Raw genomic sequence first — 55,836 nt, 5'->3', positions numbered from 1 at the left:
GCCACCTGATGAACGAGCTGGGCGTATCGACCAGCATCGCGGGTGCGCGCAACGGGTCCAACGTGCGCGCGATGACGCTGACGGCCGACACGATCGCCTCCACCACCGCACCGTATGAAATCGTGCGGCGGATGCGTGCCTCCATCCTGGTGCTGGGCCCGTTGCTGGCGCGCGAGGGCGAGGCGACGGTGTCGCTGCCTGGCGGCTGTGCGATCGGCAATCGCCCGATCGACCTCCACCTTCGCGCGCTGGAAGCCCTGGGGGCGGAAATCGAACTGGCGGCCGGCTATGTCCGCGCCCGCGCGCCCAGGGGTGGCCTGGTCGGCGGGCATATCGTGTTCCCGATCGTGTCGGTCGGCGCGACCGAGAACGCCCTGATGGCGGCCGCGCTCGCCCGCGGCGAAACCGTGATCGAAAATGCGGCGCGCGAGCCGGAAATCGCCGACCTTTGCCGCTGCCTGGTCGCGATGGGCGCGGAGATCGAGGGGATCGGCACGGAGCGGCTGGTGGTGCGGGGCCGGCAGAGCTTGCATGGCGCGGAGCATCGCGTTATGCCCGACCGGATCGAGGCGGGCAGCTATGCCTGCGCAGCCGGCATCACCGGCGGCAATCTGCTGCTGGAAGGCGCCTCGGCGGAGGACATGCAGGCGATCCTCGCCAGCCTGACCGAGGCCGGGCTGAGCGTGACGGAGGAGACCGACGGTATCCGCGTCGCCGCCGACGGTCCGCTTCGCCCGCTCACGCTCTCCACCGCGCCGTTTCCGGCCTTCCCGACCGACATGCAGGCGCAGTTCATGGCGATGCTGACCCTGGCGCAGGGCACCAGCGTGCTGACCGAAACCATTTTTGAAAACCGCTACATGCATGTGCCGGAACTGGCGCGCATGGGGGCTGACATCCAGGTCCATGGCCGCACCGCGATCGTCAAGGGCGTTGGCGGCCTGAACGGCGCGCCGGTGATGGCAACGGACCTTCGTGCCTCCATGAGCCTCGTCCTCGCCGGCCTGGCGGCCGAGGGCGAGACGCAGGTGCTGCGCGTCTACCACCTCGATCGTGGGTATGAGCGGCTGGAGGAGAAACTCTCCCTGGTCGGCGCGCAGATCGAGCGGGCCGGCGGGGGCTGATACCGCCGCCGCGCCGCCCGGCGTGGATCAGGACCGGTCGATCGATCCGCTGAACGTGTCGCATTGCGCGGGGTCGCCGCTGTCGATCCCGCGCTTCAGCCACGCCATTCGTTCGGCCGAAGTGCCGTGGGTGAAGCTGTCGGGGACAGGTGCGCGCCCGGCCGAGCGTTGCAGCGTGTCGTCGCCGATGGCGTTGGCTGCGCGCAGCCCTTCCTCGATGTCGCCGGGCTCCAACCGGTCACGATTGTTGGCCGCCCACACGCCGGCATAGCAATCGGCCTGCAATTCCATCCGCACCTGCAGGGCGTTCGCACCGGCTTCGTCCGCGCGCTGCTGCCCGGCGCGGACCTTGTCCGCCACGCCGGTCAGATATTGAATGTGGTGGCCGACCTCGTGCGCGATCACATAGGCCTGGGCGAAGTCGCCCGCAGCCTTGAACCGGTCCTGCAACTCGCGAAAGAAGCTGGTGTCGAGATAGATGCGCTGGTCCGTGGGGCAGTAGAACGGGCCCATCGCGGATTGCGCCGCGCCGCAGCCGGACATGCCCTGGCCGCCGTAGAAGATCAGCCCGGCGGGCGTGTAGCGCTGGCCGCTGCTCTGGAACAGGCGCGCCCACGTATCCTCGGTCGATGCGAGCACGCGGCACGAGAAGGTGGAGGATGCGTCGACGTTGCAGGCGGTGTGCGCGCCTTCGCGGTTGATCTGGGTCTGCTGCTGCGGGCTCACCACGCCGCTGCCCCCGCCGCCGAACGGATTGATGCCGAGCAGGAACATGCCGACGCCCAGCACCAGGATGCCGACGATGCCGAATCGGCTGGCCACCAGCGAGAAGATCAGGCCGAGCCCGCCCCCGCCGAAACCGCCGCCTCCGCCTCCACCGAAGCTTTGCCCCCGCTGATCCCCGACATTGTCGCTTTCCCGGTAATCGTCGAGGCGCATCGCCACAGTCTCCCTGCTATTACGCCAACAATGCCCGCAGCCGCGAAACGGTTGCAGGCTGATCGTCGCCGCCGCATGGAAGACGCGGCAATCAGCGAGGAGGACCGCCATGTTCCTGAAGGGCAAGACCGCTTTGGTGACGGGGTCTACGTCCGGCATCGGGCTCGCCTGCGCCCGTGCGCTCGCGGCGGAGGGCGCGGCCGTCATGATCAACGGCTTCGGCAATGCCGCCGCGATCGAGACGGAGCGCGCGGCGCTGGCGGAGGTCAGCGGAGCGGGCGCGCTCTACTCGGCGGCGGACGTGAGCCGCCCGGACGAGATTGCCGCGATGGTCGACGCCTGCGCCCGCGAACTGGGGCCGGTGGACATCCTGGTCAACAATGCCGGCATCCAGCACGTATCGCCGGTGGAGGATTTCCCGCCCGCCAAGTGGGACCAGATCATCGCCATCAACCTTTCGTCCGCCTTTCACACCATCCACGCCGCTTTGCCGGGGATGAAGGCGAAGGGGTGGGGGCGGATCGTCAACACGGCATCGGCGCACAGCCTGGTCGCGTCGCCGTTCAAGTCGGCCTATGTCGCCGCCAAGCACGGCATTGCCGGCCTGACCAAGACGGTGGCGCTGGAGACGGCGCCGTTCGGCGTGACGGTGAACTGCATCAGCCCCGGCTATGTCTGGACTCCGCTGGTGGAAGCGCAGATCCCGGACACGATGGCGGCGCGCGGGCTGACGCGGGAGCAGGTGATCAACGACGTGCTTCTGGCAAGCCAGCCGACCAAGCGGTTCGTCACGGTGGAGCAGGTCGCGGCCCTGCTGCTTCACCTTTGCCGCGACGACGGCGCCTCCATCACCGGCGCCAACCTGTCGATGGATGGTGGCTGGACGGCGATGTAGCCTAGCCGAGCAGCCCGGCCAGCTTGGTTTCCAGCTGCGACATCACATAGGGCTTCATCAGGCGGGGCGTGTCCTCGAACCCCGGAAAGCAGGTTTCAAAACCACTGGTGATCAGGAACGGGTAGCCGGCCGCATGCAGCGCCCGCGCGACCGGCTCGCTCGATTGCCCTTCCAGGTCGATGTCCAGCATGGCGACGGTGAAGCCGCCGCGCTCCACCGCCTGCAATGCTTCCTCCACGGTGGCGGCCACTTCCGTCACGGTGCCGCCGATCATTTCCACCATTTCGGCGGCGACCAACCCGACAAAGGGCTGGTCTTCCACGATCAGCACGATCATGTCCTGCTGCAGCTTAGCGTCCTGCACCCTGCTTCGCTCTCTGACCGTCATGAACTGCCTTCACAATTGCGCAGCCATCCCCATCATGATCCCGGCCGCGGCACATCCGCAATCCGCTCCGCTCCGGACCGGCCGGTCAGAACGGACGATCGAGCGTGATGTGTCCCTGCTTCTGCAGCGATTCTACCGCGCGCTTCACCTCCTGGCTCGAACCGCGCGGCAGGATCAGCACGGCATCGCCGGTGGCGATCACGATCAGGTCCTTGACGCCCACCGCGGCGACGAGCGGCCCTTCGCTGCGGATCAGGCAGCCATTGGTGTCGATCGCCAGCACCTCGCCGCAATGGGCGTTGCCGTCGCCATCCTGTTCGGAAATGGCGTGCAGCGCGTCCCAGCTGCCGACGTCGGACCAGCCCATTTCGACCGGCACCACCGCCACCCGCTCGGCCTTTTCCATCACCGCATAGTCGACTGCCTGCGAGGGCGAGGCGGCGAAGTCATGCGCATCCGGATAGATGCGGCGCCCCTGATGTTCCGCCGCCGCCATGGCCTTGGTCACCGCCGCCAGGATGTCCGGCGCATGGGTTTGCAGGGCATCAAGGAAGGCGCCCGCCGAAAACAGGAAGATGCCGCCGTTCCAGCTGTAATTACCCTCCGCCAGATAGGCCTGGGCGGTGGCGCGGTCGGGCTTTTCCACGAACTGGTCGACCTGGGCCACGCCGGGCGCGAGTTCCGCCCCGCGTTTGATATAGCCATAGCCGGTTTCCGGCGCGTCGGGCGTGATGCCGAACGTGACCAGCCAGCCGCTCTCCACCAGCGGCAGGGCTGCCGCGATGGCGGTCTGGAATGCGGACACGTCCTTGATGACATGGTCGCTCGGCATCACCAGCAGCACTTCGTCGCGTTCCGCGCTCAGCGCGGCGGCGGCGATGGCAGGCGCGGTGTTGCGGCCCGCCGGCTCCAGGATGATGCGGGCATCCTCGACACCCGATCCGGCCAGCTGCGATTCGATCACGTCGGCATGGGCGGCGTTGGCGACGATCAGCGGCGCGCCGAACCGCTCGCCGCGCGGAGCGCGCTGCGCCGTCAGTTGCAGCATGGTGTCGGATGCCGTCAGGTTGAGCAACTGTTTGGGCCGGCCCGTCCGCGACAGCGGCCACAGCCGCGTCCCCGATCCCCCGGACAAGATAACCGGCGTGATGGCAGTGCCCATGCAATCTCCTGAACATGAAGGCAGGGCCAGGGGCAACGCCCCAGACCCGGCTGGGGCATATCACCCCTCGATCGCATAACGCGCGACCGCATCGTTCTATCCACGAAACGGCCGAGGAATTTAGAGGCTAGATCGGGCTACGTCCGATGGGCGCGACGCCCGGTGGAAAGCGCGCCCGCCGCGCGGCTCGGATCAGGCGCGCGCCGGCGCGAACCCCATCGCCGCGCCGTTCATGCAATAGCGCAATCCGGTGGGCTTGGGCCCGTCATCGAACACATGGCCGAGATGCCCGCCGCAGCGTGCACAATGCACCTCCGTCCGGCTCATGCCGAAGGTCATGTCCCGCCGCGTTCCCACCGCGTCCTTCAGCGGCGCCCAGAAACTCGGCCAGCCGGTGCCGCTCTCGAACTTCGTCCGCGACGCGAACAGCGGCCGCCGGCAACCGCCGCAGGTGAACAGGCCGGCGCGATGCTCGCGCAGCAGCGGGCTGGAAAAGGGTGCCTCCGTGCCTTCTTGCCGCAGCACGCGATAGGCCGGCGGGGACAGCCGCTTGCGCCACTCCGCATCGCTCAGCGTCACCGGAAAACTCGCCGCCTCACCCTGCCGGAACGGCCACAGCCCGATCGCCAGCGCAAGCCCGCTTGCACCCAGAATGCCACGCCGGTTCACCATCATCTCGCCCTCGACCACTCCGCCGCACGGCTCGCCGTGCCCGTCCTTGCCAAGGTGTGGATGCACCCGCCGCGATGCAACGGGGGAGATGCACGCAGTAGGCGGATGGATTTGGCGGCCGCCCGGGTCTATGCGCGTCTGCATGAGCGACGCCGCGATCAGCCTCGATACATTGTGCAAGGTCTACAAGGGTGGAAAGCAGGCGCTGACCGACGTCACGCTTGATATTCCGCGCGGGCAGATATTCGGGCTGCTCGGCCCCAACGGCGCCGGCAAGTCTACCACCATCAACATCCTGGCGGGCCTGGTCACCAAGACGAGCGGCAAGGCGTCAATCTGGGGGTTCGACATCGACGAACATCCCCGCAACGCCAAGCGATCGATCGGCATCGTCCCGCAGGAGATCGTGTTCGATCCCTTCTTCTCCCCGTACGAGGTGCTGGAACTCTATGCCGGCCTGTACGGCGTGCCCAAGGCGCAGCGCCGTTCGATGGAGCTGCTGCGCGCCGTCTATCTGGAGGACAAGGCCCACGCTTATGCCCGCTCGCTGTCGGGCGGCATGAAGCGACGGCTGCTGGTTGCCAAGGCGCTGGTCCACAATCCGCCCGTGCTGGTGCTGGACGAACCGACAGCGGGCGTGGACGTGGAGCTGCGCCAGCAATTGTGGGAATATGTGCGCGAACTGAATGCCGGCGGCACCACGGTGGTGCTGACCACCCACTATCTGGAGGAAGCGGAGCAGCTTTGCGACCGGATCGCGATCATCAACCATGGTCGCGTCGTCGCCAATCAGCCGACCCGCGAATTGCTGGCGATGGCGCAGGAGAAGGCGGTGTCGGTCACCGTCGACCGCGACGTTGCCGACCTCCCCCAGGCGCGCTGTTTCGAGAAGATCGCGCTCAAGGGCCCGCGCGAACTGGTCGTCACCTATTCCAAGGACAAGGTGAATGCGGGCGAGGTGCTGGCCGCGCTGCAATCCGCCGGGCTCGGCATCGTCGACGTGTCCACGCAAGAGGCGGACCTGGAGGACGTGTTCCTCAACCTGACGCGGGCTCCGGCGGCGGCGTGATCGGTTGATCCTGCTTGCTCTTCTGTCCGGCATCGGCATCTTCGGCGATCCCCAGCTGGATGCCGCGCTACGGGCGGCGCCGGCACCCGTCCGTAGCTTCATCGAGCGGCGCTCGCTCTGCGATCATTGGGCGGGCGAGGAGCCCTATGACGCGGCGCGTGGCCGCCAGATCTCGCGCGGCCTGCGCACCGGGCGCTGCGACCGGATCGACCGCGACGGCGCCCGGCTGCGGCGGCTTCATGCGGATGATGCCGCGGTGGTCAGGCTGCTCGATGCCAAGCCGGCTGAGTGAACGGCCGCGTGGCTGATCGGCATCATGACGTCCTGATCATCGGTTCGGGTGCGGCGGGGCTCACGGCCGCGCTCAACCTGGCGGACCGGTTCAAGGTGGCCGTGCTCGCCAAGGGCGGACTGTCCGAGGGCTCCACCGCCTGGGCGCAGGGCGGGATCGCGGCGGTGCTGGAGGAGGGGGATACCTTCGCCAGCCATGTCGAGGATACGATGGTCGCGGGCGCGGGCCTGAACGATCGCCGCACGGTCGAGATGGTGGTGGAACATGCCCCCGCCGCGATCGAGCGGCTGGCCGAACTCGGTGTTCCCTTCAACCCGACGGAGGGCGAGGGCCATGACCGCTGGCACCTGACCCGCGAAGGCGGGCACAGCCATCGCCGCATCGTCCATGTCGACGACGCTACCGGCCGCGCGGTGCAGATCGCGTTGGAAACGGCGGCGCACGCCCATCCCAATATCAGCCTGATCACCGACATGGTGGCGATCGATCTGATCACCGGCCGGCATCTGGACCGCTATTCGGGCGACGGGCGGGTGCGCGGCGTCTATGCCTTGCATCGCGACACCGGCGATGTCGCCGTCTTCTCCGCCCGCGCCACCATTCTGGCGACCGGCGGGGCGGGGCGTGTCTACCAATTCTCCACCGCCCCGCGCGGCGCGTCCGGCGACGGCATCGCCATGGCGTGGCGGGCCGGCGCGCGGGTGGCGAACATGGAATTCAACCAGTTCCATCCGACCTGCCTCTACAATCTGGAGGTAAAGAACTTCCTGATTACGGAGGCGATGCGCGGCGAGGGCGGGCTGCTGAAGCTGCCCACCAACGGCCACCGCTTCATGCCCGACTTCGATCCCCGGGCGGAACTGGCCCCGCGCGACATCGTCGCGCGCGCGATCGATCATGAGATCAAGCGCCTCGGCCTGGATTACGTCCACCTCGACATCAGCCACCGGCCGGCCGGCTTCATCGAGCATCATTTCCCGACGATCCTGACCAAGCTGCTGGGCCTAGGCATCGACATCCGCCGGGAACCGATCCCGGTCGTGCCGGCGATGCATTATACGTGCGGCGGGGTCGTGATCGACCGCGACGGGCGCACCGACCTGCCCGGCCTCTATGCGGCGGGGGAGGTGACCCAGTCCGGGCTGCACGGGGCCAACCGGCTTGCCAGCAACAGCCTGCTGGAATGTTTCGTGTTCGGGGATGCGGCGGCCAAGCACATCCACGATCATTGGAACGAACTGCCCGAACCCGGTGCGATCCGCCCCTGGGACGAAAGCCGCGTCACCGATTCGGACGAGGATGTCGTCGTCCAGCACAATTGGCGCGAGATCCGGCGCTTCATGTGGGACTATGTCGGCATCGTCCGCACCACCAAGCGGCTGGAACGCGCGCTCCACCGCGTCACCCTGCTCGCGCAGGAGGTGGAGGATTATTACGGCAATTACCGCATCACGCCCGACCTGATCGAATTGCGCAACCTGGTGGACGTCGCGGGGCTGATCGTCCGCTCGGCGCTGGCCCGCAGGGAGAGTCGCGGACTGCATTATACGTTGGACTATCCCGACACGTCCCCCGACGCGCGGGATACGATCCTCGTTCCCTGAGGGCTTGAAGCACCTTCCGTGCTCCTGCGAACGCGGGAGCCCGGAACCATGAGCCGAGTCCCTAGCCAGCTGGGCTCCGGCCTTCGCCGGAGCACTGTTCCCGCCAGATCGAATTGCCCCTCAGCGCGGCTTGACGAAGCGCAGGGTCATGCGATCGCTTTCGCCGATGGCGACGTACTTCGCGCGGTCCTGCTCGCCCAGTTGCAGCGTCGGCGGCAGGGTCCACACGCCCTTGGGCCAGTCGGCGCTATCCTTCGGGTTGGCGTTGACCTGGCTCTCGCCGGCCAGTGTGAAGCCGGCGGCGGTGGCGAGGCGCACCACGGTGGAACGCTTCACATAGCCGCTGGTCTTCTCCCGCTCGGCCGAGGCGTTTTCGGGCAGGCGGTGGTCCACCACGCCCAGCACGCCGCCCGGCTTCAACGCCTTGAACGCCGCCGCGAAGAAAGCGGGCGCTGCTCCGTCCGGCCCCCCGTCCTTCGCCATCAGCAGATTGTGGACGTTGCGGAACGTCAGCACCCGATCCGCGCCGGCGGCGGGGGCAAGCTCGGCCGTGCCGGCGGGATCGAAGGCGATGACCTTGGCGCGCGCCGCGCCCGGGCCCTTGGCGACCAGTGCCTTGGCCCCGTCCGGCCCGCGCGGACTGGTCGCGGCGACGTAGCTGCCCTTGTCCGCCAGCAGCGGCATCAGGATACGCGTATACCAGCCCCCGCCCGGCGAATATTCCACCACCGTCTGGGTGGGCGTCACGCCGAAGAAGGTCAGCGTCTCCACCGGATGGCGATAGCGGTCGCGTGCGCGCTCCGCCTCCGGCCGGTCCGGGTTCGCCACGGCGGCACTGATGGCACCTTTCTGCGCCACGGCCGGGGTGGCCAAGGCCGTAAAGGAGAGCAGGGCGGCGGAGGCAAGCAGGCGCATCATGGTTCTCCCGGATAGTGAAACAATGATGCCCGCCACCGTTGAGCCGTGCAAGCCAGCGGAACAGGTTGTCCGCCGCCGGGTTGGACAGCGAACTTCCCGAACAGCGCAAGGAGACGGACCATGGACGATGATCGCGTATGGGGCTTCGAGGAAAGCCTGTGGACCGCCGATGCCGAACATTATCGCGAATCGATCGACGACGAATGCCTGATGGCGCTGCCGCACCCGCCCTTCGTGCTGAGCGGCCAGCAGGCGATCGAATCCGTCGCCAGCACGCCTCGCTGGGACAGCGTGACGCTCAGCCAGCGCCAGGTCGCCCGCCCGCAAGAGGGCCTGATCGTGGTCGCCTACAAGGCGGACGCGCGCGAGGGCGACGAGGCGTATGAGGCCTATTGCACCTCCACCTATCGCCGCATCGCGCACGAGGAATGGCGGGTGGTGCAGCATCAGCAGACGCCCCCGCTCAAGATGACGTGAGCCACAAGGTAGCAGCCGCTCGCGCTACGGCGTGACGGCTGCTACAGCGGCACGCTTATGTCCCCCAACCATCTCTATCTGGTCGACGGGTCCGGTTACATCTTCCGGGCCTATCATCGCCTGCCGCCGCTCACCAACAAGCATGGCCAGCCGGCAGGCGCGGTCTACGGCTTCACCACCATGATGTGGAAGCTGGTGGAGGAGCTGCACGCCGCGGACGGTCCCACGCACATGGCGGTGATCTTCGACGCATCGTCCAAGACCTTCCGCAACGATATGTACGACCAGTACAAGGCGCACCGTCCGCCGCCGCCGGAAGATCTGAAGCCGCAATTCCCGGTAATCCGCGAGGCCACCCGCGCCTTCTCGCTGCCCTGCATCGAGGAAGAGGGGCTGGAGGCGGACGACATCATCGCTTGCTATTCCAAGGCCGCGCTCGCGGCGGGCTGGAAGGTGACGATCGTCAGCACCGACAAGGATCTGATGCAGCTGATCGAACCCGATCGGCTGGACATGCTCGACACCATGAACAATCGTCGCCTGAGCGTGGAGCATGTGCAGGAGAAGTTCGGCGTGCGCCCCGAACAATTGGGCGACGTGCTGGCGCTGATGGGCGACAGCGTCGACAATGTTCCGGGTGTGCCCGGTGTCGGGCCGAAGACGGCGTCCGAACTGATCAACACCCATGGCGACCTGGAAGGCGTGCTGGCCGCCGCGTCCGAGATCAAGAAGCCCAAGCTGCGCCAGGCCCTGATCGACCATGCCGATGCCGCGCGACTGAGCCGCGAGTTGGTGCGCCTGGTGTGCGACCGGTCGCTGCCGCAGCCGCTGGACGAGCTGGCGATGAAGGGGCTGCCCAAGGAACCGTTGCAGGCTTTCCTGGCCGACCAGGGCTTCCGCTCGCTTCTGACCAAGCTTGGCGGCGAGGAGGCCAGCGCGGCGCTGCCGGCGCGGGTCGAGGAAGCGGTGCCGTTCGTCCATGCCGATTACGAGACGGTCACGACCGAGGAGGCGCTGGACCGCTGGATCGCCGCCGCCTCCGCCGCGGGCGTGGTCGCGGTCGATACGGAGACGGACGGGATCGACTGCATCCGCGCCAATCTGGTCGGCGTCAGCCTGTCGGTGGCACCGGGCAAGGCCTGCTACATTCCGGTCGGTCATGGCCGGGGCGGTGAAGACCTGCTGACCGAACGCCCGGCGCAGCTCGACCATCCCCTGGTGCTCGCCCGGCTGAAGCCGCTGCTGGAGGATCGGGCGGTGCTGAAGGTCGGCCAGAACCTGAAATATGATCTGGTGATGTTCCGCCGCGCCGGCATCGACGTCGCGCCGTATGACGACACGATGATCCTGTCCTACGATCTGGACGCGGGCCTTGGCGGGCATGGCATGGATGACCTTGCCAAGCGCCACCTCGACCATGCCTGCATCGCGTTCAAGGATGTGTGCGGCACCGGCAAGAACCAGATCAGCTTCGATCGGGTGCCGCTCGACCGCGCGACCGAATATGCGGCGGAGGATGCGGACGTCACGCTGCGTCTGTGGAAGCGGCTGAAGCCGCGACTGGCGCAGGAGGCCGCGACCCGCGTCTACGAACTGGTCGATCGCCCGCTTGTGCCTGTCGTGGCCGAAATGGAGCGCGCCGGCATCCTGGTCGATCGTGAGGAACTGCACCGCCTGTCCACCCAGTTTGGGGATGAGATCGTGCGGCTGGAAGCGGCGGTGCACGACGCAGCGGGCGGCCCCTTCACCATCGGCAGCCCCAAGCAGCTGGGCGAGGTGCTGTTCGACCGCCTCGGCCTCGCCGGCGGGCGCAAGGGCAAGAGCGGCGTCTATTCCACCGACGTGACCGAGCTGGAAAGGCTGGCGGCGGACGGCGCGGACGTGGCCCGGCTGGTGCTGGAATGGCGCCAGCTGAGCAAGCTCAAGTCGACCTATACCGACGCGCTCCAGCAACAGATCAATCCCGCGACCGAGCGGGTCCATACCTGCTTCAGCCTGGCGGTGGCGCAGACCGGGCGGTTATCCTCCACCGATCCGAACCTGCAAAATATCCCGATCCGCAGCGAGCATGGCCGCCGCATCCGCCACGCCTTCGTGGCGCCTGCCGGCCATGTCCTGCTGGCGGCGGACTATTCGCAGATCGAGTTGCGGCTGGCCGCCCACATGGCCGACGTCCCGCAGTTGCGCGACGCCTTCGCGCGTGGCTACGACATTCACAGCCTGACGGCGGAGGAGCTGTTCGGCGCGGTCGACCGCGACACGCGCGCCAAGGCGAAGACGATCAACTTCGCCATCCTTTACGGCATCTCCTCCTGGGGGCTGGCGGGGCGGCTCGGCGTCGACCGGGGCGAGGCGCAGGCGATCATCGACCGCTATTTCGAGCGTTTTCCCGGCGTGAAGAACTACATCGCCGAAACCGTGGCACAGGTGCGCGAGAAGGGCTTCGTCACCACCCTGTTCGGGCGCAAGACGCACCTGCCGGGGATCAAGGGCAAAACCGTGGGCGAACGTCAGGGCGCGGAGCGTCAGGCGGTCAACGCGCCGATTCAGGGCACCAGCGCCGACATCATCAAGCGTGCGATGGTGCGGATGCCGGCGGCGCTGGCCGATGCCGGATTGGGTGACGTGCGGATGCTGCTGCAGGTGCATGACGAGCTGGTGTTTGAAGTGCCGGAAGGTCAGGTCGATGCCGCCAGGCCGGTGATCGAGCATGTGATGGCGACCGCCGCTGAACCCCACGTCACCCTGTCCGTGCCGCTGGGGATCGAGATCGGTACCGGCCGCAGCTGGGGCGACGCGCATTGAGCTGCGTGCCGTATCTCCGCCCGCCTGCTTCCTCCGCCATCCTCGCCCCTGCGGGTGACCGCTGGTGACGGCGGCCGCTGCGACGCTCGACGCCACCGGGCCGGGCGATATCGAGGCGCTGGCCAAGGGCGGGCGCACCAACTTCTTCGGCTTCCTGCTCCGCCTGGCGGCGCGGCTGCCCTTCCTGTTCATCGCCGGCCGCTGGTATGGCGCGGACGCGCTCGGCCGCTTTGCCTATGCCACCATCGTGGTGGAGTTTGCCGGGCAGATCGCCACCATGGGGCTGAAGCGCGGCCTGGCGCAGCAATTGTCGCGCACCCATCGCGAGCATGTGCATGTGGTGTGGGACGGCCTGCTGCTCGGCTGGCTGACGTCGGTGCTGGCGGTGGGCATATTGCTGGTCGTGCCGCAGATCATGTTTCCGAACAGCGCGATCAACGGGCTCGACCGGCTGCTGGCGTTGACCGTGTTCGGCTGGGTGGGATCGGACATTGCCCTGGCCGCGCTGGCCTATCGCGGCGACGTGGGCGCAACGGTCAAAGCGCGGTCGTTGATCGAGCCGTGGGCGATCAGCATCGCCGCCTTTGCCTTCGCTTTCTATTCGACGCGCGACGGCCTGATCATGGCCTATGCCATTTCGGCGGCGGCGGCGCTGGCGGCGTCGCTCTGGCCCTTGTTCAAGAGCTATGGGCCCCCGCGCGGCTGGCGGCCGGAGCCGGTGCAATTGTCCAAGACCGCGATGCGCAACCTGCCGCTGGCGGGTGCGGACGCGATCGAATGGGGCTCGCGCCGGCTGGACGTGGCGATGCTGGGCCTGTTCTTCTCGCCCGCGATCGTCGGCATCTATTACGTGGCCCAGCAGGTCGCGTCCCTGCCGCAGAAATTGAAGACCAGCTTCGATCCCATTCTGGGGCCCGTCATCACCCAGAACCTGGCGGAAGGAAACAAGGTCGCCGTCGCCAAGCAGGTGCGGCAGGTCGGCTTCTGGATCCTCGCGGCGCAGATCGGGATCGCGCTCGCTTTGTCGATCCCCGGCAAGGCGGTGATGGGGCTGGTCGGCCCCGGCTTCGTCGGCGGCACCGGCGCGCTCGCCGTGCTGCTCGCGGCGGAGGCGATCGCCGCCACTGCCGTGGTGAGCGAGGCGGCGCTGATCTATGTCGCCCCGTGGCGCAACCTGTTGATCTCCGTGCTGATGATCGTGGTGCAGGTGGTGATGTCGGTGGTGCTGGTGCTGCTGCTGCGCGCCGTTCTGCCGCTGCTCGCGGATGCGGGCTGGATCAAGCCGCGCCCCGTGCCTCGCAACGACGCGATCGCCGCCGCCGGGCCAGCCATCGCGCTCGCGCTCGGGCTGGCGCTCGCCTCCGTGGCCAAGGCTTTCCTGCTCCATCGCCTGCTGGGTGCACGGGTCAATGGCTGGCGGCAGTCGTTGGTGTGGGCGGCGATCCCGGCGGCGATCGTCGGCTGGGGCGTCACCCGCCTGTCTCACCGCTTCGAGTGGGTGGAACTGGCGTTGGGCGTCCCCCTGATCCTAGGCGCGTTCGGTGCCTATATCTGGTTCAGGGGCTTCAATCAGGATGACCGCGCGCTCTTCCGCAAGGCGCCTGCGGCAGCGTAAGGACGGCACATGGAACGCGCAGACGTCATCATCCTCGGCGGGGGGCTGGTCGGCCTGACCTTGGGCATCGCGCTCGACGCGCATGGCCTGTCGAGCATCGTGGTCGATCCGGTCGATCCCGCATCCGCGCTCGCCAGGGGCTTCGACGGTCGCGCCTCCGCGGTGTCCAGCGCCAGCCACCATATGCTGGACGCGATCGGCGTCGGTGCGCGGCTGGCAGGGCAGGGGTGCCCGATCGGATCGATCCGCGTCACCGACGGCCTCGCCCCGCGCGCTTTGGTGTTCGATCCCGATCCGAACAGCGGCCCGCTGGGCGTGATGTATGAAAATCGTGCGCTGCGCCGGGCCTTGCACGAGGCGGCGGTGGCGGCGGAGCACCTGACCCTGCTCGCCCCCGCCACGCCCGCGCTGGTGGAGCGCGACGCCGCTGCCGGGCGCGTGACGCTGGCGGACGGACGCCGCTTTGCCGCGCCTTTGCTGATCGCGGCGGAAGGGCGCAACTCGCCCACGCGCACGGCGGCCGGCATCCGGGTCGCGCGCTGGAACTACCATCATCGCGCGATCATCGCGACGCTGGGGCACGAAAAGCCCCATGGGCAGGTGGCGCACGAAATCTTCTACCCCAGCGGCCCCTTCGCCCTGCTGCCGATGCGGGACGATGCGGAGGGGCCCCGCTCCGCCATCGTCTGGACCGTCGCCGAGGAACAGGGGCTGGCGATGCTGGACCTGCCCGACCGCGCTTTCCTGGCGGAGGCGGAGAAGCGCATGGGCGGGATGCTCGGGCGCTTGCGGTCGGCCAGCCCGCGTTCTTCCTATCCGCTTGGTTTCCACCACACCGCGCGCATCACGGCGGAACGGCTGGCGCTGGTCGGTGACGCCGCGCACGGCATCCACCCGATCGCGGGGCAGGGCCTCAACCTCGGCTTCCGCGACGCCGCCGCTTTGGCGGAGGTGCTGGTCGATGCCGCGCGGCTGGGGATGGACCTGGGCGATGCGCAGGTGCTGGAGCGATACGAACGCTGGCGGGCGCTGGACAGCTTCCTGGTCGCGGCGGCTACCGACAGCCTGACGCGCCTGTTCGGGCTGCCGGGCCGGGCACCGCGCGCCATCCGCCGCTTCGGGCTCGACATGGTGTCGCGCATCCCGCCGCTGCAGCGCCGCTTCATGCAAGAGGCGCGGGGCGAGACCGGCACGCTGCCCAAGCTGCTACAGGGCGAGACAGTCTGATCGGCCGCTAGCGCAGCAATGCGGCGGCGACGCCGTAAAGGCTGGTCAGCGTCAGCACCGCACCCACCAGGATCATCAGCGTCTTGGCCGGGATGCGCTTGGCGATGATCGCCCCGAAGGGCGCGGCCACGATCCCGCCGATCAGCAGGCCCAGCATCGCCTGGGTAAAGGTCGCCAGCCCGAAATGGGCCAGGAAGGTCGCGGACACGGTCAGGGTCAAAAAGAACTCGGTGGTGTTGACGGTGCCCACCGTCCGGCGCGGACTGGCGCCCTGAACCAGCAGGTTGCTGGTCACGATCGGCCCCCAGCCGCCGCCCCCCGCCGCATCCAGGAAGCCGCCCACCAGCCCCAGCGGCGCCACCACCTTGGGCTTCTTGTCGGCCGGGGGATATTTAAGTCCGCGCCACAGCAGGTAGAGGCCGATCGCGGTCAGATAGGCGAACACGAACGGCCGCGCCGCGCCCGCGCTGATGTTGCTCAGCACATAGGCGCCCAAAAATCCGCCGACGATGCCGGGAATGGCCAGGCGGGAGAACAGCTGCCAATCGACGTTGCGGTGCAGGACGTGGCTGATGCCCGATGCCGCCGTGGTGAATGTCTCCACCGCATGGACCCCGGCCGATGCGGCGGCGGGCGGCACGCCCAGGCTGATCAGCAGCGTGTTGGAAATGACGCCGAACGCCATGCCCATCGCGCCGTCGATCACCTGCGCCACGAAGCCGACCGCGATAAAGGGCAGCAACTGCGCCAGGTCGATATCGAACAATCCCGGCACCTTTGCTCCCCAGACATGAACCGGCAATAATGGCCTAGCTTTGGGTAGGAGAACTAACCGCTCGGGTCTGGTGCGTCAAAAGCCGTGGGCTAAGCTTTATCTATTGCAGGGTATGGCCGTCGCTTTCATCGCCCGCCGACGAAAAGGTCAGCAACTCGACCAGCACGTCCGCGCGTACGCCTAGGTCCGCCGCCTCCAGCAGGCCCTGCTTGGCGGCCGGATCGAACGGCAGCACCTGCGACAGGCCGTTGACCAGCGCCTCGTCGTCCAGCCGCTCGACCCCGCCCCAGTCGATCTCATAACCATGGGCATCGGCGAAGCGGCGGGCGGCGCGCTCCACATCGGCGCGCACCACGCTGGGCAGGGGATCGGGGTCCTGTTCGTCGACGGCAAAGGCGTCGGTGTCGCCCATCACCTGGCGAAATGGTGTCGCCACATCCATTTCATTGAGCAGGCGGAAGCGGGTGAGGCCACGCAGCACCAGGTTGAACTTGCCGTCCGCCAGCGCCTCGACATGCTCGATCTTGCCGACGCAGCCGACCCCGAACAGATCGGGGTGCAGCGCATCCTCCTGTCCGCCGGCCGGCTGGATCATGGCGATGCGGCGGTCACGCGCCAGCGCATCGCTGACCAGGGCCCGGTAGCGCGGCTCGAAGACGTGCAGCGGCAGGAAGCCGCGTGGCAGGAGCAGCGCGCCCGCCAGCGGAAAGATGGACAGCCTGTTCCCGGTCTTCAGCATCAGCCGAACAGAACCGCCGAAAGCCGCCGACGTTGCGCCGCCACCCACTTGTCCTCCAGCCCATGGGCCTCGAACAGGGTCAGCAACCGCTTGCGCGCCGCGCCCTCGTTCCATTCGCGATCCCGCTCGATCGACCCCAGCAACAGGTCGGCGGCCAGGTCACGATTCCCGGTAATCAGCGCGCCCGCCAGTTCGAACCGCGCCTCCTGATCGTCGGGATTGCCGTCCACCCGCGCCCGCAACGCGCCGAGGTCATCGCCGGCATCCGATTCGGCGGCAAGGGCCAGCGCGGCACGGGCGCGCGCGATCCCGGCATCCTTGGCGGCGTCATCCGGGGCGGCGTCCAGCACCGCCTGCGCCTCCTCCGGCCGCCCGGCGGCGATCAGCGCGCGGGCATGGCCGGCAATCACCGCCGGATCCTCGGGCGCCATCTCCGCAATCTGTGCGAAGATCGACACGGCGCGGTCGGCATCGCCTGCCTCCAGCACCTCTTCGCCCATCGCGACCAGCGGGGCGATATCTTGGTGCAGGGCATCGTCCGCGCCCTCGATCGGCAATTGACGCAGCAACTGGTCCAGCAGCTGGCTCAGCTGCCCTTCGGTGCGCGCCTGGGTCAGGTCGGCCACCAGCTGGCCCTGGAACACCGCATAGACGGTCGGGATCGACTGGACGCGGAACTGGGCCGCGACCACCTTCTGCTCGTCCACGTTGATCTTGGCGAGCTTCACGCCCTTGCCGGCATATTTCGCCGCGACCTTTTCCAGCACGGGGGTCAGCTGCTTGCACGGCCCGCACCATTCCGCCCAGAAATCGAGTATCACCAGCGCGTTCATCGACGGTTCGATCACATCGCGCTTGAAGGCCTCGATCGCCTCGCGGTCAGCCGCGCTCATCCCCAAAGTGGCCAAGGTGCGTATCTCCTGATTGTCGCGCCCTATGTGGTTTCGCCGAGAGAATGAGACAAGAGTGAGAAAGGGGGCTTGCGCGGCTTGGATTCGGGCGCTAGTTGGCCCCCACACCGACGGGGAGTTGCTCCCCGCCAAACGCCGAGCGGGCGTAGCTCAGGGGTAGAGCACAACCTTGCCAAGGTTGGGGTCGAGGGTTCGAATCCCTTCGCCCGCTCCAGTTTGTTTGCCGGGACATGGTCCCGGCTTCCCAGGACATATAGGGCCGATCGTTGACGGCGTGATGACACGGCGTCGTTGGCGTTGACCGGTCGCGCGTCGGTGATCCTGCGCCGAACCATGATCCGTCATCAAACTGGGCGGCCCCCTATCTCGAATTGCCGGGCGCATTCTCCTCTTCTCCCGTCGCCTCCATGGAGGCGGGGCCCATCTCTGTCCCGTCCGGATGCTCACGCCGAGGTCCGCGCCGATCGATCCGACCCCCAGCGGCAATATGCGACGCGAGAGATATGGGCTTGCCTCCGCCGCGGCGACGGCTGGGAGGCTTCCGCCAGGGTGCAGCAGCCGGACAGGCGGGGCATTGCTTGGTGTCGCAATAAGCAGGGCAGCCGCACCGAAGGCCTCAACCACTCCTCCGTCGTTCCTGCGGACGCAGGCCCATCTCTGTCCCGTGTGGATACCGACGCCAAGATATGCGGTGGGTGTTCCACCCCGAGCGGCAATCCATGGTGCGAGAGATATGGGCCCTGCCTCCGCTAGGGCGACGATAAGGAGGCGCAACGGTGGATAGAGGGGCGTGGCGGCCGTTGGCAGGGGCAACCTTCGCGGTTCGCGAGCGCCCCCTCAACGCCGGGCGTCTACGGCATCCTTCGCCCGCCACGCGAGCGTGACGGCGCCGGCGACCAGGGCCTCCGCCGCAAGGCCGATCACGGCGCCGGCCAGCACGTCGGTCGGGAAGTGCGCCCGGCGGGGCACCTGCAGCACGCCGATCGCGCCCGCCGCCGCCTGCGCCGCCACGGCATGATTCGGATATTCGCGCGCCACCGCCCGGCCGAGCGCCACCGCGCCCGCCGTATGCCCCGACGGGAAGGAGCGCAGCGCCGGATCGTGCGAGCGGCCGCGCTCCATCCGGTAATTGCCGTGTTCCAGATGCTCGCGCGGGCGCGTCCGGTCGAGATTGTTCTTGCCCACCGTCTTGGCGGCGGTGGCCAGCACATGCGCCAGCGTCATCCGCGCGCCGGTTCGCGCCAGCTTCACGTCGCGGCGGAGCAGCCCGGCCGCCATCACCGCGCCCGACAGCGCCAGCAGAGGCGGCTGGTCTCCGATCTTGCCGATCGCGGCCAGCGCCTGGACGGCGGGTTTGCGCAGCCATGGTGCGGCCCGCTCGATCAGGGCCAGTTCGGCCTGCTCGATCGTGGTCGCCGCGTCCTTCCCCCTGGGTTTCACCATGATGTCAGGGCACCAGCTTCGGCTTGGCATGGGGAGCGGAGGGTGCCTTGTTTGTGCTCGGCCCCTCGCCACTCCGGTCGCCGCCGCGCAGCAAGCCGGACACCCCCTGCACCAGCAGGTTGGCGAGGTTGGCGCCCGCCTGTTCGGGATGCCAGCCCGTTCCGCCGCGCGCCGCACCGGCCGGGTCCTGGTCGTCGCGCCGGACGACCAGCGCCGACGCCGCCGCCACCAAGGCCGCCGCCGCGACCTCGCGCGCCAGCGGGCTGTTGACCAGATGCGTCACCACACCGGCAACCGCGCGCAGCTCCTTGGGCAGCGCCGGCGCATCCTGCGCCTTGCGCTTGTCCTTGCGCTGCCTCTTGTCCTGCTTGTCCTTGTTCTTCTTCGCCATCGCATACTCCTGATGGGAGGACTCGTATGACGGTGCCGGGTTCCGAAGCTGTGGTCAGCGCAGGCGTTCGAAGCCATAATGGTCGCGGATCGCCGCGTTGAAATATTCGCCCCACGACGCCGCGTCATCCAGCCCTGCGGCTACCTCTGCCGGCACGTCGCGATAGGCATAGCGGATCCCGCTCTGGAACGTGATCGTCAACCTCCGCCGCGCCGGGTCATAATCGTGGGTTCGGATGACCGAGGAGGGCATGGCCTGATAACGCCCGGCCGATCCCCGGTCTCCGTGTGCGAAGCGGGCGCGGTTCAGCGCAGCCCGACATAGCGGCCGGGCGCGTCCTCGATCGCCGGCAGCGCGCCTCCGCCGGGGATGCGCGCGCTGTCCGCCGGCACCTCGCCGCCGGATTGCGTCCCGATCCAGGCGAGCCAGTCGGGCCACCAACTGCCCTTGTGCTCGGTCGCGCCCGCGACGAAATCGGGCAGGGTCTTCGCGTCTCCCTCGTTGGTCCAATATTGATATTTGTTGGCGGCGGGCGGGTTGACCACGCCGGCAATGTGCCCCGATCCCGCCAGCACGAAGCGCAGCGGCCCGGCGAAATGATGGGTCACTTTCCAAACGCTTTCCGGCGGCGCGATATGGTCCTCCCGGCCCGCCTGGACATAGGCGGGCGTGGTCACCCGCGACAGGTCGATCGAGACCCCGTCCACGGTCAGTTCGCCCTTTACCAGCCGGTTGTCGCGGTAGAAATCCGCCAGGTAGCGGCGGTGCCAGTCGGCGGGCAGGTTGGTGACGTCGCTGTTCCAGTGGAGCAGGTCGAACGGGCGATAGTCGTCGGCCAGCAGGTAATTGTTGACCACATAGTTCCAGATCAGGTCGCGCCCGCGCAGCAGGTTGAACGTCGCGCCCATGTAGCGCCCGTCCAGGAAGCCGTCCGTCGCCAGATGCTCGATCATGCCCAGTTGCGCATCGTCCACGAACAGGCCGAGGTCGCCCGCCTCGCTGAAATCGACCTGCGCGGTGAAGAAGGTCGCGGATGCCACCTTGGCCGCCTCGCCCTGCGCCGCCGCCCACGCCAGCAGCATCGACAGGGCCGTGCCCGACACGCAATAGCCGACCACATGGACGCTCGGCACGTCCAGCAGTTCGCGCACCGTGTCGATCGCATCAAGCTCGCCGCGCAGGACATAATCGTCCATGGTGGTCGTGGCCATCGCCGCGTCCGCCGACTTCCACGACACCATGAACACGGACAAGCCCTGATCGACCGCCCATTTCACAAAGCTCTTCTCAGGGCTGAGGTCGAGGATGTAGAAGCGGTTGATCCATGGCGGGAAGATCAGCACCGGCGTCGCCTGTACCCTGGGCGTGGTCGGCGCATAATGGATTAGCTGGTAGAGCGGTGTTTCCTTGATCACCTTGCCCGGCGTGACGGCCAGGTTCTTGCCGACCTCGAACGCGCCCGCGCCGACATGGGTGATCTGCCCCTTGCCGATATCCGCCAGCATTCGTTCCAGCCCGGTGATCAGGTTGCGCCCGCGCGTTTCAAAGATGCGGTCCAGCACCTGCGGATTGGTCAGCGCGAAATTGGCCGGGCTCATCGCGTCGACGAAGCTGCGGGTGGTGAAGCGCAATTGCTCCTTCATCCGGGGATCCAGCCCCTCCGCCGCGTCCACGCCCTTCAGCAGCTGGTCGGCAATCGCCGTGTAGCTTTGGCGGATCAGGTCGAACAGCGGCTCTTCCCATTGCGCGCCCTTGAAGCGGCGGTCGCCCTGGCCATCGCGCGACGGTAGCAGCGCGGACCACGCCGACACCGCGTCCTTCCACCACGCATTCCGCGCGTCCAGCACCGCCTTGGGCTCGATCCGGCTCTTGGCCATGATCTCGGCCGTGTCGTCGGCCATTTTCAGCGCGGCGGAGGCGCCATGCTCCATCAGCAACTGCTGCATCTGGCCGATCACGCCGGTCCAATGCGCCATCTCGTCCAGCAGGCTGTCCTGTTTCTCGGCCATGCCTCTCCCCACGGGTGCCAAAGGGCCGCTAAGCAGGTATAGCGGCGTCGCCCCGGCAAGATGGGCGATCCGCGCCCGCTCGCAAAGAGGCTTGTTTCTACCCGAGGTAAAGATGACCGAGGAATTCTACCGCATCCGCCGTTTGCCCCCTTACGTGTTCGCCGAAGTGAATGCGATGAAGGCGGCGGCGCGCGCGGCGGGTGAGGACATCATCGACCTCGGCATGGGCAATCCCGATGGCGCGCCGGCTCCTCATGTCATCGACAAATTGTGCGAGGTGGCGCGCAATCCCAGCGCGCACGGCTATTCCGCATCGTCCGGCATCAAGGGGCTGAAGAAGGCGCAGGCCGCTTATTATGCCCGCCGCTTCGGCGTCGACCTCGATGCCGACAAGGAAGTGGTGGTGACGCTCGGCTCCAAGGAAGGGCTGGCCAATCTGGCGCAGGCGATCACCGCGCCGGGCGACGTGGTGCTGGCGCCCAATCCGTCTTACCCGATCCACACGTTCGGCTTCATCATCGCCGGCGCCGCCATCCGCTCGATCCCGGCCGCGCCGGGGCCGGATTTCTTCACCCGGCTGGAATATGCGATGGCGTATACAGTGCCGAAGCCTTCGGTGCTGGTGATCGGCTACCCGTCCAATCCCACGGCCTATGTCGCGGACCTGAAATTCTACGAACAGGTCGTCGCCTTCGCCAAGGAACACAAGCTGTGGGTGCTGTCGGACGTGGCCTATGCCGAAATCTACTTCGGCGACACGCCCACGCCGTCGATCCTGCAGGTGCCGGGCGCCAAGGACGTGGCGATTGAATTCACGTCGCTGTCCAAGACCTATTCGATGGCCGGCTGGCGGATCGGCTTCGCGGTCGGCAACCGCACGCTCATCTCCGCTCTGACCCGGGTGAAGTCCTACCTCGATTATGGCGCCTTCACGCCGATCCAGGCGGCGGCGGTGGCGGCGCTCAACGGGCCGCAGGACATTGTGGAAAGCAACCGCAAGCTCTACAAATGCCGCCGCGACGTGCTGGTGGAAAGCTTCGGCCGGGCAGGGTGGGACATCCCCTCGCCGGAAGCGTCGATGTTCGCCTGGGCACCGATCCCGCCGGCCTTGCGCCACCTCGGCGCGCTGGAATTCTCCAAGCAGCTGCTCACCCATGCGCAGGTGGCGGTCGCGCCCGGCGTTGGCTTCGGGGAGGAAGGCGAGGGCTATGTCCGCATCGCGCTGGTCGAGAATGAACATCGCATCCGCCAGGCCGCGCGCAACGTGAAGCGTTACCTGGCCAGCATGGGCGTCAACGCGGCCAAAGCCAGCCAGGTCGGCTGATCGGCGCCATGCTCGACGACATCTTCCACGTCTCGAGCCTCCCGGGGCTGGCGAACACGATTCAACTCGCGCTGGCCCCGGCCTTCCTGCTGAACGGCATCGGCATCATCCTGAACATGCTGACCGGGCGGCTGACCCGCATCGTCGATCGCGCGCGCGGGATCGAGGCGGATTTTACCCCGCGCGATCACCCCAACCATGCGCATCAGGTGACGGAATTGCGGCTGCTCGACCGCCGGATGAAGATCGTCAACAACGCCATCTTCCTGGCGACCGCCAGTGCGGTGGCCTTGTGCACCGTGGTGGCCGCAATGTTCATCGCGCGACTCGCCGGGTTCGGCTTCGCCCGCACCCTCGCATCGATGTTCGCGATGGCATTGTTGCTGCTGATCGCCAGCCTGGTGCTGTTCCTGGTGGAAGTCAGGGTCGCCGTGCGCGCCATCCAGATCCGGGACGAGCTTCTGGAGCGTAGCTGATCTTGGCGATGTTCTTGCCGCGAGCAGAGTTGATCCTGCGGCCGCTGCCGATATCGTAGGTTACAGCATGTTAAAACGCACCCGCAACGTTTCCCTAGCACTCTGTTAACTATCGAGCACTAGACAGGGACTCAACGGACGCAGGGCACACAACGTGTCGCGGCCAACAACCCTTGTGTGAGTGGATAGCATGTTCGTAGATTTCCGTGCCGAGGCGATCGACTCCGCCGACCTCCGTCATCCGCCGGTCGGGCTGGGTGAAAACCTGTATGATCGCGGCATCGCCTGCTCCTGCGCGAGCGAGACGATGGACCTGGTCGAAGCGCACAAGTGGTTCAACCTGGCCGCGATGCACGGCGATCCCCGCGCCGCCGCCGCCCGCACCAGCCTGGCCCTGGACATGACCGCGCGCGAAGTCGCCGAAGCCCAGCGCCGCGCCCGCACTCACCTGCGTACCCTGAACTGAGCCTGCCCGCGGACAGGCTCACGTTCCGGCCGCCCGCTTGATGTCGTAGCGCGATCAGGCAGCGCGACACGGACGTCATGCCCAAGGTGGATCAGGCTTCGTCGAAACCGATCATCGTGTCGGGCTGTCGGCGGTGAAAGCCGAGCAGCATGGTTTCACGACCGGCTGGAACTCCATCAATTCGACCCGCGTACCATCGGGATCATACAGATTGGCCTGCCATTTGCCGTCCAGCCCCATTTGCGGGCCGTCATGGCGCGGGCTCAGCCGGTCTTCGCGAATCAGGGTGGTAACCGCCGCCTGCATGTTCGCGACGCCCAGTGACAGGTGGTTCAGCACGCCCAGCTGATTGGCGTCCACCTTCTCCATCGGCACGTCCGATCCCGGACCGACCATCATATATTCAAGCCAGTCATGCCCGTCCGGTGTCTGCTGCGATACCCAGTCGACCTTGTCGGCATTGAACGCGCCATACCAGTAAGGCCGGAAGCCGAGCAGTTGCCGGTAGAAAACGTCCTGCTTCGCGCGGTCATGCACCGCATAGCCGACATGGATGATCCGCCCGCTGATCGCGCCCTCCACCGGCGTGTCGTCCTGGGTAGCGGGCTGGACGAACTGGACCTCGTTGCCTTCCGGGTCATGCGTCGCAAACCATTGCGTACCGTCGGCGCCACGTTGCACGGCGCCCAGATCCTTCATTCCCCGCTTGGCAAGCCAGGCGCGCAAGCCCGGCGCATCGGCGGTCTGGTATGCGGCATGGGCCAACATGCTCGCCCTCTGCTGCGGCGGCGCGGGCAACACCTCCACGAACTGGCGCGCGCTCAGGTAATAACGCACGCCCTTTGCATTTTCGGGATCCGCATCTTTGCGGGCGCCAAGCACGTGGACGTAGAATTGCTCGCTCTTGTTCATGTCGCGCGAATAGACGGCGAGGTGCGATATGCCGGTAATCGGCGGACGATCGGCCGGGGCCGATGGCGCGGCGGTGGCACCCACGGCCGCAAGCGCGGCAATGACGCACAGGCCCGCGCGAGCCCGCCCGCGCCGCATGATCCGGATCGACGTGCCGCGATCGGTGCTATGCCGCTGTTTCATAAGCCTTGTCCTTCTCCAGTCCGCTGCTCTCCGGCAGCATCGGGACAGCTTAGGAGGCGTTCTCTATCCTGTCACGGCCCGTCACGACGTTGGATGCCACGGGTTCGCCATGGCGGCGGGGCACGACCAAGGTCGGGATTGTGGCTTTTGCTGGCGCCAGGCTGATGCAAGGGCGCGCGCAAGGGATCCGCCGGTGGCAGAGGCGGCAAGGCGGCGTGCGATCGGGAGTGTGGACCATGACCCTGCGTTGGACCGTTCCGGCTCTGCTGTCGGCCTGTGCGGCCGTGGCCGGCGCAGCGCCCGTCGCGCAAGACAGCTTTATCCCGCTGTGGCCGCACGGCGCGCCGGGGTCCGAGGGCCACGCCAACGAAAGCGAGCGGCTGGAGGGAGGCAGCTATGTGCACAACGTCCACAATCCCTCGCTTGCCATCTCCCCCGCCGATCCCGCCCGCGCCAACGGGGCCGCGATCGTCATCGTGCCCGGCGGCGGGCATCGCATGCTGGTGTTCCAGAACGAAGGCATGGTCCCCGCCAGGGCGCTGAACCGCTACGGCATCACCACCTTCGTCCTCAAATATCGCCTCGCCCGGGAGCCCGGCTCAACCTACACGATCGAGGGCGATGCCGCCGCCGATGCGCGGCGGGCGATACGCTGGGTGCGGGCCCATGCGCGCGACTATCGCGTCGATCCCCATCGCATCGGGATCATGGGCTTTTCCGCAGGGGGTGAATTGGTGTCGCTGGTGGCCGACAATCCGGCGCCGTCCGCGTCGGCCGCTGGCGACGCGATCGATCGTGAAAGCGCCCGGCCGGACTTTCAAGTGCTGGTCTATCCGGGGCCGCTCGGCATACCCGGCAAGGCGGTTGCGGGGGCGCCCCCGGCCTTCATCGCCGCCGGATCGGTCGACACGTGCTGCGCGCCGCCATCGCTGGCGCTCTACGGCCAGTTGCGCGACGCGGGCGTGTCGGCGGAACTGCATATGTTCGCGGACACCGACCATGGCTTCAACCTCGCCATGCACAATGACCGCATTTCGATCCAGCACTGGCCCGACCGGCTGGCCGACTGGTTGAGCGACGGCGGCTGGCTGGTCGCAAAACGCTAATGGGGAGAGTTTTAGGAGGGGAGCAGGGCCGGAACATGCGTCCCGGCCCCACGATCGTTCAGGCGATCAGAAACGAACGCCGAAGCCGACGATGCCGGCATCGCGGCCGCCGAAATTGCCTTCATATTCCGTGCGGCGATATTCGGCCGACACGTAGGTGCGCGGGGTCAGCGCATATTCCACGCCACCGCCGTAACGGACGCCTTCAAGGTTGTTGTGCGTGCCGTTCTGGAACTCGACGCGGGTCGTGTCGTAGCCGACCTTGGCGAAGCCCAGGATCTGCGGGGTCAGCACATAGCCGGCGCGGGCCGAGATGGCGACGTCGCGCGACAGGTGGGTGCCGGCGAACTTGGTGGTGGTGTCCTCAAACGTACCCTCCGCGCCGAGCACGACGTTCGGGGTCACCGCGACGTCGTAACCGAACGCGCCGCCATAGGTGAAGCCGTCACGGCCCTGGGCCTTGTCATAGCCCAAGGTGGCGCCGATGCGCGCACCGGTGAAGGGGGCCCCGTCCTGCGCAGCCGCCGGAGCAGCAACAGCAACAGCCGCAAGCGCAGCGAGAGCAATCGAACGCATATCTTTATTCCTTTTGCGATACCCACGGGCAAGCCGCGGGGAGGGGGCTTCTCCGCGCCGCAACATGAATGTCACATAAACGAAACAGAACTTGTTGCCTTGCTGCAACGGTCTCGCTGAGGATCTGCTGACAAGCCCTTGAACAGGCGTCGTGTGCGCCCACCCGCAACAAAGTCGCACGCGCAAGACCTATGGACGCGATAATATGTTGCGCCGCGGCGACAGACGATGGTTGCGCTTGCGTAAACTGCCATCGCACGGTGATCGGGCTCGGTCGGGGTCATGCCCCGCCCGCGCGATTTTTAGCCGTCAGGCGCGCTGCATTTTCCAGCTGTGCATGAACCCGTTCACGCGCGAAAGGTACGGTGAAGCAGCGATGGCGTGAGTCGCCGGCCGCACTGTCGGCGGTGCATGTGCCCCGTCGATCCTTCAAGACCGGCTTCGATCTGGCCCGATCGAAAACCGCGCTGCGACCAGCGAACGCAAAGCGCCGATGATGCCGCTGGCGGTCGGCGTCCGCCTCGCCAGGGCATGGGACTGTGTCGACGTCGGCAAAATACGCTCCCCGGGATGCCCGTAGGTCGCATATGAAAGAAGGGCCGCCCGGTCTGCACCGAACGGCCCTTCCAAACATGGGTCAGCGGCCGGGTATCCGGCCCGGGAGACCCCGGCGTTCCTAACAATCGCTAGAAACGCGTCCCCCGAACGGACTGAACCGACCCCCAAGCTGAACCATGAGACATCGGATCACCTCCTTTCGCTAAGTTGACGAGCAACCGGAAAGTGGGCTGTTCCGGCCCCAAGAACAAGGCTTGAAAAACAAATATCCGCCGTCAGGATGTTGCGCCTTGCTCAGGTTCGGCAATCCTCGATCACGCGCGACGGTTCGGCCCAGGCCGGCAGGTAGAGCGTCGCCTGGCCTGCCGCATCGACGGAGAAGCGCCCCCGGCTGAACGCGATCTGGTCCAGCGCCGGATCGCTCGCGCGCACCGTCGCCGCGCCCGTCGTCAGTGGCCAGGCGCGCACCGCGTAGGAGGTGCGGATGGTCAATTGCCCCTCGATCGCTCCCTGCCGGATCAGCGCCACCTCGCGCCGTGCCCGGTCGCAGCGCATGGCGAATACAGGCGGGGCGCCCACCGTGCCGAACGCGGCTTCACTGGTCGCGCCGGTCTGGCGATAGCTCCATCTGCCGGTCGTCAGCGGAACGTCGCGCCAGTCGGCCGGCTTGGCGGCGGACGTGGGCACCGGCGCAGCGGACGGCGCAGGCGGCGGCGGTGCCGCCGGCGGAACCACGCTGCTGCAAGCGCCGAGCGCAAGCGCAAGTCCCAGTGCGCCGCTGCGGTACGAAAGACGCAAGGTCACCGGCCGATCAGGCCTTGGCCGGTTCGGCGGCGAGCGCGTCGGCAAAGGCCCGCGCCTGGGCGCGGACCTGCTCCGCGCTCTGGCCGGGCTTGTAGAGCGCCGAACCCAGGCCGAAGCCGTTGACCCCGGCCGCGAACCACGGCCCCATCGTCTGCGGCGTGACCCCGCCGACCGCCAGCATCGGCACATCCTTGGGCAGCACGGCCCGTTGCGCGCGCAGCACGCCGGGGCTCGCGGCCTCGGCCGGGAACAGTTTCAGTACGTGCGCGCCGGCCTTCAGCGCCGCAAACGCCTCGGTCGGGGTGAAATAACCAGGGGCGGAGACCAGGCCGGCGGCGGCGGTGGCGGCGATCACCTCCACGTCGGCGGACGGCGACACGACGATCCCGCCGCCGGCATCCTTCACACGCGCCACGTCGGCGGCGGCCAGCACGGTGCCCGCGCCGATCAGCGCTTCTGCTCCGAAATGCCGGGCCATCGCCTCGATGCTGCGCAACGGCTCGGGCGAGTTCAGCGGCACCTCGATGATGCGGATGCCGCTCTCCACCAGCGCCTCGCCGACGGCGATCGCCTCTTCGGGACGGATGCCACGCAGGATGGCGACAAGCGGGCAGGCGCGGAAACGGGTCTGGAAATGGTCGAAATGGGTCATGGCAGATGCCTCGCTAGGGCGGTCATGCCGGCAAGGAAAGCCTCGTCGCCGTCAATCGCCCGTGATTCGCGCCCGAACGCGCGCAACGTCTCGGCATAGAGCCGGGTCAGCGCCGGCGCGCCGATCAGCGCCACCGGCTCATCCCCGTCGATCAGGTCGAGCCCGCTCAGCACGTCGCTGCCGATCAGCAGCCCGCTGGCATAGGAGGAGGCATCCTCCACCGTCAGCACGCCCAGCAGCGGGCCGGCCCGCACATGGAACAGGTCGGTCAGCGGAGCCCGCCTGCGCGCCCGCTCCACCCCTTCGACAAAGGCCGGGCCGAAGCAGGGCTGCGCCGTCAGGTGGCTCGCCAATATGCCGTTGCCGCGCAGCAGGGAGAACAGCTCACCGGTGATGGTGGTGTGAAAACGGGTGATCGCGCCGCCTTGCGTCCGCACCCATTTGGCGTGGGTGCCGGGCAGCGCCGCCAGTCCGTCCGCCTCCGCCAGTCCCGCTGCGATCGCGCCGAGCAGTTGCACCTCCTCGCCCCGCATCACGTCGGCCCGCCCATCGCCCAGGTCGCGCAGCCCCGGCACGATGAAGCAATCCTGGTCCGGGATGGCGTGCAATCCGGCGGCCAGCCCGTTCAGGTCGAGCGGACAGTCGAGATAAGGCGCCTCGATCCATCCACGGGTGGAGCCGATCATCCCCGCCAGGATCATCGGCAGCGCGCCCAGCGTCTCGCGTATCTCCGCCACCGCCGCCGGAAAGCCGCCCGGCGCCACCGCGATCACGCCCTTGTCGTCGCGCATCCGTCCGACCACCGCCCCGTCGCCGTTGATCGCGAACGCGCGGCGGTTGGTCGATCCCCAGTCGACCGCGATCCATTGTGCCTGGCCCAGTGTTCCTGCTCCCGTTCAGACCGCGACCGGCGCGGCGATATGCGCCTGCGGTGTGTAATCGCTCACCGCAATATCCTCGATCCGATAGTCGAAGATGCTCTCCGGCCGGCGCAGCAGGTGCAGCTTGGGCGCGCCCTCCGGCGTGCGCGACAGCTGCTCCTCCACCAGATGGGCGTGGTTGAGGTAGAGGTGGACGTCGCCCCCGCTCCAGATCAGCTCGCCCGGCTCCAGCTCGCATTGCTGCGCCAGCATCGCGATCAGCAGCGACGCGGAAAAGACGTTGAAGGCGAAACCCAGGCCCAGGTCGCACGACCTTTGCCATACCATGCCGGACAGCCGGTTGCCGCTGACATGGAATTGATAGGTCATGTGGCAGGGGGGCAAAGCCATCTGCTCCAGCTCCGCCACGTTCCAGCCGGTGAAGATGTGCCGCCGTGACGCCGGATTGGTGCGCAGGCCTTCCACCAGCGCGGCGATCTGGTTGATGCCGGGGCCCGGCTTGTAGAGGCCCGGTATGTCGGCGGCCTCGTAATGCGGCCAGTCGACCCACTGCTTGCCATAGACCGGGCCGAGTTCGCCCCATTCGGCCGCAAAATCCTCGTCCGCCAGGATGCGCGCCTCGAACGCATCGCGGTCGATGTTCTCGCCGGTGGCCTCGCGGTAGCGGGCGAGCGGCCAGTCGGTCCAGATATGCACCTTGTCCGCCACCAGCGGGCGGATATTGGTCGATCCGCTCAGGAACCACAGCAATTCGCGCGCCGCCACCTTCCACGCCACCCGCTTGGTGGTGAGCAAGGGCATGGCATTGCCGCGCAGGTCGAACCGCATGGTCGCCCCGAACAGCGATCGCGTGCCGACGCCGGTGCGGTCGCTCCGCTCGTCACCCGTCTCCCACACGGTTCGGACGAGATCGAGATAGGGCTGCTCGTAATGCATGGGATCACGGATTAGCCGGATCGGGCCATCAGGCCAATGATACTGATCCATTTCGGATGAACCGGCCAGGATCTCCCGCAAACCGGACCGGGTTGCTCTTGGACGGATTGCCATCGGCCAGGATGCGGTAATGCGTGCTTTGTGTTCCCCACAGCATCAGCGTGGAGGTCGCGGATACTCGCGTCGCCGTGGGGCTATTCGCCGATCTGTTCGACGGTTTGACCCACGAACGGCTATGCCTTGCCTTTCTGAACCGACACGCGCGTCTGCTCGGCCTGCGCCTCATGTCTGACGCAAGCGCAAGCGCGGTGGACCTGCCCTTGCCCCGCATTTTCGAGGAAGCCTTTCGCCTGCGCGCGAGCGGACTGATCGTCGCGCATAACCATCCGTCCGGCGATCCGGAGCCAAGTGCCGCCGATCGCGCGGCCACCCGCCGGCTGGCGGATGTGGCGCGTGCGCTGGACTTCCACCTGATCGACCACCTGATCTTTGCGGGCGATCGGGTCAGCAGCTTTCGCGCGCTCGGGCTGCTGTAAGGGGCCCGATCAGGCTTGGTCGCGCACCCGTTCGTGGTGGCGGATCACCTCGTCGATCACGAAGCGCAGGAACTTCTCCGAAAAATCGGGGTCCAGCTTGGCCGATTGCGCCAGCGCGCGCAGCCGCGCGACTTGCGCCGCCTCGCGGCCCGGATCGGCGGGCGGCAGGCCGGCCGCCGCCTTGTGCCGTCCCACCGCCTGCGTCACCTTGAACCGTTCCGCCAGCAGGAAGATCAGCGCGGCGTCGATATTGTCGATGCTTTGGCGATATTCGTCGAGCTGTGCGTCGGCCACGTCGTTCCCCTTGCTGGATCGGCGCCTTCTTGCGGGCGGGGACCGTGTGACGCAACCCATGCGCTTGCGCATGGCGCGTGCGAGCGCCTACAGGGCCGACCCATGGCAACGGTCACGCCGCTTCATCGCGAAACGCCGCCCTCGCTCGATCCCATGATCGGGCTGGTCACGGCGGATATGAATCAGGTCAACAGCGTCATTCTGGCGCGGATGCAGTCGGATGTGCCGCTCATCCCCGAACTGGCCGGTCACCTGATTACGGGTGGCGGCAAACGAATGCGGCCGATGCTGACGCTCGCCTGCGCCCGCCTGCTCGATTACCAGGGCACGCGCCACCACAAGCTGGCCGCCGCCGTGGAGTTCATCCACACCGCCACCCTGCTGCACGACGATGTGGTGGACGGGTCCAATACCCGGCGCGGGCGGCGCACCGCCAACCTGATCTGGGGCAATTCGGCGAGCGTGCTGGTGGGCGATTTCCTGTTCAGCCGCGCGTTCGAGCTGATGGTGGAGGATGGCAGCCTGCGCGTGCTGCGCATCCTGTCCAACGCCAGCGCGGTGATCGCGGAAGGGGAGGTCAACCAGTTGACCGCCCAGCGCCGAATCGAGACGGGCGAGGAACGCTATCTCGACATCATCGGCGCCAAGACGGCGGCTTTGTTCGCGGCCGCCTGCCGGATCGCGGCGGTGGTGGCGGAACGGTCGGACGAATGCGAACAGGCGCTGGACGCCTATGGCCGCAATCTCGGCATCGCGTTCCAGCTGGTGGACGACGCGATCGATTATGCGTCGGACGACAAGACGATGGGCAAGGATGCCGGCGACGATTTCCGCGACGGCAAGGTGACGTTGCCCGTGATCCTGGCCCATGCGCGCGGCAACGACGCCGAACGCCGCTTCTGGCGGGAGGCGATGGAGGGGCATCGCACGTCGGACGCCGACCTGGCCCACGCCACCGACCTGCTGAACCGCGCCGGCGCCATCGCCGACACCAACGCCCGCGCCCGCCTCTACGGCCAGCGCGCGATCGATGCCCTGTCGGCGATTCCGGGCGGACAGGCCAAGGCCGCCCTGGTCGAAGCGGTCGAGTTCGCCGTCGCCCGCGCTTACTAGGGACTGGAGCCAGGCACCGAAGCGGGATCGCCCCCGCCACGTCAACGCAAGCTTGTTCTCCCGCGAAGGCGGGAGCCCTGTGTTCCCGGCGACGTCTTCCCAGTCCTAGGTTCCCATCTTTGCGGGAGCAGCGAGGTTATCTGAGGAGAACCGAACCTTGCATTGCGGGGACGGGATCGCCCCTCCACCGTTAAAGCAATCTGTGCTCCCGCGGAGGCGGGGGCCCTGTGTCCTGACGACGTGTGTCCTGGCGACGTGTGTTCCTGACGACGTGTGTCCTGACGACGTCCTCACGCCCCTGGCTCCCGCCTTCGCGGGAGCATAAAGATCAGCTGAACCGACCGGACCCCGCATCGCGCCACCATGGCGTTCCGCAGTCGTTGAGCCGACGCCGGTCCATCAAGCGCGACTCACTCCGGGCGGCACCCAGCTTAGGCCACCCCCTTGAACCGCGCCGCGCCCCTCACGCAGCCATTGCGGGTTCGGGTTCCTCCGCCTGCGCGCGCTCTTGGTAAGCGGCGGCGAATAGCAGGTGAATCTGGCGCACCGCCGGATCCCGCGCCTGTTCGGCCTGGGTCCGGCATTGCGCCGCGCGCTGCTGGAAATAGGTTCGGTCGTCGGTCCGGGCGCGCATGGCCAAGCCTCCTCTCGCTCCACAAGCGGCAGCGGTCGACCTGCTGTCAGCCGGCGTCATGCCTGTAGGGACGAGTCGGCGCCGACGCCGGATCTTACGCCTGTCCGGCGGATTTGCCTAATCGGTGGCCGATGATTGCGGGTCGCCCATCTGCGGCACGATTTCCACGATCTGGTCGCCCGGCTCGATCCGCGCGGCCTCGATCTGCCAGAAGCCATACGCCTTGCCGCCGCGATACAGGCGCACGCCCAGGCCGGTGGCGATGTGGGCCAGCGGCTTGCCAAAGTCGTCCGGGCTCGCGTCGCGCTGGTGCAGCGCCACCTCGCCATGCGCCGCCGCCAGGTCGGACAGGTAGTTGGCCAGATGCTGGCCGTGGGTCGATCCGGCGAGCAGCAGGCCGGCGAAGTGGGCGGGATTGATGACGGTGTTGGCGCCCGCCTGATGGGCCAGCGCCTCGTTGTCCTCGTTGCGGATCACCACGCTGATCGGCACGTCCGGCGCCAGCCGCCGCGCGGTGAGCACGATCAGGATGGAGGTGTCGTCGCGCCCCGCCGACACGATCACCGATCGCGCGGTGGCGATCCGCGCTGCCTCCAGCGTGACGTTGCGGGTGGCGTCGCCCTCCAGCACGTTCGCGCCGCAGGTTTCGGCGGCGGCGATGGCGTTCGCCCCTTCGTCGATAACGACGATGTCCTGGGCGGGCGTGCCGCGCGCCACCAGTTCGCGCAACGCCGCGCTGCCGCTGGTGCCATAGCCGCACAGCAGCACATGGCCCGACAGCCGTTTCTGGATCACCCCCATGCGCCAACGCTCCCAGGTTCGTTTGAGCAGAAAGTCATAGGCGGTTCCCAGAAAGATCAGCCACACGAACAGCCGCACCGGCGTCACCACGAACGTGTCGAACATCCGGGCGCGCGGCGTCACCGGCACGATGTCGCCGAAGCCGACCGTGGTGACGGTGATCATGGTGAAATACATGACGTCGATGAAGCTGATATGCCCGTCGACATTGTCGCGCAGCCCGACGCGATCGAACCAGTGGACCGCCAGCACCACGCCGATCAGCGCAAAGGCGGCGAACACCCGCCACGCCAGCGCCACCCACGGCGGCACCGCCGACCGGCGGCGCAGCGGAGAGGGGGCCCGGGGCCGCCCACGCCCGCCGCTCATTCCTGCCCCGGCAGCAGGCGGAGGGGGTCGACCGGGCGGCGCCCCTCGCGCACCTCGAAATGCAGCTGCGGCCGGCGGGCGCTGCCGCTGGCCCCGGCGCGCGCGATCGTGTCGCCCCGGCTGACCGACTGGCCCCGCCGCACCATCACCCTGTCGGCATAGCCATAGGCGGTCAGCCAGCCTTCGCCATGCCGGATCAGGACCAGCTGGCCGAACCCGCCGAGCGGACCGGCAAAGGCCACAACCCCGTCCGCCGCCGCGCGCACCGGCATCCCGATCGCGGTTGCGATATCGATTCCGTCATTGCGCCCGCCGCCGGCATATTGGCCGAAGCGGCCGATCACCTTGCCCGGCAGCGGCCAGGCGAAGCGGCCGGCAAAGGCCCGCGCCGGCTCGCTCACCGCAACGGTCGGCGGCAGCTTGCGCGCGGCGGAGCGGGTGGGGGCGGCGGGTTTCGCCTGTTCGGCCAGGGCCGGCTCGCTGCCGGTGACCAGATCGTCGATGTCGATGGTGAAGGCGGCGGCGCGCTGTTCCAGCGTCATCTTCGCCACCTCCTTGCTGCTCGGGATCATCAGCCGCTGACCGGCGCGCAGCAGGTAGGGCTCCTTCAGGTGGTTGAGCGTGGCGATGCGCGACCAGTCGACGCCATAGGCGCGGGCGATGGCGATGCCGCTCTCGCCCTTGCCTACGGTGTGATAGCGCCCGGCCGGGATCTTCAGCCGCCGGCCGCTCCAGACGGAAAAGGGCGGATCGATCCGGTTCGCCCGCGCGATCGCCTCCTCGCTGGCGCCGGTCCGCATCGCCACATGGCTCAGCGTCTCGCCCGGCTTTACGACATAGGTCCGCGCCGCCACGTCGCGCGCGGCGGGGGTGGCGGCCTTGACCTCCCAAACCGGCGGGGGCTCGCTGTCCGGCTTCGGCGCCGCCGCGATCAGCAGCAGCGCGAGCGGGGCGAGCCCGGTCCTCACCGGTACAGGCTCTCCAGCCGGGCCATCGACGCCGCGTGGGTCATGTCGAGGTGGAGCGGGGTGACGGTGACATACCCTCGGTCGGACAATTCCAGGTCGGTGGCGACGCTCTGGTGCTTCACCCGGCCCACGTTCAGCCAGTAATAATCATAGCCGCGCGGGTCGGTGCTCTTCTCCAGCTGCGGGTCGCCATAATCGCGCAGGCCCTGGCGCACGACCCGGATGCCCTTCACCGCCTCCGGATCGATCGCCGGGAAGTTGATGTTGACCAGCGTGTTGGGCGTCCAGTCGCCGAGACCCGCGATCAGCGGCTCCAGTGCGGTCCTGGCCCAGGCTTCCGCGGCGGAGAAGGGGACGGTGTCGCCCATGCCCGGCCGCGCATCGACCTGGCTCAGCGCGATCGCGGGAATGCCGGCCAGCGCGCCCTCCATCGCGGCCGCGACCGTGCCGGAATAGCTGACGTCCTCGGCCAGGTTGGACCCGCGATTGATGCCGGACAGGATCAGGTCGGGCGGATTGTCCTTCATGATCAGCGCCAGTGCCGCGATCACGGCGTCGGTCGGTGTGCCCGTCACCGCATGGTGACGGTCGTCGAAGGTCCGCAGCCGCATCGGCTGGCTGATCGTCAGCGAGCGGCCCTTGCCCGATTGCTCCTCCGCCGGCGCGACCACGGTGACGTCCTCGGAAAAGCCGCGCGCAACCTCCTCCAGCAGGTGGATGCCGGCCGCGCCGATGCCATCGTCGTTGGTGACCAGGATACGCATCAGGCCAGCGCCCCGATCCGGTCGATCCCGCCCATGTAAGGCCGCAGCACGTCCGGCACGGTCACCGATCCGTCCTCTTCCTGATAATTCTCGATTACCGCCACCAGCGTGCGGCCGACCGCCAGCCCCGATCCGTTGAGCGTGTGGACGAAAGCTGTGTTGCCCTTCACCCCGGCAAGAATCGGACGATAGCGCGCATCCATCCGCCGCGCCTGGAACTCGCCGAAGCTGGAGCAGCTGGAAATCTCGCGATAGCGGTCCTGACCCGGCAACCACACTTCCAGATCGTAGGTCCGCCGCGCGGAAAAGCCCATGTCCCCGTCGCACAGCAGCATCCGGCGATAGGGCAGGTTCAGCGCCTCCAATATGCCCTCGGCCGCGCGGGTCATGCGCTCATGCTCGTCCGCCGCCTGTTCGGCCGTGCAGATCGACACCAGTTCCACCTTCTCGAACTGGTGCTGCCGGATCAGGCCGCGCGTGTCGCGCCCCGCAGCACCCGCTTCCGAGCGGAAGCATTGGGTCAGCGCGGTCAGCCGGATCGGTAGCGCCGTTTCCGCCAGGATCTGCTCGCGAACCAGGTTGGTCAGGCTCACCTCGGCGGTGGGGATCAGCCAGCGGCCGTCGGTGGTGCGGAACGAATCTTCGGCGAACTTGGGCAGCTGGCCCGTGCCGAACATCGCCTCGTCCCGTACCATCACGGGGGTGGCGGTTTCGGCATAGCCATTCTCGCTCGTGTGGCGGTCCAGCATGAACTGGCCCAGCGCACGGTGCAGCCGCGCCGCCCCGCCGCGCAGCACGGTGAAGCGCGCGCCGGAAAGCCGCGCGCCCGCCTCGAAATCCAGGCCCAGCGCCGGGCCGATATCGGCATGGTCCCGCGCCGCGAAGGCGAAGGCGCGGGGCGTGCCCCACCTCTTCTGCTCGACATTGCCGTCCTCGTCCTCGCCCGCCGGCACGTCGTCGGCGGGCAGGTTGGGGAGGGCGGCCAGCGCCTGGTCCAGCGCCGTCGCCGCCTCGGCCGCGTCCTTGTCCAGCACGGCCATGCGGTCCTTCAGCCCGGCGACCTCAGCCATCAGCGCCTGTGCCGCCGCCTCATCCTTGGTGGCCTTGGCCTTGCCGATCTCCTTGGAGGCTTCGTTGCGGCGGGTCTGCAGGCCCTGCGCTTCGGAGATGCGCGATCGGCGCGCCTCGTCCAGTTGCAGCAGGGTCGCCGCCTGTGGCGCCAGGCCACGCTTGCCAAGGCCGGCGTCGAACGCGGCCGGATCGTCTTTGATTGCGCGGATATCGTGCATGGGGCCAGCCTAATGGCGGGCGGCCGTGGCCCATGCAAGCTGCAACCCGTCGCGCCGCCTCGCGTTGGTCCGGGGACAGAACGAACAGAAGGAGTATGTCGATGCGCGTTCCCCATGACAGCTATGTGCTGGTGGCCGACGGGGCGAAGATGCTGTTCTTCCGCAACGAAGGCGACGCGGAGGCGCCGAACCTCCAGGTCGTCGCCGCCGAGCAGCAGGCGGATGCGTATGACCGCGACATCAAGACGGACACGGCCGGTCAGAAGCCGGGCATCCCCGGCGGCCCCGGTGGCGCCTCGATCGGCGAGACGGACTTTCACCAGCAGGCGGAGGATCGCTTCGCGGCCGAGGCGGCGGAGCGGATCAACAGTGCGGCGCTGGCCGGCGAGTTCCAGAACCTGATCGTGGTCGCGTCGCCCAAGACGCTGGGCGAGCTGCGCAAGCATTACGGCAAGCATGTCCAGGACAAGATCACGGCGGAGATCGCCAAGGATCTGACCGGCCATCCCGTGGATCGGATCGAGGCGGCACTGATGAACTACGAAGCCTGACGCACATATCGTCCTGTTGAGGGCACGAGTCGTCGCTGCCGGCTCTGGACTGGACGGATCGTGGCATCATGTCGGCACATAGGCCCGATCGTTACTGAACTGACACAAGGAGTTTCGCATGAAGTATTTCACTCTGTTGCTGGTTGGTTCGGCTTTGGCGGCGGCTCCGGCACTGGCGCAGACCGCGCCGGCCCAGCCGACGCAACAGGCGAATGCCCAGACCGGCGGCGCGGCCAGCGCCGTGTCCGTGACCCCCGGCACTGCCGTGGTGGACGCCAGCGGTGCCCCGGTCGGCACCATCGAATCCGTGACGCCGCAGGGTGCGGTGGTCTCCACCGGCACCGCCAAGGCGACCCTGCCGCTCAACGCCTTTGCCAAGCGCGACGCGGGCGTGGCGATCAGCATGACCAAGGCGCAGCTTGAACAGGCGGTCAGTTCCGCCGCGGCCGCCGCCGTGCCCGACTTCGCCGTCGGCGGCGCCATTGCCGATTCCGCCGGCGCCAATGTCGGCACGGTGGAGAGCGTCAGTGGCGATCAGGTGACGGTGAAGCTCGCCAGCGGGTCCCAGGCGGTGCTGCCCAAGAATGCCTTTGCCAAGGGCGCGACCGGTGGCCTGACCATCGGCATGACCGCGGCGCAGCTGGACGCGGCGGTGAAGGCCGCCCAGCCGCAGGGCGGCGGCGCCGACTAACGGCATGGCGGGCAGGTGGAGCGTTTGCGATAGGCCGTTGCGCTCCGCCGTCTTGCCGTGGATCAGTCGCATGCGTATAGCGCCCCCCGGCGAGGGGCATGAGCCAGGGCTCGTGCTCCGCCGGGGGGCGGAAAGTTCATGGCGACTGCGGTGAGCGAGATCGACGAGGCTGGTGAGGACTATGTTCTGGAGGCCGATTATCGGCCTTCTCCGTCCGAGCCTTTCATGAACCAGAAGCAGCAGGCCTATTTTCGCCACAAGCTGCTCGACTGGAAGGAGTCCATCCTTCGTGAATCCCAGGGGACGCTGGCCCAGCTTCAGATCGACTCCCTGCGCGAACCCGACGTCACCGATCGCGCATCGTCCGAAACCGATTGGGGGATCGAGCTTCGCACCCGCGACCGCCAGCGCAAGCTGATTTCCAAGATCGACGCCGCCATTCGGCGCATCGACGAAGGCGAATATGGCTATTGCGAGGTGACGGGCGATCCCATCTCGCTGGCCCGGCTGGAAGCGCGGCCGGTCGCGACCATGACGGTCGAGGCGCAGGAGCGGCACGAGCGCCACGAGAAGATCTCGCGCGAGGAATGATGCTGCTACGGTGAACAAACCGTAACGGAGAGTGCGTTAATCACTTTTAAGCCATTTCGGGGGCAATGCCTTCCACTCGGTAGCCTTGAGAGGTTTGTGGTGGAAGAGTCGGTCAGTCCGGACGTCCAGGAGGACGAAGACGCCCGCTACGCGGATGTGCGTTCGGAGCCGAGGGCCAGCATGTTCCTGATGGCGATCCTGCGGCGTGCCGGCGGACCCGACGTGTCGGTCAAGGTGCGCAACCTGTCCAGCGGCGGACTGATGGCGGAATCCCCGGTCACCTTCCTGCGCGGTGACGCGATCCAGGTGGAGCTGCGCGGCATCGGCCAGGTCGACGGCAAGATCGCCTGGATCGCCGGCGGCCGGCTCGGCATCGCCTTCGACGCGCCGGTCGATCCCCGTTCCGCCCGCAAGCCGGTCGGCGGCAACCCGCAGCCGCAACTGGTGAAGCCCTCCCGCGCGATGTGGCGACCCAGCATCCGCTGACCCTCCTTTGACCGGACCCGCTCACCGGGCCGGACAGGCTGACCCGTCGCCGCCCCATCCATGTTGCGTTGCCGGACGGCTCCTCTATGCCCGCCACCACACGGCAAGAGAGACGATCCATGGCGCTAGTGAAGAAGTCCGCTCTTGGCGCGCGTGCCGGCTCCGGCCAAAGCGGGGATGCACCGGTGGCAGCGGAACAGCAGGCGGCGCCGCGACGTCCCCGGGCGCAGCGCGCATCCACTCCGGCCGAGCGGATCGACCAGGCGACAGGCGAACTCGCCGCCGGCCTGATCCAGGCGTCCGCCGCCTCCACCCAATTGCAGCGCGCGATGGAGCAGATTTCGAGCGGCGCGGAGGAAGCGGCTGGGGCCGCGCAGGAATCGCTCGGCACCATCGCCGTCCTCAATGCCACCTTCCGCGATGCCAGCGAACGCGCCGAACTGTCGCGCCGCAGGGCCGACGCGGTGCGGTCGGCCTATGGTGAGGTCGGCACGCAGATCGATGGCTCCGCCGCCGCAGTGGAGCTCAATGCGCGGCGTCAGTTGGGGCTGGTCGATCTGATCGGATTGCTGGAATCGGGTGCGGCCGACCTGAGCGAGATCGGCCGCACCGTGGCCGAGACGGCGGAAGAAACCGGGCTGCTCGCGCTCAACGCGGCGGTCGAGGCGGCACGGGTGGGCGAGGAGGGGCGTGGCTTCGCCATCGTCGCGGACGAGGTGCGCCTGCTCGCGGGATCGTCCGAAACCAGCGCGCGCGACATCAGCGCCCTGGCCCAGGCCGCAGCCACCGAGGTGAAGCACATTGCCGCCGACACCCGCGCCGCCGCGTCCGTGGGCGAGCGTGAGGCGGCCTCCGCCCGCGCGGTGCTGGTCCAGTTGGACGCCTCACGCCAGGAATTGGCCGCGCTGGCGGGCGGGGTCGGGGACATCGTACTCGCCGCCGCCGAGATCGAAACCGCCTCGCGCGATGCGGAGCGCGGCGCCGAGGTGGTCGCCACCGCCGCAGAGGAGCAGTCCGCCGCCGCCGCCGAGGCGCAGCAGGCGATCGCGCAACAGACCCAATCGCTCGACCAAAGCCAGGACACCGCCGAATCCCTGGGCGATCTGGCGGCGGCCCTGCGCGAGGGCGGGCGGGATCACGCCGCGCTGGAGCAGGTGGCCGTCGCCGCCGAGCAATTGTCGGCCACGGTGCAGCAATTGTCAGGCGCCGCGACCGAGATCGTGGTCGCCGTGGACCAGATCGGGCGCGGCGCCCAGTCGCAGGCCGCCGCGACCATCCAGGCGCACAGCGCGATGAGCCTGATCGAGGCGAGCGCCGAACGCTCGCAGGCGATCGCCCGCCATACCGCCGAACGGCTGGACGGCGTCGTCGCGTCCGCCGCGGACGGACGTCGGATCGTGTCCGGCCTGGCCGATGGCGTCGCGGCCGCGCTTGGCCGCACCCGCGACGTGCTGCAACGCCTCGCCGCGCTGCGTGACGCCAGTCGCAGGATCGAGCGGGTCACGGACGCGCTCGCCTTGCTGGCGGTGCAGACCGGGATGCTCGCGGTCAGCGGTTCGGTGGAGGCGACCCGCTCGGGCGAGGTCGGGCGCGGCTTCGCGGCGGTGTCCGCCGATATTCGCAAGCTCGCCCATGACGCGGCGGCGCGCGCCGAACGCGCCAGGGGCGGGGTCCGCGCCATCCAGGACGGCATCACCAGGCTGGAACGCGACCTCGACCAGATCGCGTCGGCGGCGGAGGTGGAGGTCGGCCGCAGCCGGGTGGTGGCCGACCGGCTCGGCAACGTGCTGGACGAATTGGCCCAAACCCGCGCCGCCGTTCAAGCGATCGAGGCCGGAGCGGACCGCGCGCTCACCTCCGTCCGCGAAATCCGCCTCGGCACCGAACAGATTGCCGGCGCGGCCGAGCAGGCGCGGGTCGCCGCGCGCGAGGCGGGCAGGGCCGCCGCCGAGCAGGCGCAGGGCGCGGAGGCGCTGGCCGCCACCATCGAGGAGATCGCCTCGCTTGCCGGAACGCTCCAGCGCGCGGACGCCTGACGCCGGTGTCCCCCGCTGGAACCACTGCACGCAGCGCCGCCACGCTGACCCTGATCGCGGGCGGCGAGCGGGTGGCGGTGGCCGCGGCGGCGGTGCGAGGTGTCGTCCGCCCGCCCCGGCTTACCCCCGTGCCGCTGGCGCCGCCCGCCTTGAAGGGGCTGGCCAATATCGACGGCGCGGTCGTGCCGGTCGTCAGCCTGGCGGCCCTGCTCGACCGTCCGTGCGGGCGTAACGGCCGCATGGTGCTGCTGGACGGCGCCACGCTTTGCGGGCTGCTGGTGGAGGATGTGGGCGCGCTGGTCGCAAGCGGGGCGGGGGGGGATCGCTCCGCCGAGATCGTGGCGCTGTTGGCCGCTCGGCTCGGCATCGCGCCTCCCCGGCCACGCGTGCCTGCCCGCATCGATCCCGTAGAGGCGCATGCGAAGGAACAGGTGGTGGCCCTGCTCGGCCTGGTGGTCGGCGGACAGGATTATGCGCTGCCCGTGGCGCAGGTGGATCAGGTTCTGCGCCTGTCACCCCACCATGCCGCCCCGCCCGGTTCCGATCCGGTCGCGCTCGGCACGATCGCGCATCGCGGAGCCACGCTGCCCTTGCTGTCGCTGGCTGCCCTGCTCGGCTTGGCCCCGGGCGGAGCGGCGCAACGGGCGCGGGTGGTGGTGACCAGGATCGGCGCGCACCGGGTCGGCTTGGTGGTCGATGCGACCGGGCAGGTGCTGCGCGTGGCGAAACGGCTGATCGATCCCGTGCCCGCCATGCTGCAACGCAGCCGGGGCGCGGCGCGCATCCAGGCGATCTGCCGCGTCGCCGACGGCACCCGGCTCATCCCCCTATTGGCGGCGGAGCAGCTGCTGGCAGAGGATCAGGCGGCGCGCCTGCTGCACGCCTCCGCCGCCTCGGGGGAGGTGTCGGTCGCAGGGCCGGCGGCGGCGCCCGAACGCTTTCTCTTCTTCCGCATCGGCGCGACCGAATATGCCCTGCCGATCGCGGCGGTGGAGGAGGTCGCGACCATGCCGCAGCAGCTCGCCCGTGTGCCCCGTGCCCCGGATGTCCTGCGTGGCCTGATGAACCTCCGCGGGCGCGTCCTGCCGGTGATCGACCAAGGCCGTTGCTTCGGCGGCACGCCCGTCACCGCCGCCACCCGGCGCGTGATCGTCACCCGCACGCGGGATCTCCGCGCCGGGCTGTTGGTCGATGCGGTGAGCGGAGTATTGGCGGTGCCGGTCGCCGCCATCGCCCCCGCGCCGCCGCTCGCGGCCGAACAGGGCGCCTTGTTTCGCCGCGTCATCCGGCTGGACGACGGCGCCCGCACCCTGCTGGTCGCCTCCCCCGACGCGCTGCTCGGCCGGACCGGGCGGGATCCGGTCGCGGAGCGGGTCCGCTGAATGGCGCGGCGGGCATGATCCGGCTGCTGATCGTCGATGATTCGCCGCTGGTCCGGCTGCTGCTGACCGATCTGTTCCGGGGCGCGGGCGACTTCACGGTCGCGGTGGCGCGCAGCGGGGAGGAGGCGCTGGCCGCCTTGCCCGTCTTCCGGCCGAACGTGGTCACGCTCGACATCACCATGCCCGGCATGAGCGGCCTGGCCTGTCTCGACCGCATCATGGTGGAGCGGCCCTGCCCGGTGGTGATGGTCTCCGCCCTGACCACCGAAGGGGCGGAGGAGACGGTGGAGGCGATGGCGCTCGGCGCGGTGGCGTTCGTGCCCAAGCCACGGGGCGCATTGTCGCTCGAATTGCCGGCGGCGGCCGAGGAAATGGTGTCCACCGTGCGCGCCGCCGCCGGTGTCCGCCTGTCGCGCACCACCCGCCTGGCCGAGCGGGTGCGCCTTCACCGCGCGCGCGCCCTGGCCGGCCACCCGACCGACCCCGTTCCCCGACCCGCACCGCCGCAAGGCCGTCCGGTTCAGGGCGGGCTGGTGCTGATCGGCTGTTCCACCGGCGGCCCGCCCGCGCTGGACGCGATCCTGCCCGCATTGCCCGCCGGCTTCGCCAGCCCGATCGTGATCGCCCAGCATATGCCCGCCAGCTTCACCGGGCCGCTCGCCCGTCGGCTCGACCGCATATGCGCGATCGGTGTGGAGGAACTGACCGGCCCTACGATCCTCCAGCCCCGCCGCGCCTATATCGCGCGCGGCGACGGCGACGTCCTGATCAGCCGCCGTCAGGGCGCGGTCGCCGCCATGCCCGCGCCCGGCAGCCCGGACCATCACTGGCACCCCAGCGTCGACCGCATGGTCGCCAGCGCGCTAGGCATCGTCGCCCCTGAACGCCTGGTTGGCGTGTTGTTGACCGGAATGGGAACGGACGGGGTGGCGGCGATGACGGAGTTGAAGGCCAAAGGCGGCCGCACCGTGGCGGAGGCGGAGGAGACGGCGGTGATCTGGGGGATGCCCGGCGCGCTGGTCCGTGGCGGCGGCGCGGACTTCGTCACGCCCCTCGACGGCATCGCGCGCCTGCTGGCGACGCTCGCCGGATGAGCCAGCCGATCGGTGGGGGCGGGCCGCCCCCCGCAAGCCTGTCCGCCGACGATTTCCGGCGCGTGACCGACCTGCTCTATCGCTGGACCGGCATGACGTTCCGCGACAACAAGCATTATTATATCGAACGGCGCGTGGCGGAACGGGTGCGGCATTCGGGCGCGGCGGACATGCGCCAATATCTCGCCCTGCTCGCCAGCGATGCGGCGGAGCGGCAGGCGCTGATCAACGCCTGCACCGTCAACGAAACCTATTTCTACCGCGAGGACTATCAGTTCGCGGCCCTCGCCAGGGACCTGCTGCCCCGCATCATCGAACGCCGCCGCCCGGGCGACCTCGTGCGGCTGTGGTCCTTGCCCTGCTCGACCGGGGAGGAGCCTTATTCCATCGCGATCTGGCTGCTGGAAAACTGGCGGCTGGTGGATGCCTACAATGTGGAGATCGTCGGCTCCGACATCGACACCCATGCCGTCGAGCAGGCACGGGCCGGCTGTTACGGCAGGCGCGCCCTGTCCCGCATGCCGCCGGCGCTGGTCGACCTCTATTTTGAGGCCGAACACCGCCACCGCCGCCGGATCATCGCCGATCTGCGCGAATCCGTGCACTTCACCGCCGCCAACATCATCGATTCCGCAAGCGTCGCGGCGCAGGGCAGGTTCGACGTCGTGCTGTGCCGCAACCTGCTGATCTATTTCGACGAAGCGTCGCGCGCGGCGGCGGCCGCCAACCTGTTCGATGCGCTCAATCCCGGCGGCTTCCTCTGCCTGGGGCATAGCGAATCCATGGCGCGCATCGACGAACGCTTCATCCTGCTGCGTCTGGCGGACGCAATCGTCTATCGGAAGCCGTGATGGACGAACTGCTCGAACAATTCCTGATCGAAGGGCGCGAACTGGTGGCGGAGGCGCAGGCCGCCTTGGGCCTGCTCGCCGTCCATCCCGGCGACGCCACGGCGATCGACCGCCTGTTCCGGGCGGTGCACACGCTCAAGGGTTCAGTCGCGATCTTCGACATGAAGCCGGCGGAGCGCATCCTCCACGCGGCCGAGGATGTGCTGTCCGCCGCGCGCAAGGCCAGCCGCCCCTTGGCCGGCGGACAGGTCGCGGCGGTGCTGGCCTGCGTGGATCAGGTCGATCGCTGGATCGACGCGATGGAGCAGGGGGGCGAGGTTCCGGCATCGATGGAGGTGGCCCAGCACCTCCTCGCCGCCCTGCGGGGGGAGGATGCCGCGCCTGCGCCCCGGTCCTGGCTCGATATGCTGCGCGAACGGGAGGCGCCGACGGTCGCCGCCGTTGCCGGGTCGCTCACCGCCTTCCGCTACCGGCCCGACGCGCAATGCTTCTTCCGGGGCGACGATCCGCTGGCGCTGGTCGCCGCCATGCCCGGCCTGCTCCGCCTGGCGGTGCTGCCTGCCGAGCCTTGGCCCACCCTCGACACATGGGACCCGTTCCGCTGCGTCATGGCGTTGGAGGGGATCAGCACCGCCGCGGCGGAAGAGGTGCGCGCCGCCTTCCGGTTCGTGCCCGACCAGATCAGCATCGCCACGATCGACCCGCCATCGTCGCCCGCCGTGCCCGCGCCACCCACCCCGGCGCCGTCCGCCCGCACGATCCGGGTGGACGGCACCCGGCTCGACCGGCTGAGCGAGGAGGTGGGCGAACTCGTCACCGCCGCGAACGCCCTCACCGCGCTGGCGGCGGAGGCGGAGCGCGCCGATCCCGAACTCGCCGCCGCGATCCGGCTGAGCCATGCGGGCCTCGACCGCGCGCTCGGCCGGCTGCGCCGCTCCGCCACCGCGCTGCGCCTGGTCACCCTCGGCACCGGGCTCCAGCGCCTGCCCCGCCTCGCCCGCCAGATCGCGGACGAACTCGGCAAGCCGGTCCGCTTCACGGTCCAGGGCGAGGGGCTGGAGGTCGACAAGGACATAGCCGATGGCGTGTTCGAGCCGCTGTTGCACCTCCTCCGCAACGCGATCGACCACGGGATCGAGCCCCCGTCCGTCCGCGCCGCCGCCGGCAAGCCCGCCGAGGCACGGGTCGGTCTCACCGCCACGCCCCGGGGCGGCGAGGTGGCGATCACGCTGGCGGATGACGGCCGGGGCATCGACCCCGACCGCATCCGCCGGGTTGCGGCCGAGCGCGGCCTGCTCTCCCTTGATGCCGCCGCCGCGCTGTCGGACACGGAGGCGCGCGGCCTGATCTTTGCTCCCGGTTTCTCCACCGCATCCGACGTGACCGACATTTCCGGGCGCGGCGTCGGCATGGACTCGGTCCGCGCGACGGTGGATCGGCTCGGAGGGCGGCTGGAGGTGGACAGCACGGTCGGCCAGGGCACGCGCATCACCCTGCGCTTTCCGGTCCATGCCGTCACCACCCGGCTGCTGATCGTCCGGGCGGGCAGCGAACGCTACGGGATCGCCTTCGACCAGATCCGCCAGGTTGTGCGGATCGGGCGCGACCGATTGACGGACGTGGGCGCGGGCCGCGCCTGCGTGCTGCGCGACCGCACCGTCCCGGTACTCGGACTGGCGGAGGCGCTGGGCGGAACCGGCGCGGGTGCGGACCCGCTCCGCCTGCTGGTGACGGACACCGCCGACGGCCCGATCGCGTGGGAGGTGGACGGGCTGGAACAGGTGGTGGAAAGCATCGTCCGCCCACGGGGCGGGCTCCTTTCCGGCGCATTGTACGTCGCCGGCACCACCCTGCTGGCCGATGGAGGGGTGTTGCTCGTGCTCGATCTGGCGGAGCTGGTCGGATGACCGTGCGCGTGGAGGGCGACCGCGTGATCCTGTCGGGGCCATGCCTGGTGGAGGATGCCGAACCCCTGCTGCTGGCGCTGCAAGCCGGCGCGCGCATGGTGGACTGGACCGCCGCCACCCGGCTGCACGGCGCGCTGGTGCAGCTGCTGCTCGCGGCCTGCATGCCCGTGGTGGGGCAGGTGGCGGACCCGTTCCTCCGCGCCCACGTCGCGCCGCTGCTGCAAGCCCCTGTCGGGGAGGGCATCAAAGCGTTAAGGTCGGCCGATTATGCGGGTCCGCATCAGGATCCCGTGCGGAGTATGCAATGACCGTGAAGGTGTTGATCGTCGACGATAGCAAGCTGGCCCGGATCGTGGCCGGCAAGGCGCTGGCCGAGCTTCAGCCCGATTGGCAGAAGGTGGAGGCGGGTGGCGGCGCCGAGGCGCTGGCCCTGCTCGACGCGCAGCCGGCGGATCTGGCGCTGCTCGACTTCAACATGATGGAGATGGACGGGCTGGAACTCGCGGCGGAACTGCGCGCGCGTCATCCCGACATGCCGATCGCGATCGTCACCGCCAACATCCAGGACGAGATCATCGCCCGCGCGCGTGACATCGGCGCCACCTTCGTGCCCAAGCCGGTGACCAGCGAAGGGCTGCGCGGCTTTCTTTCGGGCGCGGCGTTGCGCCTGCGATCAAAGGGGTAATCGTGTCGGAGATCGTGCTGGGCGAGCTTGAGCGCGATGCGCTGACCGAGATCGTCAATATCGGCGTCAGCCGCGCCGCCAGCAGCCTGCGCAAGATGGTCGCGGATCAGGTGCTGCTGTCCGTCCCCTCGATCGAGGTGGTGAGCCAGGACCGCGCCGCTCGCCTGATCGGCGAGCGCGAGGTGAGCGAACTGGTCGCGGTGCGGCAGGATTTCACCGGCCCCTTTTGCGGCCGCGCGCTGCTGATCTTCCCCGAAAGCAACAGCCTGGAACTGGTCCGCGCCGTCACCGGCGACGAACTCGGACCCGAGGAGGTGCGGGAGATGGAGCGGGAGGCGCTGGCCGAAACCGGCAACGTCATCCTCAACAGCTGCCTTGCCACCATCGCCAACATGCTCAAGCGGTCGTTGACCATGACCATCCCCGAAGTGTTCAGGGGCAGCGGCACCACCCTGTTCGGCGCGGGTGAGGGATCGTCGGGGGGGCTGGTGCTGTTCCTCTACATCGACTTCTCCGTCCGCAAGCGGGACATTCGCGGCTATATCGCGATGGTGATGGACCTGCCCTCGCTCGCCACCCTGCGCGAATTGCTGGGCGAGTTCATCCAGCGCGTCGCCGGCGACGACCTCTGACATGATGGCGGTGGAGACAGGCGGCGGCGGATCAGCGGCGCAGGATCGGCGGCCGCCGGAAACCGGCGCCGGCTGCGGCTGGAACTGGGACATTGCGGGCGAGCGCCTGTATACGGACGCGGCCTTCGCGGATCTCCACGGCCTGGACGCGGAGGAGGCCGCGCGTGGCCTGCCCACCGCCGCTTTCTTCACCGCCATCCATGCCGATGATCGCGCCCGGATGCGCATTGCCGTCGCCGGCATGGTCGCGGGCAGCGAAACCTTTTCCAAGGAGTTCCGCATCGTCGCCGCCAACGGGTCGGTGCGGTGGATGCACGGCCGCGGCCGGACCGAGTTCGACGCGCAGGATGCTCCGGTGCGCTTCACCGGCTTCCTGGTCGACGTCACCGATCGCAAGCGGACCGAGGAGCGGCTGCGCATCGCGCAGTCGGCCGGCGGGGTCGGCACGTTTGAATATGTGGACGGCTTCGCGACCGTGTCCGTGTCCGACGCATTCTGCCGCCTGCTCGGCCTCCATCCCGCCAGCGTCCTGCCGGTGCGCACGATCAACGCGGTCGTCGCGCCCGATGGCGACCCGCTGATCCCCGACGTCGAGCCCGCCGCGCTGGAAGGCGACTTCCGCATCCGCCGCCCGGACACGGACGAGGAACGCTGGATCGCGCGCCGGGGCGAGGTGGTGCGCGATCGGGCGGGATCGGGCTACCGGCTGATCGGCGTCATCTACGACATCACCGCCGGCAAGCGGCAGCAGGACGAACTGCGCGCGTGGGCCGAAACGCTGGAGGCACGCGTCGAGCAGGCCGTCGCCGAACGCCGCCAGGTGGAGGATGCGCTCCGCCAGGCGCAGAAGATGGAGGCGGTCGGCCACCTGACGGGCGGCATCGCCCACGATTTCAACAACCTCCTCGCCGGCATTTCCGGTTCGCTGGAGATGATGCAGATCCGGCTGGCGCAGGGCCGGCTGCCCGATCTGGAACGCTACATGACGGCGGCGCAGGGGGCCACGCGGCGCGCGGCGGCCCTGACCCATCGCCTGCTGGCCTTTTCCCGTCGGCAGACGCTCACCCCGTCCTCCACCGATGTCAACAAGCTGGTCCACGGCATGGAGGATCTGATCCGCCGCACGGTCGGCCCGGAGGTGGCGCTGGAGACGATCGGCGCGGCCGGGCTGTGGCGGACGTTGGTGGACGGCAACCAGCTCGAAAATGCCCTGCTCAACCTGTGCATCAACGCGCGCGACGCCATGCCCGATGGCGGCAGGCTGACGATCGAGACCTCTAATGGCTGGATGGACCGGCGCGCCGCCGCCGCGCGCGATCTCGACCCCGGCCAGTATGTCAAACTGTGCGTCAGCGACACCGGCACCGGCATGGCCAAGGAGGTGATCGAGCGCGCCTTCGATCCCTTTTTCACCACCAAGCCGATCGGCCAGGGCACGGGCCTCGGCCTGTCCATGATCTACGGTTTCGCGCGCCAGTCCGGCGGGCAGGTCCGCATCTATTCGGAGGTGGGGGAGGGCACGATGGTGTGCATCTACCTGCCGCGTCACCTGGGCGACGACGAACCCGCCGCCGACCAGGACCGACCCGTCGACCTCGCCCGTGCGCTCGCCGGCGAGACGGTGCTGGTGGTGGATGACGAGCCCACCGTGCGGATGCTGGTGGTCGATGCGCTGGAGGATCTGGGCTATGCCGCGATCGAGGCGGCGGACGGCCCGGAAGGCCTGCGCATCCTGCAGTCGGGCGCGCGCATCGACCTCCTCGTGACGGACGTGGGCCTGCCGGGTGGCATGAACGGTCGTCAGCTGGCCGAAGCCGCCCGTGCCGTGCGCGACGACCTCAAGGTGCTGTTCATCACCGGCTATGCCGAAAACGCCGTCCTCAACCACGGCCATCTCGACCATGGGATGGAGGTGCTGACCAAGCCCTTCTCCATGGACGCCCTGGCCCAACGCATCCGCACCCTGATCGAGGATCGCCGCTGACCGGCTGGGGGCGTGAAACCCCATCCGGCCTCCTCTATCTCCCGCGTCAATCTCGTGTTCCCGCGAAGGCGGGAGCCCACGCGGGTGCTCCGACCGAGCCCACGCGGGTGCTCCGACCTTCAAGGCTCGCCGCAACGCCCCGCCCCCTGCGGCGCCCCCGCGCGGTGCGGCGGTTCACCTCGCGCATCGCCGGGATGGTAGAGGCCGCGCTGGAACGGCCGCAGTGCCGCCTCCGTCAGCGGCACCGGGCGCAACGCGCCGGTGGCGTAGCGCCGCACCTGATCGTCGAAATGGGGGGAGGCGGGATGGCCGCTCTCCCCACCCGCCGACACCGCCCACGCCTTCGCTCCGCCGGGTGCGAACTCCACCGCCGCGACGAAGCTGTTGCCGCTGGTGCCGTAGAAGCATCGCTGCCCCGGTTGCCGGGTGACGCTGAACGACGCCAGCGACCCGAAATTGCCGGAGGTGAAGGCGATCGGCAGGCTCGGCCGGCTGTCGTCGAACGTCCCATGCACCGCGCCATTCTGCCGCTGGAACCGGTTGATCCGCTCCCATGCGACCCGCCAGCCGCCCCACTCGCGCTGCAGCCGCGCGACCCCGCTTGCAAAGGCGCGCAGCCGGTCCGCGTCGGTGGTCCGCTCGGCCAGATAGGTGAACAGCGGCACCGTGGCCGCCTTGGCTTTGGGCCCTTCCTGCGCCCACAGGGCCTCGCCCCAATAGACCGCAAGCGACGTCGCCTCCGACGTCAGGCCCCATCGCCGGTCCCATCCGGTCAGCAACGCGAGCGGCCCCGCCAGCCGTGCCCGCAGCGTATCATCTGCGGCCAAGGCGTCATGCCCGCGCCGCAACCCCGGCATCTGCTGGTCGAAGAAGGGCAGGAAACTGTCGAACGCCGCCGCGGTCAACGATCGCGCGCTGAACCGCCGGTCGCCCGACAGCAGCATGGCGGCATGCACCCCGCGCGGATTTTCGCCGAACTGGTCCATGTAGCGCGGGAAATCGGCGGCGCGCGGGCTGGCGCTGCCCGCCGCCGTCCACGGCCAGTTGTTGGTGTTCATCGCCCATCCGGTCGCCGGGTTCACCGCCTGGGGCAATTGGTCCAGCGCGTGCAGCCCCTTCCAGTCGGTCGCCGGATCGCTGCCGTCCACGGGGCGCGTATAGTCGAACCGGTCGTCGCGCACCGGCACGAATTGCGGGTGGAGATAGGCGATGGTGCCGTCATCGGCCGCGAACAGGGTGTTGTTGGAGCTGTTGGCCTTGCGCTCCGCCACCGCCAGATAGTCGCGCAGCGTATTGGCCTTGGTCCGCAGGAAGCTCTGTTCCAGCGCCGCGCGCGGGTTGTTCAGCATCGCCACCGCCACCCAGCGTCCGTTCTCGCCCCGGATGATCGGCCCGTGATGGGTCGCGAAGACAGTGAAGCGCCGCTGCGCCAGCGCCCCATCGACCTGCCGGACCGACAGCGTCACCACCCGCTGCCGCAGCGGCCGCCATGCGCTGCCATGGCGATAGGCCAGCCGCCCGTCCCTGCGCGCCACCTCCACCGCGAATTCGTCGATCGTGTCGACCCCGCTCGACGTGTGCATCCACCCCGCGTGGCGGTTGAACCCCTGATAGATGAAGAACTGCCCCCAGGTCGCCGCGCCATAAGCGTCCAGCCCTTCGTCGCTGGTCACCTGCTGCTCGGCGCGAAAGAAGAAGGAGGTGTGCGGGTTGATCCACAGCAGGGGATGGCCGTTGGCGCTGCGCGTCGGGCCGATGGCGATGCCGTTCGACCCCTGCGGCTCGACCATCCGTCCCGCCTCGGCCAGCATCGCCCGCACAGGTCGAGCCTGCCCGCCGCCGTAAAACGTCTGCAACCGATCGAGGTCCACGCCACGCTCGATATCGCCACCGATGCTGCCTTCCGAAAAGGCCAGCGCCATCCACGGCTCGAACCGGGTGATCACCAGCGGGCGCGCATCGGCATGGGTCGCCAGATAATGGTTCAGCCCCGCAGCCCACGCGTCCGTCAGCGCCTTCAGCCAATCGGGCGAGGCGGCATAGTCCGCCTTCAGCGCCTCGGGATCGAGGAACAGGCGCTGGCGCAGGTCCTGCCACAACGCGGCCTCGCCCTCCGCCTCCGCCAGCCGGCCCAGCGCCACCAGGTAATTGCGTTCGATCCGGGGAAAATCGTCCTCCGCCTGCGCATAGATCATCCCGAACACCGCATCGGCGTCGCTCTGCCCCTTGATGTGTGCGATGCCGACATCGTCGCGCACGATCGTGACCCGCGCGGCGCGGGCATCGTCGCGCTCGGCGGCGGCGGGTGTGAGGGGCAGGAGACAGGCGGCACCGGCAAGCAGCGGCAGTTGAAGGAAGCGCATGACGCCTTCCTCCCACCCGCGGAGCCTGCGATCAAGGCTGCGCAACCTGTGTTTGGACGGGGGCGGAACGACAGGAACAAGGCCCCCGCCGGGCGGGTTGACCGCGCATGACCCGCGACACGCTCACCCACGCCGCCGCTTTGTCCGGCCTCGGCCTCGCCGCCGGACTGGTCGGCGCGCTCGCCATGTCGGGCAGCCAGAAGGCCGAAATGGCGATCACCGGGCGCAAGCCGTCCGACACGCCCGCCAAGGCCGTGGAGGAGGTCACCGGCACCGACGTGCAGGATCCCACCGCCGAACAAAGTCTGTCCACCGCCGGTCACCTCGCCTTCGGAACCGCCCTCGGTCTCGGCCTCGCCGCGATGGAGAAGGTGCCGGAACCCGCGCGCACCATCGCCTTCTTCGCGGCGGCGTGGGGCGCGGGCACCTCGCTCATCACCGGGCTCGGCCTGTCCGATCCGCCGACGAAGTGGGACCGCACGCAATTGGCGACCGATCTCGGCCACCATGCGGTCTATGCCGCCAGCGCGGCGACCGCCTTCTACGGGCTGCGCAGACTCGCCAAGGTGTGACGGCGTAACGATTGACGCTCCGCTGGCGGCGGCAGTATAGGACAAGGCGGGCGGCTCCATCCGGGCCGCCTTTTTCTATTTTCCGGAGCTTTTTCCGACCGATTTTCTTGAAGGAGTTCGTTTCCATGTCGATCACGCCTTTGATGCCCGTCTACCCCCGGTGCGGCGTGCGTCCGGTGCGCGGCGAAGGCGCCTGGCTGATCGGCGAGCGAGGCGAACGCTATCTCGACATGGCGGCCGGCATCGCGGTCAACATCCTCGGCCACGGCCATCCCGCTCTGGTGAAGGCGATCGCGGATCAGGCCGCGACCCTGATGCACGTCTCCAACCTCTACGGTTCGCCGCAGGGGGAGCATTTCGCGCAGCGGCTGGTGGACAAGACCTTCGCCGACACGGTGTTCTTCACCAATTCGGGCGCGGAGGCGGTGGAGTGCGCGATCAAGACCGCGCGCCGCTATCACTTCGCCAAGGGGCAGCCGGAAAAGAACCGCATCATCGCCTTCTCCAACGCCTTTCACGGGCGGACGATGGGTGCGATCTCCGCCACCAACCAGCCCAAGATGCGGGAAGGGTTCGAGCCGCTGCTGCCCGGCTTCACCGTCGTGCCGTTCAACGACCTTCAGGCGGCGGAGGCGGCGATCGGCCCGGACGCGGCCGGCTTCCTGGTCGAACCGGTGCAGGGGGAGGGCGGCATCCTGCCCGCCAGCCATGACTTCCTCACCGGCCTGCGCCGTCTGGCCGACCAGCACGGGATGCTGCTGATCCTGGACGAGGTGCAGTGCGGTTATTCTCGCACCGGCACCTTCTTCGCGCACGAGCAATATGGCATCACGCCTGATATCATGGCGGTGGCCAAGGGCATCGGCGGCGGCTTCCCGCTCGGCGCCTGCCTCGCGACCGAAGATGCGGCAAGCGGCATGGTGATCGGCACCCACGGCTCCACCTATGGCGGCAATCCGCTGGCGATGGCGGCGGGCGAGGCGGTGCTGGACATCGTCGGCGAACCCGCCTTCCTCGATCAGGTGAAGCGGATCGGCGAACGGATGCGCCAGGCGCTGGAACAGATGATCCCCAACCACGATCACCTGTTCCAGGAGGTGCGCGGACTCGGCCTGATGCTCGGCATCAAGCTGAAGGGCGACAGCCGGGCGTTCGTGGCGCATCTGCGCGACAATCACGGCCTGCTGACGGTGGCGGGCGGCGACAATGTCGTCCGCATCCTGCCGCCGCTCACCATCGACGAAAGCCATGTGGCCGAATGTGTCGAGCGGTTGAGCGCCGGCGCGCGCAGCTACACCGCGCCCGCCACATAGCACCGACACCCGACCGGTCCCCGTCTTCGGGCGGGGACGAACGGAGCCCTGACGCAATGACGACCCGCCACTTCATCGACCTGGCCGATGCCGGCCCCGACGCGGTCCGCGCGATGCTGGACGATGCCCGTGCCCGCAAGGCGGCCCGCGCCGGCTGGCCCCGGGGTAAGGCCGACGCCGACCGTCCGCTCGACGGCCATGTGCTCGCCATGATCTTTGAAAAGAATTCCACCCGCACCCGCGTTTCGTTCGACATGGCGATGCGTCAATTGGGCGGCACCACCATCGTGATGGACGCGGGCTCGATGCAGCTCGGCCGGGGCGAGAGCGTGGCCGACACGGCGCGCGTCCTGTCGCGCTATGTCGACGCGATCATGATCCGCACCGACGATCACCGGAAAGTGGTCGAGCTGGCCGAACATGCCACCGTGCCGGTCATCAACGGCCTGACCGACCACAGCCATCCCTGCCAGATCATGGCCGACCTGCTCACCGTGACCGAGCGCAAGGGCGCGGTCGCGGGCGGCAAGTGGGCGTGGCTGGGCGACGGCAACAATGTGCTGCATTCCATCATCGAAGCGGGCAGCCTGCTTGGCTTCGACGTGGTCGCCGCCTGTCCCGAAGGCTACGATCCCGACGCGCAGGTGCTGGAGGCCGCCCGCGCCCGCGCCGGCAACCGCCCCCCGGTCGTCACCCGCAATCCCCACGAAGCGGTGGCGGGCGCGGACGTGGTCGTCACCGACACCTGGATCTCGATGGGTCAGGACCATGTCGACGAAAAGCTGGCGGCGCTCACCCCCTATCAGGTGACCGAGGCGTTGATGGGCGAGGCGCACGGCCAGGGCCTGTTCCTCCACTGCCTGCCCGCCCATCGCGGGGAAGAGGTGGTGGACGCCGTGATCGACGGGCCGCAATCCGCCATCTGGGACGAAGCCGAAAACCGCCTCCACGCGCAGAAAAGCGTGCTGCTCTGGGCCTTGGGCAAGCTGTAACGGCGGCGCTGTCGATCGCGTCACGCTTCGGGCATGCCGCCGGCCGTGCCGCGATCGATCCGGTTGCATCGCGCGGGCGGTGCGGTGCAGATGGGGCATGACCATCGCCCGCACCGCCCGCGCACTTGCCGCCACGCTTGCCGTGATGGTCCCGTCCAGCGCGTGGGCCGACAGCCAGTTCAAGCTGCTGGTCCTCGCCATCCCCAACAAATATCATTACGAATATATACCGGTCGCACGCGACAGCCTGGAAAAGCTTGCCAAGCTGCACGGCTTCGACTTCACCTGGACCAACAATACCAGCGCGTTCGACGGCGACCTTCGCCAATATGCCGCCGTGATGTTCCTGAACACACCGGGCGAAGAACTGACACCTGCGCAGCGCAAGAGGTTCGAGGATTATATCCACGCCGGCGGCAATGCGATCGTCGTCCACCGCGCCGCCATCACCCCGCCCAACAACTGGGTCTGGTATGAAAAGCTGGTCGGCCGCTCCTTCGTCAACCACCCGATGGTGCAGACGGCAGTGGTCAACACGACGGACCGCGACTTCCCTGCCACCTTCGGCATCCCCGCCCGCTGGATCTGGAGCGACGAGTTCTACGTCAC

57 protein-coding genes and 1 tRNA gene (2 of these 58 running past the window's edge) are annotated in these 55,836 nt (G+C 68.5%); 33 read left to right on the top strand and 25 right to left on the bottom strand.

Translation table 11 applies throughout. From position 1 onward, the window contains the following. On the top strand, positions 1-1,124 hold the 3' portion of the coding sequence (gene murA / locus Q0D93_RS07405; RefSeq protein ID WP_294392487.1) for a UDP-N-acetylglucosamine 1-carboxyvinyltransferase. Its footprint begins 160 nt before the window's first position; the window shows 1,124 of its 1,284 coding nt (coding positions 161-1,284); the start codon falls outside the window, past its left edge; it ends in the stop codon at positions 1,122-1,124. A 27-nt stretch (positions 1,125-1,151) separates the two neighbouring features. Here murA and Q0D93_RS07400 read toward each other — a convergent pair whose 3' ends face one another. Continuing rightward, positions 1,152-2,063, bottom strand: a complete 912-nt coding sequence (locus tag Q0D93_RS07400; RefSeq protein WP_294392519.1) for a neutral zinc metallopeptidase — start codon at positions 2,061-2,063, stop codon at positions 1,152-1,154. A gap of 109 nt (positions 2,064-2,172) precedes the next feature. Between Q0D93_RS07400 and Q0D93_RS07395 the strand changes: the two genes are divergently transcribed. After that, on the top strand, positions 2,173-2,958 hold the full coding sequence (locus tag Q0D93_RS07395; protein ID WP_294392485.1) for a 3-hydroxybutyrate dehydrogenase: 786 nt from the start codon (positions 2,173-2,175) through the stop codon (positions 2,956-2,958). 1 nt (position 2,959) lies between these two features. Here the strand turns inward: Q0D93_RS07395 and Q0D93_RS07390 are convergent, their stop codons facing one another. The 3 genes from Q0D93_RS07390 to msrB form a co-directional block, all read right to left on the bottom strand. Further along, positions 2,960-3,322 carry a hypothetical protein gene (locus Q0D93_RS07390; protein WP_294392483.1) on the bottom strand — a complete coding sequence of 121 codons (363 nt, stop codon included), beginning with the start codon at positions 3,320-3,322 and terminating at the stop codon, positions 2,960-2,962. A gap of 109 nt (positions 3,323-3,431) precedes the next feature. Next, positions 3,432-4,508, bottom strand: a complete 1,077-nt coding sequence (locus Q0D93_RS07385) for a mannose-1-phosphate guanylyltransferase/mannose-6-phosphate isomerase (RefSeq protein WP_294392481.1) — start codon at positions 4,506-4,508, stop codon at positions 3,432-3,434. A gap of 192 nt (positions 4,509-4,700) precedes the next feature. Next, positions 4,701-5,177, bottom strand: a complete 477-nt coding sequence (msrB, locus tag Q0D93_RS07380; RefSeq protein ID WP_294392518.1) for a peptide-methionine (R)-S-oxide reductase MsrB — start codon at positions 5,175-5,177, stop codon at positions 4,701-4,703. A 145-nt stretch (positions 5,178-5,322) separates the two neighbouring features. Here msrB and Q0D93_RS07375 point away from each other — a divergent pair, with 145 nt between their 5' ends. Genes Q0D93_RS07375 through nadB form a run of 3 tightly spaced genes read left to right on the top strand, consistent with a single transcriptional unit; the run spans position 5,323 to position 8,145 of the window. Beyond that, complete coding sequence (locus Q0D93_RS07375; protein WP_294392480.1) at positions 5,323-6,249, top strand: ABC transporter ATP-binding protein; 927 nt, start codon at positions 5,323-5,325, stop codon at positions 6,247-6,249. A gap of 4 nt (positions 6,250-6,253) precedes the next feature. Next, positions 6,254-6,541 carry a hypothetical protein gene (locus Q0D93_RS07370; protein ID WP_294392478.1) on the top strand — a complete coding sequence of 96 codons (288 nt, stop codon included), beginning with the start codon at positions 6,254-6,256 and terminating at the stop codon, positions 6,539-6,541. 8 nt (positions 6,542-6,549) lie between these two features. Beyond that, positions 6,550-8,145, top strand: a complete 1,596-nt coding sequence (gene nadB / locus Q0D93_RS07365; RefSeq protein WP_294392476.1) for an L-aspartate oxidase — start codon at positions 6,550-6,552, stop codon at positions 8,143-8,145. A gap of 120 nt (positions 8,146-8,265) precedes the next feature. Here the strand turns inward: nadB and Q0D93_RS07360 are convergent, their stop codons facing one another. Beyond that, the gene (locus Q0D93_RS07360; RefSeq protein ID WP_294392516.1) at positions 8,266-9,060 is read right to left on the bottom strand and encodes a methyltransferase; all 795 of its coding nucleotides are present in this window, start codon (positions 9,058-9,060) and stop codon (positions 8,266-8,268) included. A gap of 123 nt (positions 9,061-9,183) precedes the next feature. On the opposite strand from Q0D93_RS07360, the gene Q0D93_RS07355 reads away from it, so the two are divergent. The 4 genes from Q0D93_RS07355 (at position 9,184) to Q0D93_RS07340 (ending at position 15,187) form a co-directional block, all read left to right on the top strand. Beyond that, positions 9,184-9,540 carry a DUF4440 domain-containing protein gene (locus tag Q0D93_RS07355; protein WP_294392474.1) on the top strand — a complete coding sequence of 119 codons (357 nt, stop codon included), beginning with the start codon at positions 9,184-9,186 and terminating at the stop codon, positions 9,538-9,540. A 57-nt stretch (positions 9,541-9,597) separates the two neighbouring features. Continuing rightward, complete coding sequence (gene polA / locus Q0D93_RS07350) at positions 9,598-12,345, top strand: DNA polymerase I (protein WP_294392472.1); 2,748 nt, start codon at positions 9,598-9,600, stop codon at positions 12,343-12,345. A 64-nt stretch (positions 12,346-12,409) separates the two neighbouring features. After that, positions 12,410-13,960 carry an oligosaccharide flippase family protein gene (locus tag Q0D93_RS07345; protein WP_294392470.1) on the top strand — a complete coding sequence of 517 codons (1,551 nt, stop codon included), beginning with the start codon at positions 12,410-12,412 and terminating at the stop codon, positions 13,958-13,960. Positions 13,961-13,969: 9 nt separating this feature from the next. After that, on the top strand, positions 13,970-15,187 hold the full coding sequence (locus tag Q0D93_RS07340) for an FAD-dependent monooxygenase (protein ID WP_294392468.1): 1,218 nt from the start codon (positions 13,970-13,972) through the stop codon (positions 15,185-15,187). A 7-nt stretch (positions 15,188-15,194) separates the two neighbouring features. On the opposite strand, the gene Q0D93_RS07335 is transcribed toward Q0D93_RS07340, so the two are convergent. The 3 genes from Q0D93_RS07335 to Q0D93_RS07325 form a co-directional block, all read right to left on the bottom strand. Next, entirely contained in the window at positions 15,195-15,953 is a 759-nt protein-coding gene (locus Q0D93_RS07335; protein ID WP_294392466.1) for a sulfite exporter TauE/SafE family protein, read from the bottom strand. Positions 15,954-16,062: 109 nt separating this feature from the next. Beyond that, positions 16,063-16,701 (bottom strand): LON peptidase substrate-binding domain-containing protein, encoded by a 639-nt coding sequence (locus tag Q0D93_RS07330; protein WP_294392464.1) that lies wholly within the window; start codon positions 16,699-16,701, stop codon positions 16,063-16,065. Continuing rightward, positions 16,701-17,594: a tetratricopeptide repeat protein gene (locus tag Q0D93_RS07325; protein WP_294392514.1), complete on the bottom strand. Its 894-nt coding sequence runs from the start codon at positions 17,592-17,594 to the stop codon at positions 16,701-16,703. The genes Q0D93_RS07330 and Q0D93_RS07325 overlap by 1 nt, the downstream gene beginning before the upstream one ends. A 157-nt stretch (positions 17,595-17,751) precedes the next feature. Here Q0D93_RS07325 and Q0D93_RS07320 point away from each other — a divergent pair. Next, positions 17,752-17,826: transfer RNA gene (locus tag Q0D93_RS07320), tRNA-Gly, on the top strand. Positions 17,827-18,449: 623 nt separating this feature from the next. On the opposite strand, the gene Q0D93_RS07315 is transcribed toward Q0D93_RS07320, so the two are convergent. The 4 genes from Q0D93_RS07315 to phaC are packed head-to-tail and all read right to left on the bottom strand — an operon-like array spanning position 18,450 to position 21,455. Beyond that, positions 18,450-19,055, bottom strand: a complete 606-nt coding sequence (locus Q0D93_RS07315) for a phosphatase PAP2 family protein (protein WP_294392463.1) — start codon at positions 19,053-19,055, stop codon at positions 18,450-18,452. 4 nt (positions 19,056-19,059) lie between these two features. After that, positions 19,060-19,446 (bottom strand): hypothetical protein, encoded by a 387-nt coding sequence (locus tag Q0D93_RS07310; RefSeq protein WP_294392461.1) that lies wholly within the window; start codon positions 19,444-19,446, stop codon positions 19,060-19,062. Between the two features lie 54 nt (positions 19,447-19,500). Next, positions 19,501-19,698, bottom strand: coding sequence for a KTSC domain-containing protein (locus Q0D93_RS07305; RefSeq protein ID WP_294392459.1), 198 nt, complete (start codon positions 19,696-19,698; stop codon positions 19,501-19,503). Between the two features lie 53 nt (positions 19,699-19,751). Beyond that, a complete protein-coding gene (gene phaC, locus Q0D93_RS07300) occupies positions 19,752-21,455 on the bottom strand; it encodes a class I poly(R)-hydroxyalkanoic acid synthase (RefSeq protein WP_294392457.1) in 1,704 nt (567 codons plus the stop codon). Between the two features lie 112 nt (positions 21,456-21,567). Here phaC and Q0D93_RS07295 point away from each other — a divergent pair, with 112 nt between their 5' ends. The 3 genes from Q0D93_RS07295 (at position 21,568) to Q0D93_RS07285 (ending at position 23,721) form a co-directional block, all read left to right on the top strand. Continuing rightward, the gene (locus tag Q0D93_RS07295; RefSeq protein WP_294392456.1) at positions 21,568-22,779 is read left to right on the top strand and encodes an LL-diaminopimelate aminotransferase; all 1,212 of its coding nucleotides are present in this window, start codon (positions 21,568-21,570) and stop codon (positions 22,777-22,779) included. An 8-nt stretch (positions 22,780-22,787) separates the two neighbouring features. Further along, the gene (locus Q0D93_RS07290) at positions 22,788-23,255 is read left to right on the top strand and encodes a DUF2721 domain-containing protein (protein ID WP_294392454.1); all 468 of its coding nucleotides are present in this window, start codon (positions 22,788-22,790) and stop codon (positions 23,253-23,255) included. A 190-nt stretch (positions 23,256-23,445) separates the two neighbouring features. Next, on the top strand, positions 23,446-23,721 hold the full coding sequence (locus Q0D93_RS07285; RefSeq protein WP_294392452.1) for a hypothetical protein: 276 nt from the start codon (positions 23,446-23,448) through the stop codon (positions 23,719-23,721). 111 nt (positions 23,722-23,832) lie between these two features. Here the strand turns inward: Q0D93_RS07285 and Q0D93_RS07280 are convergent, their stop codons facing one another. Next, complete coding sequence (locus tag Q0D93_RS07280) at positions 23,833-24,816, bottom strand: VOC family protein (RefSeq protein WP_294392450.1); 984 nt, start codon at positions 24,814-24,816, stop codon at positions 23,833-23,835. A 236-nt stretch (positions 24,817-25,052) separates the two neighbouring features. Between Q0D93_RS07280 and Q0D93_RS07275 the strand changes: the two genes are divergently transcribed. Continuing rightward, entirely contained in the window at positions 25,053-25,922 is an 870-nt protein-coding gene (locus Q0D93_RS07275; RefSeq protein ID WP_294392448.1) for an alpha/beta hydrolase, read from the top strand. Positions 25,923-25,988: 66 nt separating this feature from the next. Here the strand turns inward: Q0D93_RS07275 and Q0D93_RS07270 are convergent, their stop codons facing one another. The 5 genes from Q0D93_RS07270 to thyA all read right to left on the bottom strand — a co-directional run bounded on the left by Q0D93_RS07270 (position 25,989) and on the right by thyA (position 30,329). Next, positions 25,989-26,498, bottom strand: a complete 510-nt coding sequence (locus Q0D93_RS07270) for an outer membrane beta-barrel protein (RefSeq protein WP_294392446.1) — start codon at positions 26,496-26,498, stop codon at positions 25,989-25,991. Positions 26,499-27,350: 852 nt separating this feature from the next. Beyond that, positions 27,351-27,860, bottom strand: coding sequence for a hypothetical protein (locus Q0D93_RS07265; protein WP_294392444.1), 510 nt, complete (start codon positions 27,858-27,860; stop codon positions 27,351-27,353). Positions 27,861-27,867: 7 nt separating this feature from the next. Next, positions 27,868-28,512, bottom strand: coding sequence for a 2-dehydro-3-deoxy-6-phosphogalactonate aldolase (locus Q0D93_RS07260; protein ID WP_294392442.1), 645 nt, complete (start codon positions 28,510-28,512; stop codon positions 27,868-27,870). Then, positions 28,509-29,375 (bottom strand): 2-dehydro-3-deoxygalactonokinase, encoded by an 867-nt coding sequence (locus Q0D93_RS07255; RefSeq protein ID WP_294392512.1) that lies wholly within the window; start codon positions 29,373-29,375, stop codon positions 28,509-28,511. Before Q0D93_RS07255 ends, Q0D93_RS07260 begins: the two co-directional genes overlap by 4 nt. Before the next feature lie 33 nt (positions 29,376-29,408). Next, complete coding sequence (gene thyA, locus Q0D93_RS07250) at positions 29,409-30,329, bottom strand: thymidylate synthase (protein ID WP_294392440.1); 921 nt, start codon at positions 30,327-30,329, stop codon at positions 29,409-29,411. Positions 30,330-30,517: 188 nt separating this feature from the next. Between thyA and Q0D93_RS07245 the strand changes: the two genes are divergently transcribed. Then, complete coding sequence (locus Q0D93_RS07245; RefSeq protein WP_294392439.1) at positions 30,518-30,865, top strand: JAB domain-containing protein; 348 nt, start codon at positions 30,518-30,520, stop codon at positions 30,863-30,865. Between the two features lie 9 nt (positions 30,866-30,874). Here Q0D93_RS07245 and Q0D93_RS07240 read toward each other — a convergent pair whose 3' ends face one another. Then, entirely contained in the window at positions 30,875-31,159 is a 285-nt protein-coding gene (locus Q0D93_RS07240; RefSeq protein WP_294392437.1) for a chorismate mutase, read from the bottom strand. Between the two features lie 102 nt (positions 31,160-31,261). Between Q0D93_RS07240 and Q0D93_RS07235 the strand changes: the two genes are divergently transcribed. After that, positions 31,262-32,272 (top strand): polyprenyl synthetase family protein, encoded by a 1,011-nt coding sequence (locus tag Q0D93_RS07235; protein WP_294392434.1) that lies wholly within the window; start codon positions 31,262-31,264, stop codon positions 32,270-32,272. Between the two features lie 463 nt (positions 32,273-32,735). Here the strand turns inward: Q0D93_RS07235 and Q0D93_RS07230 are convergent, their stop codons facing one another. The 5 genes from Q0D93_RS07230 to serS all read right to left on the bottom strand — a co-directional run bounded on the left by Q0D93_RS07230 (position 32,736) and on the right by serS (position 37,097). Beyond that, complete coding sequence (locus Q0D93_RS07230) at positions 32,736-32,906, bottom strand: hypothetical protein (protein WP_294392431.1); 171 nt, start codon at positions 32,904-32,906, stop codon at positions 32,736-32,738. Between the two features lie 117 nt (positions 32,907-33,023). Further along, positions 33,024-34,076 carry a potassium channel family protein gene (locus tag Q0D93_RS07225; protein WP_294392430.1) on the bottom strand — a complete coding sequence of 351 codons (1,053 nt, stop codon included), beginning with the start codon at positions 34,074-34,076 and terminating at the stop codon, positions 33,024-33,026. Next, positions 34,073-35,044 carry a peptidoglycan DD-metalloendopeptidase family protein gene (locus tag Q0D93_RS07220; protein ID WP_294392427.1) on the bottom strand — a complete coding sequence of 324 codons (972 nt, stop codon included), beginning with the start codon at positions 35,042-35,044 and terminating at the stop codon, positions 34,073-34,075. The genes Q0D93_RS07225 and Q0D93_RS07220 overlap by 4 nt, the downstream gene beginning before the upstream one ends. After that, the gene (gene surE / locus Q0D93_RS07215; protein ID WP_294392425.1) at positions 35,041-35,808 is read right to left on the bottom strand and encodes a 5'/3'-nucleotidase SurE; all 768 of its coding nucleotides are present in this window, start codon (positions 35,806-35,808) and stop codon (positions 35,041-35,043) included. Before surE ends, Q0D93_RS07220 begins: the two co-directional genes overlap by 4 nt. Beyond that, positions 35,808-37,097, bottom strand: a complete 1,290-nt coding sequence (gene serS / locus Q0D93_RS07210) for a serine--tRNA ligase (RefSeq protein ID WP_294392423.1) — start codon at positions 37,095-37,097, stop codon at positions 35,808-35,810. Before serS ends, surE begins: the two co-directional genes overlap by 1 nt. A 101-nt stretch (positions 37,098-37,198) precedes the next feature. Between serS and Q0D93_RS07205 the strand changes: the two genes are divergently transcribed. The 13 genes from Q0D93_RS07205 (at position 37,199) to Q0D93_RS07145 (ending at position 49,987) form a co-directional block, all read left to right on the top strand. Beyond that, positions 37,199-37,648, top strand: a complete 450-nt coding sequence (locus tag Q0D93_RS07205; RefSeq protein ID WP_294392422.1) for a host attachment family protein — start codon at positions 37,199-37,201, stop codon at positions 37,646-37,648. A gap of 118 nt (positions 37,649-37,766) precedes the next feature. Further along, complete coding sequence (locus Q0D93_RS07200; protein WP_294392420.1) at positions 37,767-38,339, top strand: hypothetical protein; 573 nt, start codon at positions 37,767-37,769, stop codon at positions 38,337-38,339. A gap of 138 nt (positions 38,340-38,477) precedes the next feature. Next, positions 38,478-38,930: an RNA polymerase-binding protein DksA gene (gene dksA, locus Q0D93_RS07195; protein ID WP_294392419.1), complete on the top strand. Its 453-nt coding sequence runs from the start codon at positions 38,478-38,480 to the stop codon at positions 38,928-38,930. 96 nt (positions 38,931-39,026) lie between these two features. After that, on the top strand, positions 39,027-39,416 hold the full coding sequence (locus tag Q0D93_RS07190) for a PilZ domain-containing protein (protein WP_294392417.1): 390 nt from the start codon (positions 39,027-39,029) through the stop codon (positions 39,414-39,416). 119 nt (positions 39,417-39,535) lie between these two features. Continuing rightward, positions 39,536-41,452: a methyl-accepting chemotaxis protein gene (locus tag Q0D93_RS07185; RefSeq protein ID WP_294392415.1), complete on the top strand. Its 1,917-nt coding sequence runs from the start codon at positions 39,536-39,538 to the stop codon at positions 41,450-41,452. A 5-nt stretch (positions 41,453-41,457) separates the two neighbouring features. Beyond that, positions 41,458-42,834 (top strand): chemotaxis protein CheW, encoded by a 1,377-nt coding sequence (locus Q0D93_RS07180; RefSeq protein ID WP_294392412.1) that lies wholly within the window; start codon positions 41,458-41,460, stop codon positions 42,832-42,834. Positions 42,835-42,848: 14 nt separating this feature from the next. Beyond that, positions 42,849-43,928, top strand: coding sequence for a chemotaxis-specific protein-glutamate methyltransferase CheB (gene cheB, locus Q0D93_RS07175; RefSeq protein ID WP_294392411.1), 1,080 nt, complete (start codon positions 42,849-42,851; stop codon positions 43,926-43,928). Further along, positions 43,925-44,779 carry a protein-glutamate O-methyltransferase CheR gene (locus Q0D93_RS07170; RefSeq protein ID WP_294392409.1) on the top strand — a complete coding sequence of 285 codons (855 nt, stop codon included), beginning with the start codon at positions 43,925-43,927 and terminating at the stop codon, positions 44,777-44,779. The genes cheB and Q0D93_RS07170 overlap by 4 nt, the downstream gene beginning before the upstream one ends. Next, positions 44,779-46,686, top strand: a complete 1,908-nt coding sequence (locus Q0D93_RS07165) for an ATP-binding protein (RefSeq protein ID WP_294392407.1) — start codon at positions 44,779-44,781, stop codon at positions 46,684-46,686. Before Q0D93_RS07170 ends, Q0D93_RS07165 begins: the two co-directional genes overlap by 1 nt. Continuing rightward, positions 46,683-46,994: a hypothetical protein gene (locus Q0D93_RS07160; protein ID WP_294392405.1), complete on the top strand. Its 312-nt coding sequence runs from the start codon at positions 46,683-46,685 to the stop codon at positions 46,992-46,994. Before Q0D93_RS07165 ends, Q0D93_RS07160 begins: the two co-directional genes overlap by 4 nt. Then, positions 46,991-47,371, top strand: a complete 381-nt coding sequence (locus Q0D93_RS07155) for a response regulator (RefSeq protein ID WP_294392402.1) — start codon at positions 46,991-46,993, stop codon at positions 47,369-47,371. The genes Q0D93_RS07160 and Q0D93_RS07155 overlap by 4 nt, the downstream gene beginning before the upstream one ends. 2 nt (positions 47,372-47,373) lie before the next feature. Continuing rightward, the gene (locus Q0D93_RS07150; RefSeq protein ID WP_294392400.1) at positions 47,374-48,003 is read left to right on the top strand and encodes a chemotaxis protein CheX; all 630 of its coding nucleotides are present in this window, start codon (positions 47,374-47,376) and stop codon (positions 48,001-48,003) included. A 1-nt stretch (position 48,004) separates the two neighbouring features. Continuing rightward, complete coding sequence (locus Q0D93_RS07145) at positions 48,005-49,987, top strand: hybrid sensor histidine kinase/response regulator (RefSeq protein WP_294392397.1); 1,983 nt, start codon at positions 48,005-48,007, stop codon at positions 49,985-49,987. Positions 49,988-50,106: 119 nt separating this feature from the next. On the opposite strand, the gene Q0D93_RS07140 is transcribed toward Q0D93_RS07145, so the two are convergent. After that, positions 50,107-52,350, bottom strand: a complete 2,244-nt coding sequence (locus Q0D93_RS07140) for a penicillin acylase family protein (protein WP_294392396.1) — start codon at positions 52,348-52,350, stop codon at positions 50,107-50,109. A gap of 107 nt (positions 52,351-52,457) precedes the next feature. Between Q0D93_RS07140 and Q0D93_RS07135 the strand changes: the two genes are divergently transcribed. The 4 genes from Q0D93_RS07135 to Q0D93_RS07120 form a co-directional block, all read left to right on the top strand. Then, on the top strand, positions 52,458-52,922 hold the full coding sequence (locus Q0D93_RS07135; protein WP_294392394.1) for a hypothetical protein: 465 nt from the start codon (positions 52,458-52,460) through the stop codon (positions 52,920-52,922). Positions 52,923-53,047: 125 nt separating this feature from the next. Beyond that, positions 53,048-54,235: an aspartate aminotransferase family protein gene (locus Q0D93_RS07130; protein ID WP_294392391.1), complete on the top strand. Its 1,188-nt coding sequence runs from the start codon at positions 53,048-53,050 to the stop codon at positions 54,233-54,235. A gap of 56 nt (positions 54,236-54,291) precedes the next feature. Continuing rightward, on the top strand, positions 54,292-55,227 hold the full coding sequence (gene argF / locus Q0D93_RS07125) for an ornithine carbamoyltransferase (protein ID WP_294392390.1): 936 nt from the start codon (positions 54,292-54,294) through the stop codon (positions 55,225-55,227). A gap of 97 nt (positions 55,228-55,324) precedes the next feature. Further along, positions 55,325-55,836, top strand: the 5' portion of a protein-coding gene (locus Q0D93_RS07120; RefSeq protein WP_294392388.1) for a ThuA domain-containing protein. The gene runs 262 nt beyond the window's last position; 512 of the gene's 774 nt are visible here — the first part of the coding sequence; it begins with the start codon at positions 55,325-55,327; its stop codon lies beyond the right edge, outside the window.

The sequence above is a fragment of the uncultured Sphingomonas sp. genome, assembly GCF_934560975.1.
GTDB lineage: Bacteria > Pseudomonadota > Alphaproteobacteria > Sphingomonadales > Sphingomonadaceae > Sphingomonas_I.
The sequence above is the reverse complement of the archived record's forward strand: the minus strand, read 5'-3'. Positions and strand labels throughout refer to the sequence as shown.

Coding starts and splice junctions, on each gene's coding strand:
- Q0D93_RS07400 (WP_294392519.1), bottom strand. CDS start 2,063: ATGCGCCTCGACGATTACCGGGAAAGCGACAATGTCGGGGATCAGCGG.
- Q0D93_RS07395 (WP_294392485.1), top strand. CDS start 2,173: ATGTTCCTGAAGGGCAAGACCGCTTTGGTGACGGGGTCTACGTCCGGC.
- Q0D93_RS07385 (WP_294392481.1), bottom strand. CDS start 4,508: ATGGGCACTGCCATCACGCCGGTTATCTTGTCCGGGGGATCGGGGACG.
- Q0D93_RS07375 (WP_294392480.1), top strand. CDS start 5,323: ATGAGCGACGCCGCGATCAGCCTCGATACATTGTGCAAGGTCTACAAG.
- Q0D93_RS07360 (WP_294392516.1), bottom strand. CDS start 9,060: ATGCGCCTGCTTGCCTCCGCCGCCCTGCTCTCCTTTACGGCCTTGGCC.
- Q0D93_RS07355 (WP_294392474.1), top strand. CDS start 9,184: ATGGACGATGATCGCGTATGGGGCTTCGAGGAAAGCCTGTGGACCGCC.
- polA (WP_294392472.1), top strand. CDS start 9,598: ATGTCCCCCAACCATCTCTATCTGGTCGACGGGTCCGGTTACATCTTC.
- Q0D93_RS07340 (WP_294392468.1), top strand. CDS start 13,970: ATGGAACGCGCAGACGTCATCATCCTCGGCGGGGGGCTGGTCGGCCTG.
- Q0D93_RS07330 (WP_294392464.1), bottom strand. CDS start 16,701: ATGCTGAAGACCGGGAACAGGCTGTCCATCTTTCCGCTGGCGGGCGCG.
- Q0D93_RS07325 (WP_294392514.1), bottom strand. CDS start 17,594: ATGAGCGCGGCTGACCGCGAGGCGATCGAGGCCTTCAAGCGCGATGTG.
- Q0D93_RS07315 (WP_294392463.1), bottom strand. CDS start 19,055: ATGGTGAAACCCAGGGGGAAGGACGCGGCGACCACGATCGAGCAGGCC.
- Q0D93_RS07310 (WP_294392461.1), bottom strand. CDS start 19,446: ATGGCGAAGAAGAACAAGGACAAGCAGGACAAGAGGCAGCGCAAGGAC.
- Q0D93_RS07305 (WP_294392459.1), bottom strand. CDS start 19,698: ATGCCCTCCTCGGTCATCCGAACCCACGATTATGACCCGGCGCGGCGG.
- phaC (WP_294392457.1), bottom strand. CDS start 21,455: ATGGCCGAGAAACAGGACAGCCTGCTGGACGAGATGGCGCATTGGACC.
- Q0D93_RS07295 (WP_294392456.1), top strand. CDS start 21,568: ATGACCGAGGAATTCTACCGCATCCGCCGTTTGCCCCCTTACGTGTTC.
- Q0D93_RS07290 (WP_294392454.1), top strand. CDS start 22,788: ATGCTCGACGACATCTTCCACGTCTCGAGCCTCCCGGGGCTGGCGAAC.
- Q0D93_RS07285 (WP_294392452.1), top strand. CDS start 23,446: ATGTTCGTAGATTTCCGTGCCGAGGCGATCGACTCCGCCGACCTCCGT.
- Q0D93_RS07280 (WP_294392450.1), bottom strand. CDS start 24,816: ATGAAACAGCGGCATAGCACCGATCGCGGCACGTCGATCCGGATCATG.
- Q0D93_RS07275 (WP_294392448.1), top strand. CDS start 25,053: ATGACCCTGCGTTGGACCGTTCCGGCTCTGCTGTCGGCCTGTGCGGCC.
- Q0D93_RS07270 (WP_294392446.1), bottom strand. CDS start 26,498: ATGCGTTCGATTGCTCTCGCTGCGCTTGCGGCTGTTGCTGTTGCTGCT.
- Q0D93_RS07260 (WP_294392442.1), bottom strand. CDS start 28,512: ATGACCCATTTCGACCATTTCCAGACCCGTTTCCGCGCCTGCCCGCTT.
- thyA (WP_294392440.1), bottom strand. CDS start 30,329: ATGCATTACGAGCAGCCCTATCTCGATCTCGTCCGAACCGTGTGGGAG.
- Q0D93_RS07235 (WP_294392434.1), top strand. CDS start 31,262: ATGGCAACGGTCACGCCGCTTCATCGCGAAACGCCGCCCTCGCTCGAT.
- Q0D93_RS07230 (WP_294392431.1), bottom strand. CDS start 32,906: ATGCGCGCCCGGACCGACGACCGAACCTATTTCCAGCAGCGCGCGGCG.
- Q0D93_RS07225 (WP_294392430.1), bottom strand. CDS start 34,076: ATGAGCGGCGGGCGTGGGCGGCCCCGGGCCCCCTCTCCGCTGCGCCGC.
- surE (WP_294392425.1), bottom strand. CDS start 35,808: ATGCGTATCCTGGTCACCAACGACGATGGCATCGGCGCGGCCGGCATC.
- serS (WP_294392423.1), bottom strand. CDS start 37,097: ATGCACGATATCCGCGCAATCAAAGACGATCCGGCCGCGTTCGACGCC.
- Q0D93_RS07205 (WP_294392422.1), top strand. CDS start 37,199: ATGCGCGTTCCCCATGACAGCTATGTGCTGGTGGCCGACGGGGCGAAG.
- Q0D93_RS07200 (WP_294392420.1), top strand. CDS start 37,767: ATGAAGTATTTCACTCTGTTGCTGGTTGGTTCGGCTTTGGCGGCGGCT.
- dksA (WP_294392419.1), top strand. CDS start 38,478: ATGGCGACTGCGGTGAGCGAGATCGACGAGGCTGGTGAGGACTATGTT.
- Q0D93_RS07185 (WP_294392415.1), top strand. CDS start 39,536: ATGGCGCTAGTGAAGAAGTCCGCTCTTGGCGCGCGTGCCGGCTCCGGC.
- cheB (WP_294392411.1), top strand. CDS start 42,849: ATGATCCGGCTGCTGATCGTCGATGATTCGCCGCTGGTCCGGCTGCTG.
- Q0D93_RS07170 (WP_294392409.1), top strand. CDS start 43,925: ATGAGCCAGCCGATCGGTGGGGGCGGGCCGCCCCCCGCAAGCCTGTCC.
- Q0D93_RS07165 (WP_294392407.1), top strand. CDS start 44,779: ATGGACGAACTGCTCGAACAATTCCTGATCGAAGGGCGCGAACTGGTG.
- Q0D93_RS07160 (WP_294392405.1), top strand. CDS start 46,683: ATGACCGTGCGCGTGGAGGGCGACCGCGTGATCCTGTCGGGGCCATGC.
- Q0D93_RS07155 (WP_294392402.1), top strand. CDS start 46,991: ATGACCGTGAAGGTGTTGATCGTCGACGATAGCAAGCTGGCCCGGATC.
- Q0D93_RS07145 (WP_294392397.1), top strand. CDS start 48,005: ATGATGGCGGTGGAGACAGGCGGCGGCGGATCAGCGGCGCAGGATCGG.
- Q0D93_RS07140 (WP_294392396.1), bottom strand. CDS start 52,350: ATGCGCTTCCTTCAACTGCCGCTGCTTGCCGGTGCCGCCTGTCTCCTG.
- Q0D93_RS07135 (WP_294392394.1), top strand. CDS start 52,458: ATGACCCGCGACACGCTCACCCACGCCGCCGCTTTGTCCGGCCTCGGC.
- Q0D93_RS07130 (WP_294392391.1), top strand. CDS start 53,048: ATGTCGATCACGCCTTTGATGCCCGTCTACCCCCGGTGCGGCGTGCGT.
- argF (WP_294392390.1), top strand. CDS start 54,292: ATGACGACCCGCCACTTCATCGACCTGGCCGATGCCGGCCCCGACGCG.